59 protein-coding genes and 3 pseudogenes (1 of these 62 only partly in view) are annotated in these 57048 nt (G+C 53.0%); 39 read left to right on the forward strand and 23 right to left on the reverse strand.

Features of this window, described 5'->3' with window-relative positions; all coding sequences use genetic code 11:
• Positions 1–202 precede the first annotated feature (202 nt).
• The 11 genes from Q7V21_RS16470 (at position 203) to Q7V21_RS16520 (ending at position 7600) form a co-directional block, all read left to right on the forward strand.
• Positions 203–1033, forward strand: coding sequence for a PFL_4669 family integrating conjugative element protein (locus Q7V21_RS16470; RefSeq protein WP_304918322.1), 831 nt, complete (start codon positions 203–205; stop codon positions 1031–1033).
• A gap of 235 nt (positions 1034–1268) precedes the next feature.
• Positions 1269–1685 (forward strand): hypothetical protein, encoded by a 417-nt coding sequence (locus tag Q7V21_RS16475; protein ID WP_304918323.1) that lies wholly within the window; start codon positions 1269–1271, stop codon positions 1683–1685.
• A 622-nt stretch (positions 1686–2307) separates the two neighbouring features.
• Positions 2308–2664 (forward strand): type I DNA topoisomerase, encoded by a 357-nt coding sequence (locus Q7V21_RS16480; RefSeq protein ID WP_304918324.1) that lies wholly within the window; start codon positions 2308–2310, stop codon positions 2662–2664.
• Positions 2665–2903: 239 nt separating this feature from the next.
• Complete coding sequence (locus Q7V21_RS16485) at positions 2904–3386, forward strand: STY4534 family ICE replication protein (RefSeq protein ID WP_304918325.1); 483 nt, start codon at positions 2904–2906, stop codon at positions 3384–3386.
• A gap of 21 nt (positions 3387–3407) precedes the next feature.
• The gene (locus Q7V21_RS16490) at positions 3408–3590 is read left to right on the forward strand and encodes a hypothetical protein (RefSeq protein ID WP_304918326.1); all 183 of its coding nucleotides are present in this window, start codon (positions 3408–3410) and stop codon (positions 3588–3590) included.
• Positions 3591–4267: 677 nt separating this feature from the next.
• Positions 4268–4720, forward strand: coding sequence for a hypothetical protein (locus tag Q7V21_RS16495; RefSeq protein WP_304918327.1), 453 nt, complete (start codon positions 4268–4270; stop codon positions 4718–4720).
• 156 nt (positions 4721–4876) lie between these two features.
• Entirely contained in the window at positions 4877–5350 is a 474-nt protein-coding gene (gene radC, locus Q7V21_RS16500) for a DNA repair protein RadC (RefSeq protein WP_304918328.1), read from the forward strand.
• A gap of 96 nt (positions 5351–5446) precedes the next feature.
• Positions 5447–6265 carry a DUF932 domain-containing protein gene (locus Q7V21_RS16505; protein ID WP_159658462.1) on the forward strand — a complete coding sequence of 273 codons (819 nt, stop codon included), beginning with the start codon at positions 5447–5449 and terminating at the stop codon, positions 6263–6265.
• An 82-nt stretch (positions 6266–6347) separates the two neighbouring features.
• On the forward strand, positions 6348–6770 hold the full coding sequence (locus Q7V21_RS16510) for a DUF6876 family protein (RefSeq protein ID WP_304918329.1): 423 nt from the start codon (positions 6348–6350) through the stop codon (positions 6768–6770).
• Positions 6771–6795: 25 nt separating this feature from the next.
• Entirely contained in the window at positions 6796–6984 is a 189-nt protein-coding gene (locus Q7V21_RS16515) for a hypothetical protein (protein ID WP_304918330.1), read from the forward strand.
• 490 nt (positions 6985–7474) lie between these two features.
• Positions 7475–7600, forward strand: coding sequence for a hypothetical protein (locus tag Q7V21_RS16520; RefSeq protein ID WP_304918331.1), 126 nt, complete (start codon positions 7475–7477; stop codon positions 7598–7600).
• Between the two features lie 347 nt (positions 7601–7947).
• On the opposite strand, the gene Q7V21_RS16525 is transcribed toward Q7V21_RS16520, so the two are convergent.
• The 3 genes from Q7V21_RS16525 to Q7V21_RS16535 form a co-directional block, all read right to left on the reverse strand.
• Complete coding sequence (locus Q7V21_RS16525; protein ID WP_304918332.1) at positions 7948–8766, reverse strand: IS5 family transposase; 819 nt, start codon at positions 8764–8766, stop codon at positions 7948–7950.
• Positions 8767–8942: 176 nt separating this feature from the next.
• A complete protein-coding gene (locus Q7V21_RS16530; protein WP_304918333.1) occupies positions 8943–9248 on the reverse strand; it encodes an integration host factor subunit beta in 306 nt (101 codons plus the stop codon).
• An 821-nt stretch (positions 9249–10069) separates the two neighbouring features.
• A complete protein-coding gene (locus Q7V21_RS16535; RefSeq protein WP_304918334.1) occupies positions 10070–10249 on the reverse strand; it encodes a hypothetical protein in 180 nt (59 codons plus the stop codon).
• Between the two features lie 687 nt (positions 10250–10936).
• On the opposite strand from Q7V21_RS16535, the gene proB reads away from it, so the two are divergent.
• The 5 genes from proB to Q7V21_RS16560 all read left to right on the forward strand — a co-directional run bounded on the left by proB (position 10937) and on the right by Q7V21_RS16560 (position 15169).
• Positions 10937–12022: a glutamate 5-kinase gene (gene proB / locus Q7V21_RS16540; RefSeq protein WP_304918335.1), complete on the forward strand. Its 1086-nt coding sequence runs from the start codon at positions 10937–10939 to the stop codon at positions 12020–12022.
• Between the two features lie 7 nt (positions 12023–12029).
• Entirely contained in the window at positions 12030–12407 is a 378-nt protein-coding gene (locus tag Q7V21_RS16545; RefSeq protein WP_304918336.1) for a hypothetical protein, read from the forward strand.
• A gap of 97 nt (positions 12408–12504) precedes the next feature.
• Positions 12505–12834 (forward strand): hypothetical protein, encoded by a 330-nt coding sequence (locus Q7V21_RS16550; protein ID WP_304918337.1) that lies wholly within the window; start codon positions 12505–12507, stop codon positions 12832–12834.
• Between the two features lie 143 nt (positions 12835–12977).
• Positions 12978–14675 carry a recombinase family protein gene (locus tag Q7V21_RS16555; protein WP_304918338.1) on the forward strand — a complete coding sequence of 566 codons (1698 nt, stop codon included), beginning with the start codon at positions 12978–12980 and terminating at the stop codon, positions 14673–14675.
• Positions 14676–14680: 5 nt separating this feature from the next.
• Positions 14681–15169, forward strand: coding sequence for an N-acetyltransferase (locus tag Q7V21_RS16560; protein ID WP_304918339.1), 489 nt, complete (start codon positions 14681–14683; stop codon positions 15167–15169).
• 191 nt (positions 15170–15360) lie between these two features.
• Here the strand turns inward: Q7V21_RS16560 and Q7V21_RS16565 are convergent, their stop codons facing one another.
• The 17 genes and pseudogenes from Q7V21_RS16565 to Q7V21_RS16640 form a co-directional block, all read right to left on the reverse strand.
• On the reverse strand, positions 15361–16698 hold the full coding sequence (locus tag Q7V21_RS16565) for a hemolysin family protein (protein WP_304918340.1): 1338 nt from the start codon (positions 16696–16698) through the stop codon (positions 15361–15363).
• Between the two features lie 78 nt (positions 16699–16776).
• The gene (locus Q7V21_RS16570; protein WP_304918341.1) at positions 16777–17418 is read right to left on the reverse strand and encodes a MarC family protein; all 642 of its coding nucleotides are present in this window, start codon (positions 17416–17418) and stop codon (positions 16777–16779) included.
• A 21-nt stretch (positions 17419–17439) separates the two neighbouring features.
• On the reverse strand, positions 17440–18390 hold the full coding sequence (gene dapA, locus Q7V21_RS16575) for a 4-hydroxy-tetrahydrodipicolinate synthase (protein ID WP_304918342.1): 951 nt from the start codon (positions 18388–18390) through the stop codon (positions 17440–17442).
• Positions 18391–18426: 36 nt separating this feature from the next.
• Entirely contained in the window at positions 18427–18789 is a 363-nt protein-coding gene (locus Q7V21_RS16580; RefSeq protein ID WP_304918343.1) for a hypothetical protein, read from the reverse strand.
• 226 nt (positions 18790–19015) lie between these two features.
• Positions 19016–19711, reverse strand: a complete 696-nt coding sequence (locus Q7V21_RS16585) for a response regulator (protein WP_304918344.1) — start codon at positions 19709–19711, stop codon at positions 19016–19018.
• Between the two features lie 63 nt (positions 19712–19774).
• Complete coding sequence (locus Q7V21_RS17965; RefSeq protein ID WP_370654080.1) at positions 19775–20917, reverse strand: ATP-binding protein; 1143 nt, start codon at positions 20915–20917, stop codon at positions 19775–19777.
• A gap of 87 nt (positions 20918–21004) precedes the next feature.
• Positions 21005–22516 (reverse strand): annotated as a pseudogene (locus Q7V21_RS17970) (DUF4118 domain-containing protein); the annotation flags it as partial.
• Positions 22517–22552: 36 nt separating this feature from the next.
• Positions 22553–23542 (reverse strand): magnesium/cobalt transporter CorA, encoded by a 990-nt coding sequence (corA, locus tag Q7V21_RS16595; RefSeq protein WP_304918346.1) that lies wholly within the window; start codon positions 23540–23542, stop codon positions 22553–22555.
• A 291-nt stretch (positions 23543–23833) separates the two neighbouring features.
• Positions 23834–24769 (reverse strand): MCP four helix bundle domain-containing protein, encoded by a 936-nt coding sequence (locus tag Q7V21_RS16600; RefSeq protein ID WP_304918347.1) that lies wholly within the window; start codon positions 24767–24769, stop codon positions 23834–23836.
• A 16-nt stretch (positions 24770–24785) separates the two neighbouring features.
• Complete coding sequence (locus Q7V21_RS16605; protein WP_304918348.1) at positions 24786–25265, reverse strand: potassium channel family protein; 480 nt, start codon at positions 25263–25265, stop codon at positions 24786–24788.
• Between the two features lie 22 nt (positions 25266–25287).
• Positions 25288–25863 (reverse strand): potassium-transporting ATPase subunit KdpC, encoded by a 576-nt coding sequence (gene kdpC / locus Q7V21_RS16610; protein ID WP_304918349.1) that lies wholly within the window; start codon positions 25861–25863, stop codon positions 25288–25290.
• A gap of 11 nt (positions 25864–25874) precedes the next feature.
• Positions 25875–27956 carry a potassium-transporting ATPase subunit KdpB gene (kdpB, locus tag Q7V21_RS16615; protein ID WP_304918350.1) on the reverse strand — a complete coding sequence of 694 codons (2082 nt, stop codon included), beginning with the start codon at positions 27954–27956 and terminating at the stop codon, positions 25875–25877.
• 20 nt (positions 27957–27976) lie between these two features.
• Positions 27977–29785 (reverse strand): potassium-transporting ATPase subunit KdpA, encoded by a 1809-nt coding sequence (kdpA, locus tag Q7V21_RS16620; protein ID WP_304918351.1) that lies wholly within the window; start codon positions 29783–29785, stop codon positions 27977–27979.
• Entirely contained in the window at positions 29785–29874 is a 90-nt protein-coding gene (gene kdpF / locus Q7V21_RS16625; protein WP_304918352.1) for a K(+)-transporting ATPase subunit F, read from the reverse strand. The genes kdpA and kdpF overlap by 1 nt, the downstream gene beginning before the upstream one ends.
• 955 nt (positions 29875–30829) lie before the next feature.
• Positions 30830–31795 (reverse strand): lipopolysaccharide assembly protein LapB, encoded by a 966-nt coding sequence (locus Q7V21_RS16630; RefSeq protein ID WP_304918353.1) that lies wholly within the window; start codon positions 31793–31795, stop codon positions 30830–30832.
• 429 nt (positions 31796–32224) lie between these two features.
• A complete protein-coding gene (locus Q7V21_RS16635; protein WP_304918354.1) occupies positions 32225–34390 on the reverse strand; it encodes a transglutaminase family protein in 2166 nt (721 codons plus the stop codon).
• Positions 34391–34495: 105 nt separating this feature from the next.
• Positions 34496–35275 carry a TIGR01458 family HAD-type hydrolase gene (locus Q7V21_RS16640; protein ID WP_304918355.1) on the reverse strand — a complete coding sequence of 260 codons (780 nt, stop codon included), beginning with the start codon at positions 35273–35275 and terminating at the stop codon, positions 34496–34498.
• Positions 35276–35979: 704 nt separating this feature from the next.
• Here Q7V21_RS16640 and Q7V21_RS16645 point away from each other — a divergent pair.
• From Q7V21_RS16645 to Q7V21_RS16660, 4 genes are read left to right on the forward strand one after another with little or no spacing between them, the layout of a single operon-like run.
• On the forward strand, positions 35980–36549 hold the full coding sequence (locus tag Q7V21_RS16645; protein WP_304918356.1) for a hypothetical protein: 570 nt from the start codon (positions 35980–35982) through the stop codon (positions 36547–36549).
• Positions 36539–37342, forward strand: a complete 804-nt coding sequence (locus Q7V21_RS16650; RefSeq protein WP_304918357.1) for a hypothetical protein — start codon at positions 36539–36541, stop codon at positions 37340–37342. The genes Q7V21_RS16645 and Q7V21_RS16650 overlap by 11 nt, the downstream gene beginning before the upstream one ends.
• A 50-nt stretch (positions 37343–37392) precedes the next feature.
• A complete protein-coding gene (locus tag Q7V21_RS16655) occupies positions 37393–38127 on the forward strand; it encodes a TIGR03759 family integrating conjugative element protein (RefSeq protein ID WP_304918358.1) in 735 nt (244 codons plus the stop codon).
• Positions 38128–38183: 56 nt separating this feature from the next.
• Positions 38184–38762: a transglycosylase SLT domain-containing protein gene (locus Q7V21_RS16660; RefSeq protein WP_304918359.1), complete on the forward strand. Its 579-nt coding sequence runs from the start codon at positions 38184–38186 to the stop codon at positions 38760–38762.
• 82 nt (positions 38763–38844) lie between these two features.
• Here the strand turns inward: Q7V21_RS16660 and Q7V21_RS16665 are convergent, their stop codons facing one another.
• Positions 38845–39486 (reverse strand): DsbA family protein, encoded by a 642-nt coding sequence (locus Q7V21_RS16665; protein ID WP_370654078.1) that lies wholly within the window; start codon positions 39484–39486, stop codon positions 38845–38847.
• Between the two features lie 148 nt (positions 39487–39634).
• Between Q7V21_RS16665 and Q7V21_RS16670 the strand changes: the two genes are divergently transcribed.
• The 10 genes and pseudogenes from Q7V21_RS16670 to Q7V21_RS16715 all read left to right on the forward strand — a co-directional run bounded on the left by Q7V21_RS16670 (position 39635) and on the right by Q7V21_RS16715 (position 49162).
• Complete coding sequence (locus Q7V21_RS16670; RefSeq protein WP_304918360.1) at positions 39635–40273, forward strand: excalibur calcium-binding domain-containing protein; 639 nt, start codon at positions 39635–39637, stop codon at positions 40271–40273.
• A 47-nt stretch (positions 40274–40320) separates the two neighbouring features.
• On the forward strand, positions 40321–40626 hold the full coding sequence (locus tag Q7V21_RS16675; protein WP_304918361.1) for a hypothetical protein: 306 nt from the start codon (positions 40321–40323) through the stop codon (positions 40624–40626).
• 135 nt (positions 40627–40761) lie between these two features.
• A complete protein-coding gene (locus Q7V21_RS16680) occupies positions 40762–41496 on the forward strand; it encodes a winged helix-turn-helix domain-containing protein (protein WP_304918362.1) in 735 nt (244 codons plus the stop codon).
• A 266-nt stretch (positions 41497–41762) separates the two neighbouring features.
• Positions 41763–42038 (forward strand): HU family DNA-binding protein, encoded by a 276-nt coding sequence (locus Q7V21_RS16685; protein WP_304918363.1) that lies wholly within the window; start codon positions 41763–41765, stop codon positions 42036–42038.
• A gap of 219 nt (positions 42039–42257) precedes the next feature.
• Positions 42258–42749: an integrating conjugative element protein gene (locus Q7V21_RS16690; RefSeq protein ID WP_304918364.1), complete on the forward strand. Its 492-nt coding sequence runs from the start codon at positions 42258–42260 to the stop codon at positions 42747–42749.
• Positions 42746–44800 (forward strand): type IV conjugative transfer system coupling protein TraD, encoded by a 2055-nt coding sequence (traD, locus tag Q7V21_RS16695; protein WP_304918365.1) that lies wholly within the window; start codon positions 42746–42748, stop codon positions 44798–44800. Before Q7V21_RS16690 ends, traD begins: the two co-directional genes overlap by 4 nt.
• A 144-nt stretch (positions 44801–44944) precedes the next feature.
• Positions 44945–45547, forward strand: a pseudogene (locus tag Q7V21_RS16700) (TIGR03747 family integrating conjugative element membrane protein).
• A gap of 306 nt (positions 45548–45853) precedes the next feature.
• Positions 45854–47782, forward strand: coding sequence for a patatin-like phospholipase family protein (locus tag Q7V21_RS16705; RefSeq protein WP_304918366.1), 1929 nt, complete (start codon positions 45854–45856; stop codon positions 47780–47782).
• A 127-nt stretch (positions 47783–47909) separates the two neighbouring features.
• Positions 47910–48191: pseudogene (locus tag Q7V21_RS16710) on the forward strand (transposase); the annotation flags it as partial.
• A gap of 386 nt (positions 48192–48577) precedes the next feature.
• Positions 48578–49162 carry a hypothetical protein gene (locus Q7V21_RS16715; RefSeq protein WP_304918367.1) on the forward strand — a complete coding sequence of 195 codons (585 nt, stop codon included), beginning with the start codon at positions 48578–48580 and terminating at the stop codon, positions 49160–49162.
• Positions 49163–49357: 195 nt separating this feature from the next.
• Here the strand turns inward: Q7V21_RS16715 and Q7V21_RS16720 are convergent, their stop codons facing one another.
• On the reverse strand, positions 49358–49648 hold the full coding sequence (locus Q7V21_RS16720) for a DUF86 domain-containing protein (RefSeq protein ID WP_370654079.1): 291 nt from the start codon (positions 49646–49648) through the stop codon (positions 49358–49360).
• Entirely contained in the window at positions 49648–49938 is a 291-nt protein-coding gene (locus tag Q7V21_RS16725; protein WP_304918368.1) for a nucleotidyltransferase family protein, read from the reverse strand. The genes Q7V21_RS16720 and Q7V21_RS16725 overlap by 1 nt, the downstream gene beginning before the upstream one ends.
• 424 nt (positions 49939–50362) lie before the next feature.
• Between Q7V21_RS16725 and Q7V21_RS16730 the strand changes: the two genes are divergently transcribed.
• From Q7V21_RS16730 to Q7V21_RS16770, 9 genes are all read left to right on the forward strand, one after another.
• Positions 50363–50653 carry an RAQPRD family integrative conjugative element protein gene (locus Q7V21_RS16730; protein WP_304918369.1) on the forward strand — a complete coding sequence of 97 codons (291 nt, stop codon included), beginning with the start codon at positions 50363–50365 and terminating at the stop codon, positions 50651–50653.
• Positions 50654–50661: 8 nt separating this feature from the next.
• Positions 50662–50895, forward strand: a complete 234-nt coding sequence (locus Q7V21_RS16735; RefSeq protein ID WP_304918370.1) for a DUF3262 family protein — start codon at positions 50662–50664, stop codon at positions 50893–50895.
• A 26-nt stretch (positions 50896–50921) separates the two neighbouring features.
• On the forward strand, positions 50922–51281 hold the full coding sequence (locus Q7V21_RS16740) for a TIGR03745 family integrating conjugative element membrane protein (protein ID WP_304918371.1): 360 nt from the start codon (positions 50922–50924) through the stop codon (positions 51279–51281).
• 2 nt (positions 51282–51283) lie between these two features.
• Complete coding sequence (locus Q7V21_RS16745) at positions 51284–51655, forward strand: TIGR03750 family conjugal transfer protein (protein ID WP_304918372.1); 372 nt, start codon at positions 51284–51286, stop codon at positions 51653–51655.
• Between the two features lie 5 nt (positions 51656–51660).
• A complete protein-coding gene (locus Q7V21_RS16750) occupies positions 51661–52329 on the forward strand; it encodes a PFL_4703 family integrating conjugative element protein (protein ID WP_304918373.1) in 669 nt (222 codons plus the stop codon).
• Positions 52313–53155: a TIGR03749 family integrating conjugative element protein gene (locus Q7V21_RS16755; protein WP_304918374.1), complete on the forward strand. Its 843-nt coding sequence runs from the start codon at positions 52313–52315 to the stop codon at positions 53153–53155. The genes Q7V21_RS16750 and Q7V21_RS16755 overlap by 17 nt, the downstream gene beginning before the upstream one ends.
• Position 53156: 1 nt before the next feature.
• Entirely contained in the window at positions 53157–54563 is a 1407-nt protein-coding gene (locus Q7V21_RS16760) for a TIGR03752 family integrating conjugative element protein (protein ID WP_304918375.1), read from the forward strand.
• A 133-nt stretch (positions 54564–54696) separates the two neighbouring features.
• Positions 54697–55128, forward strand: a complete 432-nt coding sequence (locus tag Q7V21_RS16765; RefSeq protein ID WP_304918376.1) for a TIGR03751 family conjugal transfer lipoprotein — start codon at positions 54697–54699, stop codon at positions 55126–55128.
• A protein-coding gene (locus Q7V21_RS16770; protein WP_304918377.1) for a conjugative transfer ATPase crosses the window boundary here: on the forward strand, positions 55128–57048 show its 5' portion. It continues 890 nt past the right edge of the window; 1921 of the gene's 2811 nt are visible here — the first part of the coding sequence; its start codon is at positions 55128–55130; the stop codon falls past the right edge of the window. Before Q7V21_RS16765 ends, Q7V21_RS16770 begins: the two co-directional genes overlap by 1 nt.

Consider the following 57048-nt stretch of genomic DNA (forward strand, 5'->3'; position numbering starts at 1 on the left):
GAGTCGTAACACCCGAAACTGGGATTGGCAGCCAGAAGTCTGTTTAAATCCTGATAAACCAAACAATAATGCGGCGAAAAAAACCGACACTACTGTCCACTAATTTTTAACTGATGCGACAACTACGTTGACATTTACCGGGTCAGGAGCAATCTGCTGTGCAGGCTGCACACCCTGAAATTCAACTCAAGAGGATTAACGCATGAATGCTTTCTTTGACCCTGAGCCTCAACCCGCAAGGATTCAACCGGAGCGGACCTTCATCGAACAGCCGGGCGATCTGCGCAGTGAGACGCGGATGACGATACAAACCCGGCAAGCCCAAAAGCTAGTGGTTGGCCGCAAAAGCAGCGAGCATGTCGAAGCGATTATCGGCTTGCTGGATTTTGGTCGGCGCATGAAGTTGATTTGGTTATCCGCCGAAGCCGATGATCCTTTTGCCGACTGGTTTTTAGTCAAAATCGAACAGTCGCTGGCTGACAGTCAAGCGCTGATCCAGGCCAAGACCACTTGGTTGACGACCTGCCTGGGCGAAATCGAAGGCTTTGACATTCAGGTGGCCCAATCACTGCAGCCCTTGCAGGTTCCGATCTATTTTCAGAACCCGTTTGGTTACATGGGTGCCTATTTGATTGCCGATTATGATGCTTTGGCGCGCAGTGTCTTTACTGCCCGGCACATCGCCCTGATTGATCGCGCAGTGGCCGAACAGCTGTTGCAGGTGACCGGTAAAGCTATTCGACGCACCTTCAATTTGACCAGTCAATGGAAATTCACCGGTGTCATCCGCGACGATGTGCTGGCTCAAAATCCTAACGCGCTGCGAGCACAAGGGCTGTTGGGCGAATGTCCGGAGGCCATTGTCGCCAAAACCCAGCGGGCCAAGATCGCGCCGGTCATTAAAGCCAAGCCCAAGCCTTCTGCCGTGGTAGTCAGCAACACCAGCGGCCTTAGCGGCAGGGAAAATCCGGATGAAACGCAACGTGGAGAACCTGTCGCAACGGCCATCAGCAATGAGCTGTCTTCAGACTGAAGATCTGCGCGGGTTTGCCCCTGTGCGGGCTGCACACTTCTCGGGTCAAGAGCAATCAACTGTGCAGGCTGCACACCCCCTGGTCGCGTTTAGCCATTTTGATCTTTGACCCAACCTGACTTAATGCGGTGCGGGGTAGCTAACAGCACTTACAAAAGGTTTTAACCCTTTAAGGGTAAGGGGGGAAGCCTTTTGATGAGTTAGCCCTTTTTATCCCTTATCGTTGACTTTCGCTATGGCCAGTGATTTCGAACAACGTCTTCATGTTATGTTACCGTTCAGCACCCGGCAGGGGGTCTGGCGCAGAATTGCAGTACTTGAATCTGAAATGACCCAGGTGGTCAGGTTGATGAACGACTGTGCCGGGGCATTTCGGCAGGTGCTGGCCGAACCTCGGGAGCTGTATCTGAACGTTCAACAGGTACGTTCGTTGACGGTGTATATCCGTTGGCGTCGGCGAGGCGTTCGCGGCCAGCAAGCTTATTGCTTACTCAACAGCCCGGCAGGTCAGGCCGTATTGCTGCGCCAGGCTCCGGAACTTCAGCAGTGCTACCGGCAGTTCGATCATTGGGCTCTGGCGTTGAATCTGGCCCATTCACTGCGCTTGAATGAAATCAGGCGCTTGAAAAAATACCTCAAAGACCTGGGTTAAGCCAGGATCGTGTCACTCAAAAACCGAGCACAACGGACTAAGGGTTTTCACTTCACATTGCCGCCAATATCAGTACTGTATCGGCAACAGGGGGAGCCGTGCCATTCTTGCCGGCTGTTTCAGTCGGGCGAACCCCGGCCCATTATGTGAGCAGGTCTTTCATGACAGCACGTTGTTTATGCGAAAAAACCAGTCCGGCAAACGCTATCGCGTGTGTTTTGGACGCCTGGCTCCGCCAAGACAGTTCATTTAGCGGCGTTCAGGTCTTCGTGATCGGCTATTTTAGCCGTTGGCTGGGCCTGGCGGTACCGGACGCTGAGGGCCGCTGTTTCAGTCAAGCCGAGGCCCCGATTGCGGCAGACCAGAACCGGAATCAGACTGCCAGTGTCTGGAACATCGCCCCGATCAGGGTCCTTGTGTCACCGTTCTTATTGTTCTCGGTAGCGAGGTTCCGGCAGGTGTGCGGCTATGGCCTGGGTGCGCAAATGGGCGTGGCAGGCTCGATGCGCCGTGGGAGTCCGGCCCAGACCCTGCGACAACTGGCGTCAGGATACAGATCCTGGACGCAAATGCCCAAGGCCGCGGCGAGGCCGATAAGTTTGTTAAAATCCAGGGCGGCGGCGTGTCGCAGTTAACGGCTCAGGTGAAACAGCAACAGCAACAGCCTGCCGCGTTTAAGGGGCTCAGCGCCCAGATGCAGGTTAACTGTCCCCGCTGTCAGTATCCGCTGGTCCGGCGCAAGAACCAATACGGTTATTTTTGGGGCTGCCGCAATTATCCGGACTGTCAGGTGATTGTCTCCGATGAGCACGGCAAACCCGGAACGCTTCGCCAACCCGCCCAAGCCACCGGCGAGGCCTGTCCGGAATGCAGTCAGGGGCAACGGGTCGAGCGCATCGTGCGCAAAGGCCAACGCCGCGGGCAAACCTTTATCGGCTGCAGCCGGTTTCCGGCCTGTGCTTACACCGAATATCATTGAGTCTGACCGGGAGATAACAGCAGACTGGCGTGGCCACCGCGCGATGGCCTTAAGCGATGAACTCAGGTTTACACCGTGCTCACTGCGTTTTCAGTGAGACCTTTCGCTACCGCGCATCTGCCCACCGGTAGCCGGTTCCTGCGGGAATCGCGCAGATGACCCATCGGGAAACCCTGTTTCCCCTTGGGCGACAGGGCGTTATTCCGGTTTTTTTATTCTTTCCAACCTGGAGAAGCCTTATGTCGACAGCCACTCAAACCCACTACTTTGATCTTCATATTCACGGCATCGGTTATGTCAACCGCATTCGCGAAGTGAGCGTCAAGCGCGGTGATAACTTTTGGGCGTGTGATATCGCCGCCTTACACGGCGCCGAAGATGCGGTGCAATACACCCGCTTCGATTGCCGGGTCAGCGGATCGGAAGCCGAAAAGCTGATCAAACGCATGCAAAAAGCCGGTCAGGATCAGAAAAAGATCCTGATCGGTTTTAAACTCGGCGATCTGTACACCGATACCTTTACCTACGAATCCGGAGCCAAACAGGGCGAAACCGGCGTCAGCCTGAAAGCCCGGCTGCTGTTCATCCACTGGATCAAGGTCGACGGTGTCACCGTGTATACCGCTCCGCCGAAAGCCGAAGCCGGTAACGAGGGCCCGGCCGCATCCCAGAACTCCGATCTTACCGCGCCGGATCAGAGCGCCCAGGCCGCGCCGGCTTAAGCCCGCCGTGAGGTCAACGCGATGGATGCCCCGGTCATGATCCGTACCCGGTTTGGTGACAAAACCGATCAGGACGGCTTTTTTAACGCTGCACTTGCAACCTTAATTCAGCAACCTGAGTGGTGTGCCGCCGTCTTGATGCCAGATGACGTCTATGCCGGCCCGTTTTGTTACACCGCCCTGGAACAGGCGATTCCCTTTTAACCAGCGCTACCGGCGCCCGCCAACCCTCAGGGATGAAGGTTGCTGTTTGCGGTAGCGCTCCCTGACCTGTAGCCGTGCCCTTTTCGCAGAAGGTCTTACCGGTTTGAACCGGCAGGGCCTTCTGGGAAAACGCGCCTTAAAGCGTTGCTTCCTGACCCCACCGACTGCCATCGTCGGCATGTGATGGAACCTTTTGTGCGGTAGACCGTGCCCACTGAAGAATAGGCGCTGAGAACACTCGATAATCCAGTCAGACCGCCGTGAGTTCTGGTTAAACAACGGGAAACCAGGCTCATGCAGTTACAGAGTGGCCGGTCGATCATTTCGACCTGAGTAAGGCATGAACGCCTGTCATGTGACAGACCGTCATGGCAATTGACCTTATTTTACCACCCCAACGGTGTCCAGGCCGACTTGAGATCGCCTGTACACCCGGTTTTTTCCGAAGGGCTTGCCCAAGAGGCAGGGCAGTGGGAAAAAACCGTTACCCACACTCAAGGCTTTACCCGTGCTCACTGCGTTTCAGTGAGACCTTTAGTAACCGCGCGTCTGCCATGCCGGTTGCCAATTCCTGTGGGAATTGCCGCAGACACTTTTTTTCAAACCCACCGGGAACGCATTTCCCGGCTTGCGGTGAACGGCGTTCTTCGATTTTTATAGCTCAACTGGAGACGCTTATGAACCGCTTTCAACCTACTTATCCTGAACCCTGTTTGGTGTGGGATGCTTTTGAAATTGCCCAACAACATGCCGCTGTGCGGGTCGATCTGGGCACCGCAACGGATGTCGAACAAGGCTTTGCCAAGGCTTGTGAAGACCCTGATCTTTTGGACCATGAATGGGCTGCGTTAACCGAACAGTTAACCGGGCTCCTCAATACGCTCAATCCCTCAGGCTATTGGCATGCCGAAGTGACTCACTTCGGATGGCGCAGCCGCAACGGTTTTAAGGACTTTGAGGCCGACACTGGCGGCCGGTTTTTAGCCAGCATCCTGCCCGCTACCGACTGCACCTTCAAGGTCTTCGTCACTGAAGACGGCACTGTCCGTCTGCAGAGCTTTCACCACGATGCGCCAACCGGCAACGAGTGGTATACGGTCAAGCCGGCTCAGCCCTGGCTAAACCTCTAAATCAAGCCATCCGGTCGACATCTGATCGGTCTTGGAAACCGGCTTATCTGGATTGCTTCAGTGTGAGCCTTTTTAACCACCCAACCGGGGCAACACAGTCCCCGCGTTGCGGGCGTGCGGTGTGCTTCGGTGTCATTCAACCCCGGGAGAACCCCCATGTTATACATTCAAGAAAGCAACGGTGCTTACCGTAAAGCGACAGAAGCCGATGTACTCGGTGCTGCCACCGCGCTGTTCAAACGCCATTTTTGCACCGGGAACCCCCTGACCGAACCGGCCAAGGCGGCGGAATACCTTAAATTGCAATTGGCACAATACGAACATGAAGTCTTTGTGTGCGTGTTTTTAAATAGCCAACACCAAGTGCTGGCCTTGGATGAACTGTTCCGAGGCACGATTGACGGCGCCTCTGTCTATCCGCGTGAAGTCATCAAAGCGGTATTGCAGCACAATGCCGCCGCCATGATCGTGGCCCATAATCATCCGTCCGGCAAGGCAGAACCCAGCCAGGCCGATAGAACCATTACCGACAAATTGAAAAACGCCTTGGCGTTGATCGATGTCAAATTACTCGATCACTTCATTATCGGTGAATCGGTGTATTCCTTTGCTGAAAACGGCTTGTTGTAACCGGTCTTAAATCCGGTCACCGCTGTTATTTTTTTTAACCCCCTGGGCATCCGGTCCCAGTGGGGCGGTAATGCCCAGGTTAACTGGAGAATACCCATGTTAGCTTCACGCTTTACCAACGGTCAGCTGCTGCGTTCACACCTGCCTTTGACCGATGAACAATTACGTACGGTCGTTCCCTCGATTTATGCCGATACTGCTCATGAATCGCGGTCCGACCGCTATGCCCATATACCGACCCGTGTGGTCTTGACGGCCCTGCGAAAAGAAGGCTTTCAGCCGTTTATGGCGACCCAGGCCCTGGTGCGGGATGATTCCCGTCAGGGCTTTGCCAAACACATGCTCCGGCTGCGCCATGCCAGTCAAATTGAAGCAGACGATGCCGCCAATGAAATCATCTTGTTGAATTCACATGACGGCTCCAGTTCCTATCAAATGCTGGCCGGCTGTTTCCGGTATGTGTGCCAAAACGGCATGGTCTGTGGCGATCAATACCACGATATCCGCGTTCGGCACTGCGGTCAGGTGGTCGACAATGTCATAGAGGGCGCTTATCAGGTGCTCGCTAACTTTGACCGGATCAGCGCCGCCAAAGCCGACATGTCGGCATTGCGCTTATCCGAGGCTGAACAACAGGCCTTTGCCCACGCCGCCTTGCCCTTACGCTTCAGTGAAACCGATGCGAAACCAACCGAGCAGGCGGTACTCAGACGCAGACGCTCGGCCGATGCCGGGGATGATTTATGGACCACCTTCAACGTGGTTCAGGAAAATCTGCTGAAAGGCGGTCTTCCGCGGCTCAATCAGCAGGGCAAAGTCACCCGCACCCGCCAGATCAATGGCATTGACGGCGATGTGCGCCTGAACAAAGCGCTGTGGACCCTGGCTGAAGCCATGCAAGCCTTGAAAGCGTAGTGTCATCAACCCAACCGGGGCACACCAATCCCCGGCTCGGGGAAACGTGTGTTCCCGCTTTTTCCAACTGTGGAGCAACACCATGACAGAAGCCAATCCAAAACAATCTGGCCAACCCGAACGGGATGCCGCGGCATTGCGTTCATCATTAAACCAATTCACCGGTACCGAGCGCTGGTACCGGCATCCTTTCAATCCCACGCTGCTGTATACCGATGGCGTCAAGTACCTGGCCGAACACGGCGGCAAACAAGGCGCCTATTGGCTGCTCGATACCGTCGCGCTGGAAATAGCCCCGTTCCTGGCAGTCCAGCAACAGGCCTTTGGGGCACTGTCATTGACGGTTAACCCCGATAAAACGGCGGTCATCACCGTCACGGACGGCAATGACGAGACGCTCGCCAGCTTCGAGCTCTTCTATACCGATCTGCTCCCAGGGGACTGGCGCTTATTTCTGATCGAAGAGGGCGAGCACCGGATCCTGTTATTACCCAGTGAATATTAATTGCTCAGCCAAAGGAGGCCATTTTATGATGACAGTGACCCTGACTTTAGAACTCAACGATCAAGACGCCTGGGCGCTGGCACAGCTGATTAAACGGATCGGCTGGCAGAGCCTCAGCGATCATGCTGTCGACACAGACGAAGCCGAACGCATGAGAAACGCGATAGCGGGTTTACAAACCGCATTGTCTCAGAAGGGGTATTCACCTCGCTAACACCCGGCCCCGCAAGGGGCCATTTTTAATGGCATAGTTCGCGGAAGTCGTGGCAAGGACAGCAACGCCGTCATTTCGGCAGGGAATGTCGGAGCCGTTAAAACGCGAAAGCAAATCCTGGTCACCCGGCGGTTACAGGACAACGTCAGTCAAAGCTTCCAGACTCCGACAGTCCGGCATCAATTAGCTTGTGCGGGGCTATAACTATCCTGGCACAGGGGGCTATAAACGCAACCAATACCCTTTTGATGCCGATCAAGCGCAGACCGCGCTTAAGCACGACCGTGCGAGTGTCAAAAGCCGAAAACGTCCAGTCATTCCTGCCCCAATCGCCGTCACTCCTGCAAATCAGTAAACGCTCGAAAGCAAACGTTCAAAATCTTGCCTTACCAATCCCGCCTGATCCTGCTACTTTGGCGTGAATTTCAGGGTGCGGTCAGTAAGACGCTGTTATATTATTTGCCTGTGCCAGTCCTTGACTAAGGAGACGATGATGAAACCCGCCGCACTCATGCTTTTGATCCTGATGATCCTTTGGGGCTGTGAAAATACCAAGGGACAAAATCGACATGATCCCAATCATCATGAAAAGAGCGGACAAATTAATCGCGACTAAATAACAGCGAAAAACAAGCTGATCAATGACTCACAGGCATAAGTGTTGGTGGGTTAGGCTGATTGAGCTAAAAGTTGATGAGTAGCGTGAACCGGAAGATTGATAAAACGGATATTCGAGGGTAACGATTTTAATCGGTTTGATAGACTGCCAACGAAATAAAACTGACACTTGAAACTATTCAAAAGCAGCCATTGGCCATGGGCGTATTTTTGTTTCTGATCGGCGGCGGTCGATCCAAAACCGACAAAAAATAAGCGTGGCTGGCGATGGCTTCCAGCCGATAATCCGCGCGCGTGGTCGGTTGGGAAATCGGTGAGCGGCGCTTTAATTACTAAGTACGTGTCTCAAAAGTTAGCAGGAGAGCCTTTGGTTAGTCTATTGAGCATCAAATTAATCATGGCAATAGGGACAAATGCTCGACTGGACTCAGTACTGACTTCATAATCCTTACTCAACCGGCGGTAGCGATAAAGCCAGGCAAAGGTTCGCTCTACGACCCAGCGACGTGGCAACAATTCAAAGCCTTTTGCCTTATCGGATCGAAGAACAACAGCCCAGGCAATACGAAAACGCTCCGCTATCCACGCGCTAAATTCTTGGCCACGGTAGCCACCATCGACCCAAATGCGCCGCAGTTTTTTGCAGCTGCCCGTCAGTGACGCCAGGATCAATTTCGCCCCTTCTCGTTCCGGTACATTCGCAGCGGTCACGACGACCACCAGCAACAGACCCAAGGTATCCACCAGAATATGGCGTTTACGACCCTGGATGCACTTGGCCGTATCGTACCCTTTGATACCGGCCAATGCAGTGGTTTTAACACTTTGGCTATCAATACTGCCCGCCGTAGGATGTTTATGACGCCCGGCTTTTCGCCTAACCTGAGCCCTCAGCGTGTCGTGAATCCGTTCCCACGTTCCGTCTTTAGTCCAGCGCCGGTAGTATCCATATACCGTCTGATAGGGCGGGAAATTATTGAGGGGCAGAAGTCGCCAAGCGCAACCGCTACGAGCGATATACAAAATAGCATTAACAACTTTGCGTAAATTCACTTGCCTGGGCCTACCACCTGGCAAGGCGGCCGGAAATAAATCTTGGATCAACTTCCATTTTCTATCGTTTAAATCGGTGGGATAGCGTTTAATCCGTGTCTTCTTGGTCATGGCAAAAATTTAAATTTTTGCAGATTTAGATAGCATAGGCGACTTTTAAAACACGCACTAATGGCTCATGCCGATGGTGGTTGGCGGTGATCGGGAGTAATGAAAATAATGTAAGACAGCACGACAAATGAGCAGTGAACGCATTCGGGTCGGATTAGTTGTCCAAATAAAGCAGTTCATTCCTTGATGTCGCATTGAGCGCGCGCTGCATCCACTCGGTCTCTCAATTCCTTGCCTGGTTTGAAATGAATAACTACTTTAGCCGGTAAATTAATCCTTTCACCCGATTTAGGGTTTCGGGCAAGTCGGGCAGTCCGATGATGCAGATCAAAACTACCAAAACCCCTGATTTCGATGCGTTGGCCCTGGACTAATGCATCTACCATCTGGGCCAGCATGCAATTGATGGCCAAATCTACATTTTTTATCGAAAGTTCAGCTAATTTCTCATTGAGCGCATTTACCAGTTCTGACTTAATCACTGTTTAACTCCCTTGGTCATAACCTGCTGATTTTATCAGTTTACAGAACCGTCGTTTGCAGTAAGTTGGTCTTACTTGAAGTGATTTGCTGGCAGGCGAAACTGAATCATACCTCGCCGGGTTAACGTTTCGAGGAACAGTTTTCCCTCTGGAAATAGGGTCGTCTGATAAGGAAGACTGGGAAATTGATCAGTTGATCAAACAATCGAAGAAGTTCTAAAGTTCACCCACAGTTTCAAATATAAACCGATGGATATAAATGCTTTGACACCGTTAAACACTGCTCTTGATATTACTTAAAAGCAGTCACTGGCACTAAGCAAAATTTTGTTATCTGGTCGTCGGCAAACGACCCCTTTCAGACATTCGGATAGGAATTTCAGCTTCCCGATACCGGTCATTGGCAAAGAAGCACTATCGACCCAATCCGGTCACCGGCATCCCATAGCTGAACGACCGGTTCCCCACGGAAAGCGGAAAGTCGCGGAAATTCGCTGACAACGTTTTAGATCATCTAACGAAATACTTAATTAGGCGCACTGGGAGAGAAGCTACAATTTGACGACATTTGAGCAGCAAGTCTAGCCACATAAAGCTTGCCACACACCATCTTGAACCAACATTTTCAGGACACTGAACAAGATACCAAGCAGCAGCCAAAAGTAATGCCTTTTCATCCATCAAAACAGTCTCCCGAAATAATTTCTCAAAAGTTTGATTGTTCCGATGAGTTTTGAAATACGGAACGCTGTCATCTCAAGTAGCTTTTGCTTATATGCCGTCTGGTTACAGCTTCGCTAAAACTATGGAAACAATTATATTCAAGCAAAATAATCGGTAGCGCCAAACCAATCTATCGTGTTTTGGTTTGCCGGAGCCGGTTTTTCACTGACCAGCTCGTCAAGGACATATTCCAGTCCATAAAAATTTTCATTATCGAAAGCCTGGTTCATCGAATTGATAATATTACAATAGTAAGCATTGGGATTTTGGTTAGCCATCTTTTACCTTCCTTTTACATGGATTGACTTGCTGAACTGATAATATGCAAGTAAACGAAAGACCAATAACTTACGAAACAAAAATGAGTGTCAGTTATTGATAGTTGTTAATCTGTACGTAACATCAGTTGCTAAGGCAAATCTATCTTAATAAATTACCTATAAACTTTGTGTAAAGATTTAGGGTAAAGATATAAAGATTTCATAAAGATTTATCAGCCGGAGAGAGTAAGTACAGCGTAGACAAATGGAATGTTTAGGCCGTTTGGGAAGTAATTAACTGAATTCAGAATCCTACTTGGATAGGGAAATCGATTTTGAAAATCGCAGGGAGTTAGACTTCACGCCGGGAAATGGTAGGCAAAACAGCGCTGTCCATTCAGACTTTAATTCAAAGCCTTGCAAACTTCATCGGCTCAGTGCCTAACACCAGTGAATTAGTCCATTCCAGCGGCGCTTTTGAAGTGTTGCGAAACTCAATGGTTGCCAGATTATTTTTATAATTTTTTTACACTCGACTGAGTATAATCAAATTTGTCTAATTTTTCTTCATAAACCCAGGGAGGCAAGGGACATAAATCTATTCCTTTGGCTAAGCGTTTTTGGGGGCGGTTTTAATCATCTGCCGTATAGACCTGCATCAATATTATTGGTATAGAAAATTCACTTTTTTGACAAAATAAAAATATGCGAATTGTACTAAAGCTAGGTAGCTCACTGCTCGATGGGAGCACCGGGATAAACCATATGCTCATTGACGAGCTTGCGAACAAGATAATCGGCATGACCGAGCACGAGTTCGCCATAGTCACATCGGGAGCGATATCGACCGGGATGAAGAAGCTCGGCATGAGCGAGAAACCAAGGGATGTCGCAACGCTCCAGGCGCTCGCTGCGGTTGGCCAGAGTGACCTCATGAACGCCTACGAAGATGCGTTCAAGGACCGTAAGATCCTTGCTCAAGTGCTACTCACGAATCATGATTTCTCAGAAAGGATGAAATACCTAAATATCAGGAACACCCTGAACGCGCTCCTTGCCCGCGGCATCATCCCGGTCATCAACGAGAACGACACCGTCACGGTCATGGACATAAAGAAGGCCGCCTTCGGAGACAATGACACTCTCGCGGCCCATGTCTCGGTGGCCATCGACGCCGATCTCCTTATCATCTTCACGAATGTTGATGGACTGTATGACCGGAACCCTAAAGCGCAAGGGGCCAAACTCATTCGCAAAGTCGAGAGCATCACCGATGACCTGATCGGCATGTGTGACGGGGTCAGCGAGGCCGGGAGAGGAGGCATGCTCTCCAAGCTCCGGGCTGCCAGAATCGCGACCGAGGTGTCTGTCAAAGTTGTGGTTTGCGACGGGACCGCCAAAAAAGCCTTGAAAAAGGCTATCCATGAGGAGATAGGCACGGTTTTCATCCCTCGAACGATTCCGAAGATGAACAATAGGAAACACTGGATCGCGTTTGCATCCGAGCCCAAAGGGCGCATTGTTGTTAATGAACGTGCAATGCAGTGCGCAATAGACAAGAGCTGCGGGATAATACCGGCCGATATCCTTTCGGTCTTGGGTACGTTCGACAAGGGTGACGTTCTCGAGATTGCCTCGGGTGACGGCACTGTGCTCTGCAAGGGCATCACCAACTATTTCTCGCATGAGCTGGAGAAAATAATGGGGAAATCCACCGAAGACATATTCAATGAACTCGGCTTTGCGTATTCCGAGGCCGTTTCCAGCCCGGATATGGCTGTTATGGAGTGAGGTTAAGATGAGCGATTCGCCAGAGGTCGGATTCGTTTACGACGACCGCTACCTGCAGCACAACCCAGGCTGTGAAATGTTTTGGACCGCGCACGGCCCGATACCCGTGCCTTTTGTCGAACCTATCCTGCATCCGTCCAATTACCGGTTGGCGATGCGGACCAAGCATTTACTCGATTTGGCCGGGCTTACCCCGCTCATGACGCGTATCGAACCGCGCCCGGCGACGATCGAAGAACTCACGGTATTCCATACATCTGAATACGTCGAACGCGTCCGGCAATTGTCGGTTAAAGGTTGCGGAGACGCGGGGAAACATGCGCCGGTCGGCCCAGGCAGCTATGAAATTGCCTTGTTAGCAGCGGGCGGCGCCATCACGCCATAGACACAAAAGATAACTTTGAATTTGAACGGCAGATTGAATTCAGTCGCTCAAATTCATTGCTTGACATGAGACGTAAAGGGTAATAAATATATGACTCATGACGCGATCCTCAAACACCGACAAAACCCACCGGCTGAATGCCGCATTCAACTTGCTGGCACAGGGTTACACCTTGGCCGAAGCGGCTGGAGCCTTGACCCAACAGTTTGGCTTGTCGCGCAGACAGGCTTACCGCTATCTTCAGGAAGCGCAGCAAATCGATGCGCCAGCCTTGGTCGCTTCACCCTCTATTCCGATCACTATCAAAATACCTGCGGATGTCGTGAAGCGACTTCGGTCGCATGCGCAAACCAGCGGCATGTCTATTGGCGAGATTGTGGCACATGCCATCGTCAGTTTTCTCGACAAGTTGCACCGCCATGGCTAATCGCCATCGGCGAAGTCATGAAATACAGTTGGAATTTGCTTTTGATCGTCTGCATGCCACTAAACTGGAACAAGTCTTTGCCATCCTGGTTCCGAACCGGGAACGCCGAATTGATGAATCCACAGGACTAAAAGGAGAACACCATGAAAATAGCCGCCATCTACGCCCGTGTCTCTTCGGATCAACAGAAGGAGGAGAAGACCATAGCCAGTCAGACGGCGGCGCTGATAGAATTTGCCCGCCAAGAAAATTACCAGGTACCGGATGAATGGGTTTTCGAAGATGAAGGTTATAGTGGGGCCCATTTAATCAGGCCAGGGCTTGAGCGAATCAGGGATTTAGCCGCAGAAGGTCAAATCCAAGCGGTTTTAGCGCTGTCACCTGATCGCTTGAGCCGCAAATATGCCTATAAGGTTTTGCTTACTGAGGAGCTGGCCCGTCATGGGGTCGATATGGTATTCATCAAAGCACCACACTCAGGTACCCCGGAAGATCAATTGTTGTTGCAGTTCCAGGGGATGATTGCCGAATACGAGCGGGCGCAGATTCTGGAACGCTCACGGCGTGGCAAACGGCATCGAGCAAAACAGGGGGAAGTCAGCGTATTGAGTGGTGCGCCCTATGGTTATCGCTACATTCGTAAGACCGATGAGACAGCAGCTTACTACGAAGTCATTGAAGCCGAAGCAGATGTGGTGCGCAAGGTTTTCAATCTCTACACAGTTGAAGGACTGAGCATTGGTGCTATTACCCGCCAGTTAACCGACTTAGGTTTGCCAACCCGTAAACAAAAGGCCCGTTGGGAACGTTCCGTTATATGGGCAATGCTGCGTAATCCTGCCTACCAAGGTCGTGCCTGTTTTGGCAAAACGGGTATGGCGGCACGTCAACGCATTACCCGACCACTACGTTTACGCGGCGGCTTTGCAGAGTCAAATAGTGCTAGCCATGAGCGTCCACGCACGGAATGGTTAGAGATTCCTGTACCCGCTTTGGTCAGTGAGGAAACATTCGCCATGGCTCAGGAAAATTTGGACTACAACAAACAGCATGGGCCACGACGTACCATTGAGCCCAGTATTCTCCAGGGAATGGTGCATTGTCGTCAGTGTAGCTATGCACTCTATCGAAGCTCAGCACGTACGTCAACACGCAAAATCTACTACTATCGTTGCTCGGGTTCCGATGCCTATCGTCATGGCGGTAAAGCCATCTGTGATCAAAAACCCATTCGCCAGGATTTGCTTGATCAATTGGTTTGGGACGAAATTCTCCGTCTTCTGGAAGATCCGACACTCATCCAGAACGAGTTGAATCGCCGACTGGAAGCCGCCCGTGAATCCAGTCCAACCCAGCGGCGGCTGGAAACGCTAAACCGCGATTTGATTCGGGTGCGTAAAAGCATGGAGCTATTATTAACGGCCTACCAGGAAGAGTTGCTGTCGCTTGACGAACTTCGTGTCAGAATGCCGCCATTGCGGCAACGAGAACAGGCTATGCAGGCAGAACTTCAAGCGATCAATCACCAAACAGCGGATCGTGCGGCGTATTTACAGCTTGCCGAAACCCTAACGGCGTTTCTGGAACGCTTGCGCTCAAATGCCGATACCCTCGATATTGGTCAACGCCAACGAATTATGAGACTGCTGGTCAAAGAGGTGATTGTGGGAAAAGATTTGATTACGATTAAACATTCGATACCAGGACAGGCTGCACCATCGGGAGGTAATTCCCAATCGTCGAAATCGACTGCCCAGCATAATATGGCACAGACCGATAAAAGTTATCTTTTGTGTAAGGGCGTGATCGCCGCGATCTTAACCGTGTGTGGGAATTCCTAAAGCTGGTGTTTCGCGACGTCAACCGCGAGACCGTCGAATACCAGCGTCCACGGCTGAAACAGCATTTTTTCGACATCTACGAAAAGGAAGGCATCGAGCAGCTTTTGTTCGAGTTGAAAAAAGGCGAAAAACATGAATTGGTCGGCTACGTCGAGTTCGCTTACGAAATCGTCGGTTCGGACAACTTTATGAATCACCGCTATTTCGCCAAACGGGACATGCGCCCGCTGTTCGTGGAAGAAATCGCCGTGCATCCGGGATACCACGGGCTGGGCATTGGTTCCTTCATCTTCGAGCAGATTGAGCACGCAGCGCGGCTGCGCGGTTGCACTCACATCGTGCTCGAGGTCGCCGAGAACAACGAACGAGCGCTGAAGTTTTACCGCAAACGCAACTTCATTAAACTCGACGCCGCAATCTTTCTGGCGAAGAAGTTGGATGTGGAGGCCGAGTTATTGAAGCCGCGCAAGATGACGCTTCGCAAAACGAAGTGAATTGCCACCACTGCGTTCGTTCTCTACTATATTGCGCAGAAATTGAACCATCGTGTTGGATTGAATACACAAGGCCGGACATCAGTTTTGTGTAGAACTTTCGGAAGTGAGCCAAGGGAATGCGATCGTTACGGGGCTGAAGTCATTTGACAGGACTTCGCTTGCGCTCGGTTTCGAATGAAGAGTGGCACTTACTCATCCTCACGCTTGCCGGGTGTTGCTTCATGCGATGAGAACGGTTCTACCCCGATCCTGGAGACGATGAGTTTGTCCACACGATTTTGGTCCATGTCGACGATCTCAAACCGGAGGCCGTCACTGACGAATTGATCCTCGACCTGCGGCACGCGCCCCAGGCACATCATGGCAAATCCGGCCAGCGTCCGGTAGGCCTGCATGCCCTCGCCAGGTAGCTTGTGATCGAGTTTCATTGCCTCCCGAAAACGCTCAATCGGGATGTTGCCGTCAACCAGCCATGATCCGTCTTCCCTTCGCACGATTTCTGGCTGCAACTCGTCTTCGACACTCGCGACATCGCCAACCAATGTCCCCATCACGTTATTTATCGTCACCAGTCCCTGAAGTTCCCCGTATTCATCGACCACCAAGGCGAGATGCTGGCGGTGTTTCTTGAAGGCTTCGAGCAATTCGATCATCGTCATGGTTTCCGGTACATAAAGCGGCTTGACTGCATCACTGGCGAAGTCGAAGGGCTTGCCTTCAAGGAAGGCGTCCAGTACAGACTTAGCCCGCAGCACACCTACCACCTCGCCGAGCCCACCCTTGCAGATCAGGAACCGCGAATGGCCGCTTCTCAGCAACTTTTGGCGATTGGTCTCGAAGGAGTCACTCAGGTCGAAATAGACAATATCGCCTCGCGGTGTCATCACGCTCCTGATTGATTGATCATCCAGCCGGAAAATACGCGACACCAGCGCCTGCTCGTGTTGCTCGAACACACCATCTTCTGCTCCCTGCTCCATGAGCACGTTGATCTCTTCCTTAGTAATGGGAGAGTGCACAGGTTCCCGCACTCCGAGCACCCAAAGCACCCTATCGGTAACGAAACTTATTAGCCGCACCAGCGGGAAGGCGATTGCCGAGATAACCTCCATCGGTCGCGCCATGGCGCTGGCGATGCCTTCCGGATTTAAAAGGGCCAAGCGCTTGGGCACAAGCTCGCCGAGGATCAGCGAGAAAAAGGCTATTCCCGTGACCGGGATCCAGAACGCCAGCAAGTCGGCGTAGGGCTGCAACCAAGCGATATGAGACAGGCTCTCGGCAACCTGCTCGGACAAGGTGGCTTCGCCCATTGCGCCGCTGAGAATGGCGATAACCGTGATGCCCAACTGGACGGTCGATAGAAAATTTGCGGGCTTATTGGCGAGGGCGAGCGCCCGGCCGGCACCTGTGCGGCCACCCTCGCTCAATTGCTGCAAGCGTGCCTTGCGCGCAGACACAATCGCCATTTCCGACATGACGAAGACGCCGCTAAGGATGATCAAAAAGGCAATAACGAAGATAGTCATACAGTGTTTTCAAAATGAAATAATTACGGTGATATTTCTACATAAAAGAGGCTGGGCAAGACAGGACAAAATCAGGGCTCACGCCGGTTGCCCCAATATAGGGAAAACAGCGGCCAATCCTTTGGTGATAAACTCCACCGCGATGGATAAAATAATCAAACCAAATACGCGAGTAATCACATTCATACCGGTTGTCCCCAGCCAATCCTCAATCTTTTCCGCCATCAACAAACAGAGCAACACTGCCAAAGCTACCGTAGCGATAACGCCAGCTGCCAGCACATCATAGTTCCAGGAAGGATTCAGGTTATGGTTGACAATAACGGTACTCATGGCACCGGGACCGCTCAGCAGAGGAATTGCCATCGGTACGACGGCGATAGACTCTTTATCAACCGACTCTACCCGCTCCTCCGGCGTATTTCGGGAGCGGTCATGCGACGCTTTGACCATGGAAATCCCCATAAACAGAACGACAATACCGCCCGCAATTTGAAACGAGGGAATACCTATGCCGAAAATTTTTAGCCAAAAACTGCCGCCTATATGGGCAATCAGCAGCGCAACACCGACTGACATCGCACAAACCCAGGCGATACGCTGCCGCTCCGCGGAACTTCGATGTTCAGTCAGGCTTATGAAAAGCGGGATGGCGCCGATAGGGTCTACCACCGGCAACAGCCCAGCCAGCAGTTTGATGTATGCTTCTAATTCCACCATCAGTATTACTCCACGGCAGGGTCATAAAAATTTCGTTAAGACTTGGTCGTAAGGAACATGATGCGCGGAAAGCCGGGTTACCATCATCTGCAACTCATAACAAAGCGTTGCTGCCTTTTCTTTCGATAAATCCACCAAGGGTTTCCGGCATGATCCAACCTTCATACCCGCACGGTTCATTACCGATTTAATAGGCGCCGGATTTGAACCCGAGCTAAGTAAAGCGCAACAAAAACCATGAACAGCATGCATGATGATCCTGGATTGATTCAAGTCCGAGCGCGTGAAACTGGCAACCAGTTCGTCCATCACCCGAGGCATAATGTTTGCCGCCACTGAAAACACACCGACTCCTCCTACTGAAAGTATGGGCAGCGTCAACGAATCATCGCCGGAAAATACCGAGAAGGGCCTTCCAAGCTGTGAAGATCGGTAGATAACCTCAGTAATTTGATCAAGATCGCCGTTTGATGCCTTTAATCCGGCTATTGACGGACACTTTTCGCAGAGTTCCATGATGAGGTCAGCCCCAAGATCGATTCCGGTTCGGCTGGGAATATTATAAAGAATGAGCGGAATACCGACTTTATCCAGTTCCTGAAAATGCGCAAGCAAACCTTCCGGACTGGGTCTATTGTAGTAAGGCGTTACCACCAGACATGCATCGGCGCCCAGTTCTGCCGCACGCTCCGTCAATCTGAGCGCTTCCCGCGTGCTGTTCGAACCGGTGCCGGGAATAACTTTGAGCGTTGTATTTCGGGCTGCTTCAATTACCGTAGATACGACTACTTCCCACTCTTCTTTAAGCAGCGTTGGTGATTCGCCAGTCGTGCCGCAAGGCACAATCGCCGCAGTTTTGCTGTCGGCGTGCAGCTTGACCAGTTCAGCGAGTTTGTCCTTGTTGACAGATTGCTCCGCATCATCAACAAAGGGGGTAATAAGCGCTACAACAGAACCTTTCAATAATTTCATGGTATTTTTTGGTGAGAGGTTTCAGAACCGTGCCGCTTAGAACTTACGTTCAGCGCAATTGGCAAGTATCTCTGCTTCATCGAAAGTCGCATTACAATTTCTTACGATGTTTTTCGGCAAACAGGTTTGGTACTGTTTAAATCCCGCCTGCGAAACAAGCATGACCTCAATATCAGGAATGCCACAGAGATATTTCAAAAGACTCAATGTCGCATTGCCAGTCGATTTAATATAGATTTTCGGCTTTTCACACCGGCTTTTTATAAACTTAGAAAGCTCATTGAGTCCATCTATCGTATTTTGGAATCGCCGTAAAAACACGGTTTTTCCCTCGCTACGCTGAACGAGTAACCATGCATTTTCATCATTATCAAGACCAAAAAAGGTTTGAAGTGTCATACGGTTTTTTTCACCTTGTTGTTAAGACAGGCCTATCTTAATCAATTACGCATAAAATTTTTGTAAAGAGTTACGGTCACTATATAAAAATTTTATAAAAATAGTTCAGCTGGTGAAAGTAAGACCCGCGTAAACAAACGGGATATTTCGACCGTTTGGGAGATAATTAACTGGATTTAGGACCGACCCGGATGGAGTAACCGGTTTTGAAACCAACCTCAGGAAGTTAGACTTTAAGCCGGTAGCCTACACCCGATTCCGTCAATATATACTGAGGCTGAGCCGGGTCGGTTTCCAGTTTCTGTCTGAGTTGACTCATGTAAATCCGCAGATAATGCGAATTATCCCTATAAGAGGGCCCCCAGACTTCCTTGAGCAGGTATTGATGCGTCAATACCTTGCCGGCATTTTTAATCAGCACGGACAAAAGCCGGTACTGAATTGGCGTGAGATGGACTTCCCTATCGCCGATAACGACCTGACGCTTCAGTAAATCGACTTTTAGCGCTCCGGTAGTAAATACACCGCTTTGATCCTGCGTCGGACTACTTACCGAATGGCGCATTTCTACCCGTATCCTGGCAAGCAATTCACCTAAACCGAAAGGCTTGGTCAGGTAATCGTCGGCGCCGGCATCCAGCGCATCGATTTTATGCTGCTCGGCGCTGCGTGCGGACAAAATAATGATAGGCATGACCGACCATTCCCGGATGGTCTTGATAACGTCAATACCGTCCATGTCTGGCAAGCCCAGATCCAGGATAATGAGGTCAGGTTTGCGTACACCTGCCTCAACAATGCCTTGCCGGCCAGTTTCTGCTTCGAACACCCTGAAGCCATGAACACCAAGGCCGGTTCGTAAAAACAGGCGTATCGCCGGATCATCCTCTATAACAACAATAATAGGGCTGGTATTAGTCATGGCTAACTACTCTCCTCTCCCCAACCCTCTCCATCAGGAGAGGGAGTAACATCGATATACGACTCATTCTTCCGGTCCCAGCATTGGCGGCGCGTGATCTAATGGAATCATGAATGAAAACACCGCACCTCCCGTGGGCCGGTTTTGTGCCCGGATGCTCCCGCCATGCGCTTCAATGATGGCCCGGCAAATCGCCAAACCCAGTCCTACACCGCTTTGCGCCGCCTCGTGGCGAACCCGGTAAAATTTTTCAAACAGCTGGCTTTCGAAGCCCTTGGGTATGCCCGGCCCCTGATCGGCTACCGAGATTTCCACGGCAAAAGAAGAAGCTTCTGCCGTGATTTCAACGGGGCTTTTCTCCGGTGTATAACGGAGAACATTTTCCAGCAGATTGATCAAAACCTGTTCAATCATCACCGTATCGACATAAATCATCGGGGTGCCGGGCGGCAATTTAACGGTTACCGTACGGCCTTCGAGACGTTTTTGCAAGCGCGTCAACACGACGCCGATAATTTCGTCAAGCGGATACCACTGTTTGTTCAGCACTACGGCGCCCGCATCAAGCCGGGCCATATCCAGGATATTATTGACCAGTGTCGACATCCGTTGCGCTTCATCATAAATGGCGCGGTTCAGTTCAAGCTTGTCTTCTGCCTTGAGTGCTTTGTCTTCTTCTACTAACGTACTGGCTGAACCGACGATGGTCGCCAAGGGCGTGCGCAGATCATGGGAAATGGAACTGAGCAGCGAGTTACGCAAACGCTCGGCTTCCATATCCAGTTGCGTTTTTTTGGCTTGTTCGGCTAGCCTGACGCGCGTAATCGCCTGGGCGATCTGTTGGAGAAAAGTATCCAGCAATTTCTGTTGTTCGGGAAGGAATATGCGGCGCAAGTTGACGGGCAGCAATACCAACACGCCCACCACCGCTTCGCCATTGCTGAGAGGAAAATAAGTGGCCTCGGCACCTGCCAGGGTATGGGTTCCCTGGCCGGCAATCTCATTATTATCCAAAACCCACTGGGCCACACTCAGGTCTGCGGCATGGAGCGATTCCCGCATACTGGGATCTTTCGGGTAGACAATCAGGCCATTGGGATCAGGAAGCAAAATGACATTACGGCTGCCGAACTCCGAATGGAGATGGCGCACCGCCGTGCGCACGATTTCATCCTCATTCCGGCTGCTTGCCAGATCCTTGCTCATCGCATAAAGAACGGTAGCGCGGCGTTCCCGGTGCGCAGCTACCTTGGCCTGGGAGCGCACATTGGCCATAAGGTTACTGATCACCATCCCCACAGTTAACATCGCCACGAAGGTCACCAGATACTGACTGTCGGCTACCGAAAAGCTGAGGTAAGGCCTGACAAAGAAAAAGTCAAACAGGGCGACTCCGAGCAAGGAGGCCAGAATGGAGGGCCCCCGCCCGAAACGGGTAGCAATAAAAACCACACCCAGCAAAAAAAACATGATCAGATTGGCCAACTCGAACTTGCCGAACGTCAGATGCGCTAACAGGGCGCTGGCTAGCGTCACGACGATGGCCCAGACATAGCCGAAATAGTAGCCTTTTTTGCGTGTCTTAAGTCTCGCGCTGAGTCCGGGAAGCGGGCTTTTCCGGTACAGGGAGCTCTCTGATTTATCCCCGCTACCGCCCTTTTCAGATCTGGGACTGCCCAGCAGATACAGATTGATGTTGTGCGCATCGCTAATCAGCACATCCACCACCGAACCCAGCAGCAAACGCTTCCAGCCCCGGCGGGTCGGTTTCCCCATGACGATCTTGGTAATATTTCTTTCCTTGGAGAGCTTGATGATGGCGGAGCTCATATCGGGCGCACTCAATGCCATGGTTTCGGCGCCCAACTGTTCGGCAAGACGCAAAATGCGCAGTACGCCATCCCGTTTTTCCGCCGGCAAGCGTTGCAATTCGGGCGTTTCGACATACATTACCAGCCAATGAGCGCGCAGGCTGGTAGCCAGGCGCTTGCCGGCACGGACCAGTCGTTCCGCCAAGGCATTGGGGCCGATACAGACCATAATGCGTTCATTGACCTGCCAGACTTCGCGGATAGCGTTATCCTCGCGGTAATCCAGCATCTGGGCATCGACGCGGTTGGCGGTATGCCGGAGAGCCAGTTCCCGCAAGGCAATCAGATTGCCTTTGCGGAAAAAATGCTTAATCGCTTCCTGAGCCTGTTGCGGCAAATAAACCTTGCCGTCTTTCAGTCTATCGAGCAACTCGTCGGGCGGCAAATCCACCAGTTCGATTTCATTGGCCTCTTCAAACACCGTATCCGGCACGGTTTCCCAAACCCGTATGCCGGAAATCTGGCCTATATCGTCATTGAGGCTTTCCAGATGCTGTACATTGAGTGCCGTATACACATCGATGCCGGCATCGAGGAGCTCTTCGATGTCCTGCCAACGCTTGGGATGCCTGCAACCCTGTGCATTGGTGTGCGCCAGTTCGTCAACCAGAATGATTGAAGGCTTGCGCTTGAGGGCTGCATCCAGGTCGAACTCCCGCAAAGTCGCCCCGCGATAGTCAATCTGCTGGGGCGGCAACACCTCCAAGCCTTCCAGCAAAGCGGCCGTTTCCTTGCGTCCATGGGTTTCCACCAGACCGACAATGATGTCAATATTTTCGGCTCGTCTCTCCCTGGCCGCCAGCAACATGGCATAGGTCTTACCTACGCCGGCTACCGCACCGAAAAATATCTTCAGCCGGCCTCGCCGGGCCTTGGCTTTATCCCGCTCGACGCGAGCCAGCAATTGATCGGGATCGGGGCGTTCGTTGTTCATGATGATGATCTCGCGTATCGTGTATGCATTGTTAATTTATAGCCAGCCGGTTCTTTTCAGGCGTAAATACAGCAGCAGACTGCCTAACGCCACGCCGCCGACCACCACCGGATAGCTGTATTGCCAATCCAGCTCCGGCATGTGCCTGAAATTCATTCCGTACCAGCTGAAGACCATGGTGGGTATCGCCAGGATCGCGCCCCAGCCGGCCAGCCGTTTGACGACTTCGTTCTGACGCACCGTTTCAAAGGTCAGGTGTACTTGCATCGCCGCGACCAACATCTCGCGCATGCCGTGAATCGTTCGATCGATGCGTTTAACATGATCAGCAATATCGCGAAAATACACGCGTCCTTCCTTGGGAATAACGGTGTTATGAAGGCGCATCAGTTCGTTGCAGATATCCAATACCGGAGAAATGGCGCCTTCCAGCAGCAGCAACTCGCGCTTCAGTTCGTAAAGGTCTTCCATGGTCTGCAGGCTGGGCCGGTGTTGAAAAATAGCCGACTCCAGCATATCGAACCGTGCCTGCAAACCGTTGATAACCGGCACATAGTTATCGACGATAAAATCCATGATCGCATACAACGCAAAGCCAGGCCCTTTGGCCAATTTCTGCGGCATGGCCTCGCACCGCTCTCTGACTTTGCTGTGACTGCTAGAATAGCCGTGCCTGATTGTCACCAGAAAATGCGAGCCCAGAAAAAAATGGGTTTCCCCGAACTCGACCCGACCTCCCGCAAGATGAGCGGTATGCAACACGATGAACAGTGAGTCGCCGTATTCCTCGATCTTCGGACGCTGATGTGCCGCACAGGCATCTTCGATAGCCAAATCATGCAGTCCGAATTCCTCCTGGATTTTGGCCAGCAGCTCATGGTTCGCTTCGCGTAAACCCAGCCAGACAAAGGTGTGATCCCGTTGCAGCACTTCACTGATGTCTTCGATGGTTACGTCGCCGATACTGACGCCATTTTGATAGGCCACGCACTTCATGACCATGGGGTTATCGATTGTATCTGACATAAATGTCTCCCTCTTTAACTCAATTGTGGAACGTAATCCAATCGGTATGCACTTTGTCCCAATCCTGAAGTGCCGAACACATTCTCCGAGGGGATGATGGCTTCGAGCGCCGGGCACACGACCTCTCGCGGCCCGGCGGAAATCACGTAGAACTGGAAAAGGTTTTTACCCAAGCCTTCGCTCAAGATTTTGGCGAACAACTTGACAAGTCCTTGCGGATGTATTCACGCCATGTCTTGATGACCGGATAAGGCTACCCCTATCGGGTCGCTTTGAACTGCTGAGCCGTTATTATTCAATCCCCCCTTTTTTTTTCAAACGGGGAAGCGAATAATTACCCTGAGCTTGAACTGTCTCTTGGAGGTTGGTTAGAATCTCCTGGCATTGCGAAGAAATCAACCTTAGTTTACCCAGCGATAAATCCGCTGACTTGATATTCGTATTCATCCGGGAAAGCTTCAAGACCTCACCCGTCAAGTTCATGAATCGTTCGTATGCAGTTTCTGCATTCTTCAGATCATCATTATTTTTTAGATCAGCAATACCACGAAGAGATATAAGCGCTTTCTTGACTGATTCATCATAAGACTTGATGCTTTGCTCGATTTTATCCATGTCTTGATCATCCGCTTCTTCAATATGAGGCTTGTGGAGAGCAAATATATTCAGGCCGGCAGTGAGTGCCTCATACGTGAGCATGACTGCCTCATTACACTGGCTGCCGTGCGTGTTCCGGTGGATGAGGCGGTTCAAGCTCGCTTCAAAATACTCCATTTCTTGAGCACATTGCGTCGCGGAGATCTTTTGGGCCTTGAGATTGGTGTTTTGAATGGCAAGATCCAGAATGGTTTCATCTAATTTTCTATAGTGTGCCCAACAAACAGTGAATTCATTGATCATCTCAGTCTCTCCAGGGAGCTTCTCCTGAAGGATGATGGCTTCGATTTCCTTCCGGCTGCTTTCTACGCCATCGGCCGCTTGGCGAGCCTGGGCGGCAAATGCTTCCGATGCCTCATCGGTAATGGCTAGAACGGCGTTCTTCTCGGCCTCAATAGCTTCGAGAAGATGACTCCTCATCGTTGAGAGTAGATCAAGCTTGATAAACTTCGTCTCGAAAGGATTGTATCTCTCGCCATAATAGCCATAGAGCGTAGCTGCTACCAAAACAACAAGGGTCAGTACCCATGGTAAGTAAATATATAATCTTCTCTCTGTCTTTTCTTCCATACCTCAGCCTCTCGCCTTAGTCTATGTTCGATGACAACTGCTTCTCCAGCGCCTTCAGCCGCTCGTGCAGTCGGGCCAACTCGGCTAGAATCCGGTCTTCCCCGGTTTGAATGTGACCCGCCTTCTGTTCGATTTGCAGCATATCAGCTCCCAAAGCATCCATATTTCTGCCGATCAGAGCGACCGAAACCAGGGCGGTGAACAGTGAAAAGAATACCAGTCCAAACAATATCAGCCCCGCTGCCAGCAAACGCCCGAAAAAGGAGATCGGAACCACGTCACCAAAGCCCACATGAGTCATCGTCACCCAGGCGGACCAAATGCCATCGAAGGGCGACTTAATATTGGGATCAATCAGGAAAAGTATCAGTCCGACAGCCAAGGTCACCATAATTGCAAGCAAAACCAGATAGCCCAGAGTCTTAACCCTGAAGAGTTCGACCCTGAGGTTGCTCCCCCAATGAATTGCATTACGACATTCTTCTAGCCAACGCATATATTTTGTCCTTCAGTCTCGTCTAAAGAATGGCATCCAGCGCCAAATTTAATGTCAGGACGTTAACCCTCGGCTCTCCCAGAAAGCCCCACTGACGGGATTCAGTGTTAGCATCAATCAGGGCGCGGAGTTTTTCAGGTTTCATATTACGAGCCTTGGCCACGCGATTAATTTGATAATCCGCTGCTGCAGGACTGATATGTGGATCCAGCCCGCTACCCGATGCCGTAATCAGATCAACCGGAACCGGAGCCTTATTATCAGGATCGGCTACTTTTAACGCCTCAATACGGGCTTTAACGGCATCTACCAGAGCCGGATTGGTCGGACCCAGGTTTGAACCGCTGGAAGCGCCGGCATTATTGGGGAAAGGTCCTGTTGCGGAAGGCCGTCCCCAAAAATGACCGGGGCTGCTGAACGACTGTCCGATCAGACTGGAGCCCGTCAGCTTGCCACCATTGTCTGTCAACTGGCTGCCGTTTGCCTGAGAGGGAAACAGAAGCTGTGCCAGACCCGTCACTACGGCGGGATAAATCACGCCGGTTAACACACTCAATAGAACAAACAAAATAACCGCCGGTTTGAAATGTTTAATCATTGCAATCTCCTTTAAACTAGACCCAGCGTGACCAGAAACAGGTCAATCGCCTTGATGCCGATAAATGGAACAATCAACCCGCCTACGCCATAAATCAGCAAATTGTTTTGCAGCAGTGTGGCGGCGCCGACCGGCTTGTACTTGATGCCTTTTAAGGCCAGTGGAATCAGCGCGACAATAATCAGCGCATTGAAAATCACGGCCGATAAAATCGCGCTCGCCGGCGTTGCGAGATGCATTACATTCAATACGTTAAGCACCGGATAAGTGGTTGCGAACGCGGCCGGAATGATTGCGAAATATTTCGCCACGTCATTGGCGATACTGAATGTCGTTAAGGCGCCGCGCGTCATCAACATCTGCTTGCCGGTTTCGACGATCTCGATTAACTTGGTCGGGTTCGAATCGAGATCCACCATATTGCCGGCTTCCTTGGCCGCCTGGGTGCCGCTGTTCATCGCAACCGCGACATCGGCCTGGGCCAGTGCCGGCGCATCGTTGGTGCCGTCTCCGGTCATCGCGACCAGACGCCCCTCAGCCTGGTATTTCCTGATTAGCTTCAGCTTCTCCTCTGGTGTAGCTTCGGCGAGAAAATCATCGACACCGGCCTCGGCAGCAATCGCGGCAGCAGTCAACCGATTATCGCCGGTAATCATGATGGTCTTGATGCCCATCTGACGCAATTCGGCAAAACGTTCCTTGATCCCGCCTTTGACGATATCCTTGAGTTCGATGACGCCCAGCACGCGCGCGTCTTCAGCAACCACCAGCGGGGTACTGCCGCGACGCGCTACCTCATCGACCAATCTCTGGAACTCCGGCGGAAATTTGCTGCCCAGCCCGCCCAGCCGTTCAACCTGAATACGGATGGCATCGGCGGCACCCTTGCGAATCTGTCGGCCGTCAATATTAACGCCGCTCATCCGGGTTTGGGCGCTGAAATGCACAAAAGTGGCTCCCAGCGCATGCACGTCCCGTTCTCTGAGCCCGTATCTCTGCTTAGCCAAAATCACAATACTGCGTCCTTCCGGGGTTTCGTCAGCCAGTGAAGCCAATTGCGCGGCATCAGCCAGTTCTTTATCGGTTACGCCTTTAACGGGTATAAAAGCGGAGGCTTGCCGATTACCCAAAGTAATCGTACCTGTTTTGTCCAGCAGCAATACATCGATGTCGCCAGCCGCTTCTACGGCCCTGCCGGAGGTGGCAATCACGTTTTTCTGCATCATCCGGCCAATTCCGGCTACCCCGATGGCAGATAACAAACCGCCAATGGTTGTCGGGATCAGACAGACCAGCAACGCCACCAGAACGGTAATCGTGATCGGTTGTCCTGCGCCCGAGGTTGCCACGGCATACAAGGAGAACGGCAGCAAGGTCACGGTAGCCATCAGGAAGACCAGGGTCAATGCGACCAGCAGAATGGTCAAGGCAATTTCATTAGGCGTTTTCTGCCGTTTTGCGCTTTCCACCATGGAAATCATCCGGTCCAGAAAAGCTTCGCCCGGATTGGCGGTAATACGCACGACCAGCCAGTCCGATAACACGCGCGTACCGCCGGTCACCGAACTGAAATCGCCGCCCGATTCGCGGATTACAGGGGCACTTTCGCCGGTAATCGCGCTTTCGTCCACTGAGGCAACGCCTTCAATGACTTCGCCATCACCGGGAACAAAATCGCCGGCTTCTATCAAAACCACATCACCGCGCCGCAAACCGGAGCCTTCCACTTTGGAATAATTGGCACCATAACGCGGCTCATCCAGTTTTTTCGCCGCAATATCACGCTTGGCGCTCCGCAAAAATGCGGCTTGCGCCTTGCTGCGCCCTTCGGCGACGGCCTCGGCGAAATTGGCGAACAGTACCGTTCCCCATAACCATAACGTGATGGCCAAAATGAAATTGGCGGGCTCTTCCCCTTTTCCGTCCAGAGCCAGCACCCAAAGCAGGGTAGTCAGGAGACTGCCTATATAAACGACAAACATCACCGGATTTTTCCATTGCTGCCGTGGAGTCAGCTTCCGGAATGAATCCACCAAGGCTGCACCCAGGATGTCCCGATCGAACAAAGACGTTGAAACAGATTTTTGACTCATGAAATTCTCCAATTAACTGATTATTTAGCCCCGATCATCTGAAGATGTTCGACCACAGGCCCCAGAGCCAGGGCAGGTACAAACGTCAGCGCACCGACCATGAGTACGACTCCGATCAATAACGCCACAAACAGCGGGGTATGCGTCGGTAAGGTACCGAGACCGACCGGCACTTTCTTCTTCTCGGCCAGGGAACCCGCGATTGCGAGTACCGGTACGGCCAGCCAGTAACGGGAAAACAGCATAGCTAGACCCAACATCGCGTTATAGAAGGGCGTATTCGCCCCAAACCCGGCGAATGCACTGCCGTTGTTGTTACCCGCCGACGAGAACGCATACAGCACTTCGCTGAAACCGTGTGCGCCCGGATTGAAGACCGATGCCTTGCCGACCTCGACCATGATTGCGAGCGCTGTACCGCCCAATACGACCAGCGGCGGAATCAGAATAGCGATCGCGGCCATTTTCATCTCGTAGGCTTCGATTTTTTTACCCAGATATTCGGGCGTGCGGCCTATCATTAAACCGGACACAAACACCGCGACAATCGCAAACATGATCATGCCGTAAAGGCCCGAGCCGACGCCGCCGTAAATCACTTCACCCAATTGCATCAGCCACATCGGCACCATGCCTCCGATCGGCGTGAAGGAGTCGTGCATGGAGTTTACCGAGCCATTAGAGGCCGACGTGGTAGCAACCGCCCACAGCGCGGAGTTGGTAATTCCGAACCGGGTCTCCTTGCCTTCCATGTTGCCGCCGGACTGGCTGACGTTTGCCGATTGATCGACGTTCAATGCTGCCAGAGCAGGATTACCGCTTTGCTCCGCCGGTACCGCGACAAAAATCAGCGCGACAAAAATCAGTGTCATCGCCGCCAGAATCGCCCAGCCTTGCCGGGTGTCACCCACCATCATGCCGAAGGTATAGCACAGCGCGCCCGGGATAAGCAGTATCGACAGCATCTCCAGAAAATTGCTTAACGGCGTCGGATTTTCCAAGGGATGCGCCGAGTTGACGTTGAAAAAGCCGCCGCCGTTGGTGCCGAGTTGCTTGATGGCTACCTGGGAAGCCGCTGGCCCTACCGCTATGACTTGCTCTTTGACTTCGACCGGTTCCATGACCGGCTTGCCGTTGACGTCTTGCAAGGCCTGACCGTCTGCGCCCAGTTTAGGTTGTTCATAAGTGACTGTTTCGACTAGCGGTACAGCTTGATAGGGACTAAAAGTCTGCACCACGCCCTGTCCTACCAGTACCAAAGCCAGGATCAGCGATAGCGGCATCAGGATGTACAACGTGCTGCGGGTGAGGTCCACCCAGAAATTGCCGATGGTATTTGCATTGCGCCGGGTAAATCCGCGGATCAATGCGACCAGCACTGCCATGCCCGCTGCGGCGGAGACGAAGTTCTGCACTGTCAGACCCAGCATCTGCGTTAGATAACTCATCGTTGTTTCGCCGCCATAGCCCTGCCAGTTGGTATTCGTGGCAAAACTGGCCGCCGTGTTGAATGATGAGTCAGGGCTGACGCCGGGCAGGTTCTGCGGATTAAAAGGCAGGGAGGCTTGCAGGCGTTGCAGCGCAAAGACCGCCAGCGCACCCAGAAGATTAAAGACCAAAAAACCGATGGCGTAATCGGTCCAGCGCATTTCCTCTTCGGGATTCACGCCGCTTAGGCGATAGATCACTCTTTCGACCGGCGCCAATAAGCGGTTCAAACCCACGGACTCGCCCTCATAGACTCTGGCCATATACCAGCCTAGCGGCTTTGCCAAGGCGATCAGGGTAACGACATAAAATAGTATTTGAACATAACTGTTACTTGTCATCAGAATTTCTCCGGATAAAACAACGCGGCAACCAGGTAAACGAAAATCGCCAGCGCCAGTACGCCACTTAACAAATAAACCCAGCTCATGACTGCCCCCTTAATTTTTCACAGGCATAAACCAGAGCGACGGTGACGGCAAAAAAAACAAGCGTCAGTAGAAGATATACACTATCCATAAAACCACCTCACATAAGACGACCAAAACTAATCGTTGATTACAGAATCTTTGTTAAAACACTAGCGTGCAGTCTACTCTGGAAAGGTGTAAAAAAACTGTAAAAATTTAAGCTGGCGATGTAAAAAAAATGTTAGCTTTTCAGGGTTCTGTCACAATTATTTAATGGCCTTAAGTAGCCACATATTTGCTGACAAAGTTATCTTGCTAAAACCATGAACCGCTTATAAGAGGGAATATTTTCCTCGGAAAATAATAATGTGGGCTGTTTCGATCGCTTGGGGACTAGTAGTCAGTCATTTTAATTATGACGGGTAAGATTAAGTGTAACTTTTCTGTTCCCTTCTTTTTCAAAGGGGGAAGCGAATATGCAATTGCTGACTAATAATAGTTTTACACGACATAACAATAGCGACTGAGTACTAGGTCTAGGCTAAGGTAATACAAGCCTCATCACTTTAGTGAACACATCGCGCTAAAGGTTGCTTAACATCACCTCATAACTCAACGGAGGGGCTTTTACCATTTGTTTGATACAGTGTTTTTTCATTGAACAGTGACAACTTTGGGTGTGTGAGAGCTGATCACTGGCGACCTCTGAATGACTCCTTTCAAGAGTTAATCGGCCATTCACTGGAAGCCTGTGTATGTCCCTTCCAAGCACATTGGCAAACTTCATCCTGTATAATTCATCGCCATAAAGCGGCCAGTCGCGACCGGCAGGTTTTGGCCGGTAGGTGCCCGCCACACAGAATCAATATCAACGTCAGCTAACGAGAAACGCATGTGTCAGCAGCACAGACCCCTTGCAGGCATAGAGTAATGATAACTTTCAATTGATGCTGACACTTCAGACTACTTGATTATCTAATCATTAAAATAATCATGAATTAATAGTTTATTATCTTTTAAAGCATAATCTTTCATGTATTCAATGACCGTTGCTTGAGGTTGCGTTTCTGAAAACTTTAGGCCTTTGGCTATAGTTTGCTTAAATATTTCTTTATTAATAATTGCTGGTTCATAGTTAGGGTCTAATGCAATAGCTCTGTCGAAAGCCTCTATCGCCTTCTTATCTTCGTTTAAATGAGCATAACAAAGAGCCATATTGCCAAAAGCTTGTAGTGCTGATGGGTTGATTCTGATAACTTCTTTATAGCCAGCAATTGCTTTTTCCCATTGTCTATTCTGCATTAACTCAAAAGTGGCATTAAATCTTTTTAAGCTTCCAATATACTCATCTAATTCAAGCCCTGTTGTTTTATAAGTTATCTGCTCAAAATCACCTAAAAGTTCCTTTGCCATCCCAACAGCTTCGTCACTATTTTCACCTAATTCGATGACTTTACGGAGCGAAACAACCATTTCTATAATATCCATTTTTTTCTGCGCACTTAGGGCTCTATTAAACCAACAGTCGACATAATATGGATATATTTCTATTGATTTATCGAAGCACGCCATTGCTTCGTCATGCTGTCCTTTAAAGCCGTGAATGGTTCCCATAGCAAAATGAATGGTGTATAAGTCAGCATTTGCTTTCATCAATGAACGTATAACTAACTCTCCATTTGCAATATTACCGGCTTCAACCATCCGTAAAGCACGATCAATTTCATCATCAACTTCTGGTGCTATGCGTATAGTAAAATGTTGAGGTGATTTCTTGGCTTTTTCAATGGCAAACTTCCGCGAGTCTTTGTAATATGAACAGCCTTCACATTCCGCGTTACGAATTTCAGCACAACAACGAGGGCAAATAAGCGTCATGTCCTTTAATAAGCAACCTCGCTTACCCTTTGCATTTGAGCAAATAATACAATTTTGTTTCATACACTTCTGTTGGTTATCTAATTTATTGATATTTTATACATTTACACAGGAAATATACATTTTCATCTCTAAATATCAATACCGACAGAATACATGATTATTTTAAACGTCCGGTTTGGCCGTGAGTTGCTCGTCATTACTGCATCAATATCTACAACAGCCTCGGGGGGGAACGCTTGCGTCAGCAGCTGGCCGTTTCGAGCCATTTTTACTAGTTCTTTTCAGTGTCAGCTTTAAAACGGCATTCGGCGACGGCGTCACGATTGGCCCGATTCTGCTGGGCGCGGTTAAACCCATTCACATGCTCACGCCTCTGTGGATCGTCAACTTGTCCGCGCACGGTCATGGACGCCAACGTGTAAGGTCTAAGGGCGATCGAGTTGCGCTGAACAAATTACCGCGCGAGCAAAGGTTACGAGCCGGCCTCGATCAAACCAACTCCCTGTTGGGACAGGCTCTCAGGTCCAAGCCATAATCAGTTGTAGCCAACGGGGGCGGTTCGACCAAGGCCAGTACTGTGTGAGGTCCCAAAGTTTCCATTACCATTCGCTCGTTTCGCCTGCGCCGGCTTTCCTCCCCGTCGCCGGGCAGCCCATTATAGCCCCCTCCCTCGGGTTTCCAGTCGTGCAGGGTAATGCGGTAGGTTTCGCCAGTACTGGCTTGTTGAAAGGTCAATTCGACCGGTGTTTGTATCCCAAGGGTCGGGTGCAATCCACGCCAAGGCATGAATAACCGATATTGAAGCCCGAAGACCAGCACCGGTCCAGCGTGATCCTGTTCGTAGCGAACTGGAATTCTCCATCTTCCGCTGCTGACGCGCCAGTCCCTGATATCTGCCATAGATCCGCTAGGGGGTCTGAGCGTAACCTGAATACGAGTCGTACTTGAGTCGATCAGTCGCGACGTGCCTCGGTCCTGTCCGGCGGAGGCTTCGACCAATGGCCAGAATTCCAAAGCTCGTTTAATGCTCAACCGGCAGCCGCCAAGTTCGGCATGCCCCAAGATGCGATCACTGTCGTCTACCAGGCGTTCAACGATGGGCTTGCCCAAGCCCAAACCTGCCAGAGATAGATCCTTCAGAATTTCGAGCAAATCCTGCTTCAAGAAAAAGGGCAATGCAAAACGTTTGTGCAATTCGGCTCCCCAGTCGATCAGGCCGGTGAGGTCCTTTTGAACTGCCAGCATTGCGATCACGGCGCGGAATAACGCGGCGCGGGCAGTCAGCGTCTCCGCTGACGATGCCATGCAAAATGCCCTGAACTCAACCAAACCGAGGCATCCGCGCCCAATCAGGTTGGGATTCCAGAGTTTTTCCACGTTAATTTCACTGCGGTGCGAATTGCCGGACGCATCGGTCAGGAAGGGGGCGAGGCTGGCCCAAAGTAGCTCCGGTTCGCAGTTGTCTTGCATCGCCAACAAGTCCAGCGCGAGTTTGAGTTCCTCAAAGGATTCGCGAAATCGCTCATCGGGCCGGGGCGATTGACTCGAACTTCCGACACAGGTGGGGGTGAAGAAATATGACAATGCCGGGTGGCGATTAAAGTAACGGATGATGTTCGGTAGCAGCCATGGCTTCAGGAAAAACGGACTTGCTTCCGGGGCGGGGCCGCCAAAGGTGATTTGTCCGCCGCCGCCGGAATCGGTGACATCCCCATTGTAATGGAAACGATAGGCCGAAAGGCCTTGATCGATTGCCGATGGGTAGAGGCTCCGGGCCATGCCAAGGAATTCCTCAACGTTTGGAGAGGGCGCCATATTGATCTCGATCACGGCAGGATCGGGCGTAACCGTGGTCCAAGCGATGCTGCGATCTACGGGTGGGGGATAACCAGCCAGAATCAACCCCTTCAGTCCCGCCTCCGTGGCTGCCTGACCGATTTCAATCAGACACGCCAAGAAGGCCTGCACATTTGGAAAAGCCGGCAGTTCGAGTTGTGGCATAGGGAGCGAATCCGATGCTTCGGCCTTTGGCTTCCGGCCTGGCATCGGGTAAACGCTGATCAGGTAGATGCCTTCGGCCGCAAGAGGATCGGACCAGCCCTCGGACGGGATGGCTTGTGCATGAAGGGATGGACGTACAAGACGCACGTCCGCGGCGGGATTTTCGGGCGGCGACTGAGCATCGAGACGAAAAGCGATGCGCCAGTCTGGCTGATCGTCACACCTAAACCGGATGTTGCCCCAATCGCGTTCGTCAAACCGTCGCGCTAAAATAGTAAGGAATCCTTCGAATGACGATTCCGGTGAGCCTAAGCCACCCACCGTCGGATCAACAGGCCCCGACCATAACGGAGCGCCGTCCCGACGTTGGTAAATCCCGAAATTCCAGCGTGGCAGGTTCTCGCCTGGATATTGTCTGCCCAGGGTGCGTAAGATGAGCGAGCGAGGCAAGTCTTGACTTAGCCTGGCCAGCAAACCCAGGGCACGGCTTGCCTTGTCACCACCTTCCGCTTCGTAAAGCCACTCCGGTGCCTCTGAGAGTCGGTCCGTAAAGGTGGGTTCTGCGCCCACCCAAATCGTCAGTCCCTTGGCGGCAACCGACCGGTCGTGATGCCGTATCGCCTTATCGAAGGCTTCTTTATCGTGATCAAGCATGGGTATTCCGGGCGTAAAGACCGTTATCAAAAGGGATTCATTGCCTTCATGGCGTCTGAGTCGGTCGTGCGAAACCTGCTGATGCCAGGGCCGTGCCGCGATCGATCATAAGCCTAGCGCGGCGGGTAAATCGCGGATTGAGTCGACGATCCAATCCGGCTTGATCTTCGCTGCTTCTGCGTAAGCCGGTCGGTATTTGCCGGTTTTCACCAAAATGCCTCTTAGGCCGGCCAGCTGTCCGCCGCCCACGTCCGTATCGATGTCATCTCCGATGATGACGGCCTCGGAAGCCTTTAGCCCCATGTCATCCAGAGCGACCTGAAAGAAATCGGGAGAAGGCTTACCGATAATCATCGCTTGGACTCCGCTGGCGTATTCCAATGCTTCGATAAAGCCACCGATGTCCATCTGCAATCCCGCCTCGGTCTGCCAGAACCGGTTTTTATGGATGGCGATGAGCTTGGCGCCGCCGATCAGGCAGTTGAACACCTCGTTTAACAACCGGTAAGACCAGACGTCACCAATATCGCCTACCACCACGTAATCGGCTTCCGTGTCGGATTGCCGAAATTCCCCAAAATCCTGTTTTATATCATCCGCCAATAGCAAGCGGCAAACTGGATCGGACTGGCGTCTCAGAAAGAGCCGTGCGGCTTGTGGCGCACTGATGATTTCCTCCCGGGTCACGGAAAAGCCCAGGGCGTTGATTTTTTGTTGGAGCGAAACCAACGACAAGTTGCTGGTGTTGGTGATGAACCGACAGGTAAAGCCGGCAGTTCGGATGTGCTCCACAGACTCGCTGGCGCCTTCGATGGCACGAGAGCCGATGTAAAGTACACCGTCCAGGTCAAACAGGACGCCTTTGATAACGGACAGGGAGTTCATGATGATCGGGTTTGTCGTTGGGAAACGAGGGATAGGAAATTCAACTGTCTTTTTTTAACTGGTTCGGGTGAACATTATTATAAGCTGAACTGTATTACAAGACTTATTGCTTGGTTGCTCTCTATCTGAGCCTACAAACTCAGCTTTTGTGGGTTTTTGGGGCGAACACGATACCTTGAGACCCTTATCTGAAAGGTGCGCACAAGGGAGCCTCTCCCCGTCAAAAGGGTTGACTGGCAAGGGCACCGAGAGGTTACCCGTTCACGGTCTGATCAAACGCAAATTCCGGTAGGGGTTCCGCTGTTTCAGATTCATTCGGGTGCTTGATCGATATCCGTATCCGGCCCGTCGGGTAAAGCGCGAGCTGGTTCTCCGAGCAATAGTCGGCAATCATAGCGATCACCGATGCTGAGTTACAACGCTGCCCTATTCAGCGCCTGCAACGGGAAAGGCTCACGGCAAAAGGCTTAAAGCAAAGGGAAAAAGGTAAAAAAGGTGCAAAGGGAAGGGGGCCTTAACGGGAAAGGGCTTATCCCTAAAAGGCTTATCTGCTGGTTAAAAACGGGGCCGATAGATCAAAACCCTCGCAAAAGCAGACACGGTTTTACCTGTATCTTTACCGGCCAACCCGGCAGAATTTACTCACACATGACGGAGATTCAAGGTCCAGTCCTGGGCGCTCCTGAGTCATTGCGAGTGTAACCATGAAGCCAAACCTTTGTTATCCTGCCTCTTTGATGTTGCTGCCAACCGTTCTGGCATTGCTAGCCGGCTGTGCTTACCAACCACCCCAGCACGCCCGTAGCAGTAAACCGGATCCCAACCCGATTAGTGCTCTGGATGCGAACCGTAGCGGATCAGCCACGGCCCAGCGCCTGGTAATTTATCAAAACAGCGCCAAGAGCCGGTCCGCGTCCAGCGTTCAAACCGGGCGTTACAGTGCCCTGAGCGCAGGCCCGACGGATCCGCAGCGTCATCCCCTGCACGTCATCATCGAGGTGACGATTCCGGAGGAACACAGCACCGTCGAACAAGCCCTTCGCTATCTGTTAAGACGCAGTGGTTATAGCTTAGATGCTGCGCTCCGTCCCGATGTCGTCCGTCTGCTGGCCAAGCCACTGCCGGAGGTGCATCGCAAATTGGGCCCGATAACTTTGCAAGACGCGCTGACCGTGCTGGTGACGCCTTACTTTGTGGTCTGCGAAGACCCAATCAACCGGCTGATCCGCTTCGTGCCCATTAATGCAGCAGGGGAGGGCCGTGATGATGCCTGAGCCGCAAACCTCGACTCCAAACCAGGCAGCCCAAGCCGGCCAATTTCAGCCTTTGCCGCACTGGCTCTTGCTCGGCGGCATCGTCTTGAGCGTGCTGGTAATGAGTCTGCTCGGCGGGTTATTATCCGGCAGGCTTCATAAGCCCGCGCCTGATGCCCTGATTGCCGTTGAAACCCAGGTTGCTACAGCCCATCTCAAACAAGCTGGTCAGCCACTTGCTGCACCAGACAAAACCGCGGTCACGCCAGCGCCTGAAGCAGGGGATAAACCGGATGTGGCCAGCAGCCCAAACGCTGATCCGCTGGCCGCCGCCCCATTCCCAACCCAAGAGCCAAAGGCCATGCTGACTCAGGACATCACCGCGCTCAAAGCCGCGCTGGCCGATCAGTTCAGGCACCAACAGGAGGGGCACCGCCAACAGGCAACTCAACTCGCCGCCTTGCAGCAGCAACTGACGGCCCAAGCCAGCCAGCTTGCCCAGCTCGACCGCCTTTTAAATGAGACCGCGGCGAAAGCCAAACCGCACACCCCGCCGAAACCTAAAGCCATCGGCAACCGGAAAGAACCGGCCACAGTCGCGGTTCCCTTCCAATTGGTCAGCATCGATCAATGGGGTGAGACCCACGTAGCGGTTCTGCGCCAGGGCGGACAACTGCATGAAAAAACCACCGGACAGACCCTCCAGGACTGGCAGCTCATCGCCATTAACCCGGTTGAACAGACGCTGAGCGTCAAATCGCCGGCCGGCTTCCTGCACACCCTGGCCATCAGCACCCTCCTGAATAGCCACTAGGGCAGACCATGCTACTCCAGCAGCACCCGGCAACCGTCTTCGCCGTCGTTATGACTATCATGAACGGAGGCCTGCAACCGGCCCTGGCAGCCGATTCCCAGGCCCAGGCCCTGACTTATAAAGACTCCCAAACCCAAGCCCTTGATGAAAGCACGCAGCGCCGGCAACAGTGGTCACTCACGGAGGAACAATGGACGCGTTATCAAACCTTGTTGCAAGGCATTCGTGGCAGTATCAGTCCGGCCACGATTTCACCGATCGAAGTGCTGGGCACGCATGCGGAAACCGAGCAGGAACGCCGGTACTATGCGGAACTCTGGGCCCGAATGCGCCATGAGGATGCCGAGCGCATACTCGCGTTTCAGCAGGCTTATGATGAAGCCTTTCAAAAACTGTACCCCCATGAAACGCTGATCGACAGAGCCCGCCTGCCGCGCCCGGCAGCTAACGATCAGACGATTGCCGAGGGCGACCGGCTCCTGGTCTTCCTGCAACTCAAGCACTGCCCGGCCTGTGACAACCTGGTCCAGCGTATCGTCCATCAGGCCGCGCTTAAAAACCACCAGCTGGATCTGTATTTTGTCGATACCCAGCACCAACGCGATGAGGGTTTGATAAAACAGTGGGCACAGCAGCAAAACTTAAATCCCCAGCGCTTAACAGCCGGCACTCTCACCCTGAACCACGATCAGGGCACCTATTTCAAATTAACCCGTCAGCGGCTCGGGCCGATCCCGCAGGTCTTTAAACTTCATGGTAAGACACTGGCAGCGCTGCGTTTATAGTCCCTTCACGGTACCGTGTCATGACAGGCCGGTCTGAACGGCGCGAGAACCCATTGATGAACCCAACCGTCTTGCTCCGCCGCAGCCTACCGATAGTCTGTTGTGTCTGGCTTCAGCCCGGAACTGCCCATGAGGCCATACCGGCCAGCTATCAACGCATCGCCGCTGAACACCACCTGCCGCCGGCGGTGCTGTACAGTGTTGCGATGACCGAGAGCGGTCGAACACTGCCCAACGGCCAAGTCCGGCCCTGGCCGTGGACCCTGAATGTAGCCGGCCTGACGAAACGCTATCCGACCCGCTTAGCAGCCTGGCAGGGACTGACGGCCTATTTAAAACAAGGCATCGATTTGATCGACATCGGCCTCATGCAAGTCAACTGGCGCTATCACCGGCAGCAACTGGGCTCGCCCTGGCAAGCCCTGGAACCGTTCAACAATACCCGCACCGGTGCCAAGATCCTCCAAGGTCACTATCAACAGACCGGCACCTGGCCCAGCGCCATCGGCCGCTATCATTCACCCGGCTCAAAGCCCGCCCAACGGCACCGGGCCCAACAGTACGCGCAACGCGTGATTAAACAGATGGCCCGTGTTCAAGGTGGGCCTAACGTCCTTGGTTCAGAAGGGTATTAACCCCAGCAAACAGCGTGCTGAGCAAGAAAGAGGGCAGCAGAACGTCTGATTTTGGATCACCTACCAATTTAAAAGATAACAGCTACGCCCTGTTCAGCAGATCGGCTATTTGCTCCAGCATCGTTTGAGGGGTGAAATAATCAACGGTAATCGCCGACTGCTGACCCTCATGCAGTAGGCGTAAGGACGGATAAGCCGTGACGCCCATGCCTCGTGAAGATTGAATGTCATGCTGTAAAGCCTGCGCAATCGCGGGACTCCGTAAAGCTCGACCAAACGCAACCGTATCCAGGCCCACCTCCGCAGCGCATTGTTCAAGCGTGTCAAGCAGCGATGGATTTCGGGCCTGTTGGTAATAGGCTGACTGAATGGCCCGTAACAGCCGCGTTTCACAGTCAGGGCCTTGTTGCCTCGCGGCCAATAAGGCCCGGCAGGCCGGATAGGTGGAACGGACCGGCGTGCTCGCTGTCCAGAAGTCAAAATTGAACCGCACTCCGGGCACCGTTGTTTCAATGCGCCGCCAGGTTTGCTGAAGGGCCTGCTGCATCTCCATCGGCATCGGCGTTGTGGTGTCCGGCGCCAGGCCGCCCAGGACATAATCAAACACTATCCCCGGCGGCAAATCCCGTTGCAACGCCTGCAAGCTCGCGCTGAACGCATAGCACCAACTGCACATTGGGTCATGGATATAAATTAATCGTGGTTCCGGCATGGCTTTACTCATCTTTTATCTTTGACAGGATAGGGCCTCATTGTAACCAGCGCGATGACTTTACGCCCGGTTAAAAAGCCGGAAAAAGCCCGCAGGTTGCGCTAAGCTAAATCAACCGATCAAGACCTGAACCGTTACACTGACCGACATGAATCAAAACATGAGTACGCAACAAGGAAAACTGGCGCGCTGGATTGAGGCGAGGGGCTTTGGCTTCATTAAACCTGAAACCGGTCAGGGCGAACTGTTCATTCATATCAGCGCCTTTAAAAACCGGGTCCGTCAACCTGTGGTTGGTGATGTCATTTTCTATCAGGTCAGTGTTGATCGTGACGGTAAAACCCGCGCCATCAATGCCCGAATCGAGGGGGCCAGCGAAGATAACATAAACCCAGCCACCTGGTCATTGATGCCAATAGGCACCGACTTACCCAACCAACGAAGCGTCCCTGAAAACAAAGCCTATTCCAACAAGGCCAACTTGCCATCGCAACGGCCTCAGGCGCAACGACCCCCAAAAAGTTTCAATAGCCAACCTGTTGTCCTGCTGATAGCAGTGACAATTGGCATTGCCGCGTGGATTAAAGTCCAGGGTTTGACTCAACAGACAGCGCCGCAAACCGTTGCAGTCAGCCAACCGACATTGCCGACACAAGCACCTCGGTTCCACTGCCAGGGAAAAGAATGGTGTTCGGAGATGACATCCTGTGAAGAAGCCACTTTCTACTTGGAGAACTGCCCCAACACCAAAATGGATGGGGACAACGATGGCATTCCGTGCGAAAGTCAGTGGTGCTGATGAGTGCCTCTGACCGTGTTAACGCTCTTCCAACTCGAGGAACAACGATGAAACTGGCCATCCTGTTAAACCTGCTGTTATTAGCCACTGCCGCTCACGCCCAAGAGCCGGCGCAAGCCGATTATTGCCACGATGCCACCATTAATAATGATTGGCGCAAACACATTGCCACGTATCCGCAGGACCCGATCATATTAAAACTGGCGGGCCTGCGCGAAGGGTTGTGCCTGATGATTGAGCGAGGTCAGATCACCCAAGAGCAGGGCATCAACATCTGGGAAGATGAACGGCAACGCAGCCTGGTCGACAGAAACAAAGAACAAGCCCTGCACATGCCCAACTATACGCTGTAGTGATTAACCTCAATGACGCGTTAGTGGCTACACAACAGCAACGCATCGCCAGCATTCCCCGATCATCCGCAACGGGCGGGTACTTTGATTTCGAATCTCGCGTAAAATATCACCTTGTTGCCAGGGAGAGTCGTTATGTCTGACGTGTTGATAGTTATTTTTGTCCTCTATATTATTTATCTCATTATGAAAAAACCAAAATCCACCCCCGAAACAGCCGTCCCTAAAAAGCCCAGCCCCGCTCAGACCCCCCCTGAAAAGGTTCAAGCTGAAGAGGCCAAAGCTACCATTGAAGTGCCCGCTGTTGCCAAAGTGACGCCAGCTAAAGCGGCACCTAAAAAGTCCAGCCCCGCTCAGAACCCCCCTGAAAATGTTCAAGCCGAAGAGGCCAAAGCTACGATTGAAGTTCCTTCTGTTGCCGAAGTGACGCCAGCTAAAGCGGCACCTAAAAAGTCCAGCCCCGCTCAGAAACCCTCTAAAAAGGTTCAAGCCGAACAGGCCGAAGCTACGATTGAAGTGCCCGTTGCTTCAAAAGTGACCCCAGCTCAAGCGGCGGCGCCCATAAAGCCAGCCGTCAAAGCGGCACCTAAAAAACCCAATGTCCTGCAGAAAGCACCCAAGACGGCTGAAGATCTGTTTGTCGAGCCGGTAGCGACGTCGGACATCACCGTAAAAGACCGTATCGGCCTGACTGCAGGCCTTATTTGGCAATACCTCGCAGACCATGGCGCTACCCCGGTAGCCAAATTGATGCGGGAGCTTCCGGAAGAAGAAAAAATCATTCACCGCAGTATCGGCTGGTTAGCGCAGGAAGGTAAAATAACCCTGGACATCGTTGACCGGGCCGAGACTATCGCGCTGAAAGACTAACGGTATTTCAGACTGGCGAAGGTGCCGAGCAAGGGGCTCGGTCATCCATGGCTTCTGGACCCCGGCCATCCGTGCCGGGGCGACAGCTACGATTAACGCGAACAGGGCCTTCGAAAACACGACTCCCTAGCCCAAAATCCTGATAAGGACAGGCTTCAGCGCCCCCAGGTTGCCAAGAAAAATTAACCTCAGGACGTGAAGAATTGTTATTTTTACACTATAAATAAAGCGCACCTTTTTTTCATCCTGACTCAGGAACCTCCTTTATGAATAAATCCGAATTAATCGATGCCATCGCCCAGCACGCCCAATTAACCAAAGCTGATTCAGGCCGGGCGCTGGACGGTTTGCTCCACACCATCGAGACCGCATTAAAAGCCGGCGACTCGGTTGCTTTGGTCGGCTTTGGCACGTTTGCCGTCAAAGCCCGCGCCGAGCGCACCGGACGGAATCCCCAAAGCGGAGAAGCCATCACTATTGCAGCCGCCAACATTCCAGGCTTCAAACCTGGAAAAAACCTGAAAGACGCGGTTAACCCTTAAGCGCTGCGGGGCTGATGCCATCGGCCCCGGTATTTGTCTCGTGTTTTCGCAGCTTTTAGAGCCAGCGCCGCCTGCGTTTAACACGCCTTACCTTTCATAATACTCCTGGCAAACCCTCACTCGATAAAACCCTGGCCTCTTAAAACAGGGTTTTGAGTTCGCTTTAAGCGGGCCATGATCCACAATGCGGACGTTTCTCAGCTAACGCAGTGAATCACCATGCCCAATCGATCCATCGCCTTGTGTCTGCTCATCTTGCTTTTGCCGGTGCTCAGTGCCGGCGCACCGGTGATCATTTATGACAGCGGCCGCACCACACCGTTGCCGGATCAGCCGGACACCGTCCAAGTGCAAACGCCGGTGACTGCGGACTTTTCGGTGCACCTTGAGCCGTTACCGGTCACCAGTCCCACGCTGTCACCGGGTAAAGTCGAGGCCCGCAGCCTCGACCGGCGCTATCTGGAGCGCCCGGTCTTCATGGTCGGCGCGGATGGGCTGTCCCTGCGCTGGTTAGCGGTGCACCAAGCCCGGCTCAAGCAGCATCAGGCCATCGGTATTGCCGTGAATGTCGATACTGCAGAACACTTACAACAATTGCAACAGGCCGCCGGTGGCCTGGTCATCTACCCGCTGGCCGGCGATGCCCTGGCCGAGCAACTGGACTTGACCCATTACCCGGTGTTGATTTCCCCGACCCGGATCGAGCAATGAAGTCGCATTATCCGGTCGAAGCCTTATTGCGGCCGCCGGTGGAACTCTGGTCCGCCGCATGTGCGTTCAGTTGCGCGCTTATCGCAGGTCTTGCCCCCTGGGCCATGATGATGACCCCCTCGGTGGCCTATGCGACAGCGGTTTTATTGACCCTGTTCGGGCTGAGTCGCACCCGGGACGCGTGGAGAGTTCTGCGCTACCAACGCAACATGCGCAAACTCCCCCGTTATGAGATCACCGCAAATGCGATACCGGTCAGTCACCAGCGCCTGTTTCTGGGTAAAGGCTTCCTCTGGCAGCAACAACACAGCCAGCGGTTACGCGACACGCTCAATCCTCGGGTTAGACACTATATCGAACCTTCAGTCCTGTATCAGTTAGCCCGGCGTCTGGAAATCCGCTGGGAACACACCCCGATCTTAAAAGGCTTGGCCAGCTGCTTGCAATCGCCAGTCTGGTGGAATCCGGTGGCCCCTTTGCCACCGGTAGGAGGGAAAGCTGCTATTCATGCCGTGGAATGGCGTGAGCAGACCGTGACCATGGACCTGCGCGAACGGGTCGGCCATATCCTGGTGTTAGGCACCACCCGGGTCGGCAAAACCCGGCTGGCGGAACTCCTGATCACCCAGGATATCGCCCGCGGCGATACCGTCATCGTCTTCGATCCCAAAGGCGATGCCGCACTGATGAAACGCGTGGTCGCCGAAGCCAAACGCGCCGGCCGTAGCAAAGCGCTCTATATTTTCCATCTCGGTTATCCCGAGATCTCCTGCCGTTATAACGCGATCGGCAATTTCTCACGCATCACCGAAGTCGCAACCCGGCTGACCAATCCCTTGCCTAGCGAAGGCAACTCCGCCGCGTTTCGGGAATTTGCCTGGCGCTTTACCAACATGATTGCCGTCGCCCTGGTCAAGATGGGCAAACGCCCCGACTATCAGTTGATCACTCGTTATATCACCCACATCGAACCGTTGTTGACCGACTACTACCGGCACTGGCTGCCCGAGGTGGCACCGCCGGACTGGCCGCAGCAGGTGCAGCGGATCGCTGAAACCATCAACGAACGGGACTTGCCCTTTGCCCTCAAAGGCCGCTCGCCGGAAGTCATTGCCCTGGTGCGCTATGTCAAAGAGCAGGGCTTTTACGATGCCGTCGCCGACGGCTTGCGCTCGGCTTTTGAATACGACAAAACCTACTTCGATAAAATTGTGGCCTCCTTGTTGCCGCTGATGGAAAAACTGATCACCGGCAAAACCGCGGCCTTGATCTCTCCGGACTACACCGACCTGACCGATACCCGACCCATCATCGACTGGCGGCAGATCATCCGCCGCCAAGGCATTGTCTATGTGGGGCTGGATGCCTTATCGGACATGGCTGTTGCGGCCGCCGTCGGCAATTCCATGTTTGCCGATCTGGTCTCGGTATCCGGGGAGATCTACAAGCACGGCACTGACCGTGGCCTGCCCGATGCCGAAAAAACCCAGACCTTGCCGACCATCTCCCTGCATGCCGATGAATTCAACGAACTGATCGGTGATGAGTTCATCCCCTTACTGAACAAAGCCGGCGGCTCCGGCTTTCAAGTCACCGCTTATACGCAAACCTGGTCCGACGTCGAAGCCCGGATCGGCAACAAAGCCAAAGCCGGGCAGGTGGCCGGTAACTTCAATACCCTGATCATGCTCCGGGTCAAAGAGCTGGCCACCGCTGAAATGCTCACCAATCAACTGGATACCTGCAATATCAGCACCCTCATGGAAGTCTCCGGCGTCAACGATTCCGCCGATCCCGATTCCCCGATCGATTTTACCTCACAAAACCAGGACCGCATTTCCGTCACCGACATGCCAATGCTAGCCCCGGCCACCGTGATGGCCTTACCCAAAGGCCAAGCCTTTGCCTTGCTGGAAGGCGGCCATCTGTGGAAAATCCGCATCCCCTTGCCCACCCAAGCCAACGATGCGCTACTACCGAAAAACCTGCAGGAGGTCGCCAACGAAATGAACCGGCGCTATTTGAGCAATGATCACTGGTGGGCTAGTTGAGTGGCGGCACCGCGTCCGAGTCGCTCATCCGCGCAACAAACGGTAGAGCAGGGCCTGTTGGCCGCAACCCTGAGCCACCTGCTGCAAGCACTGCTCTTCCTCCTGATCACCTTGTTGTTCTCGATACTGCTGGAATGGCTGGGCATGGCCACCGGCTTTTGGCAGGCGCCCGGCAGCCAACACAGTGAACGGATGCTGGAACAAGAACTTCGTGTCCTCAATGACGAATTCCAACGCAGTGTCATCGTGGCCCAACCGGCCGACTTTGCAAGGCGTTTTGCTGATCAATTCTATGACCTGACCTTCCGGCAAACCGGCCTGCAAGCCGCGGTGATCTGGCTGGCAACGCCCACGGCCGGCGTCAACGACCAACCCTTCAGACGCCGCTTGCACGCGGTCTATCAACAGGTCGAAGCCTAAATCGAAGCAGCCATCAACGTCATCCGCATTTTTGCCGTGCGCCTGGCGGTTTTGACCCTGGCCTTGCCGGCCTTTATCCTGCTCGCCTTGCTGGGCCTAACCGACGGTCTGGTGCAGCGCGACATCCGGCGCTGGAGCGGCGGCCGGGAAAGCTCATTTGTCTACCACTGGGCCAAAAAACTCATCTATCCCGCCCTGATCACCCCCTGGATACTCTATCTGGCCATTCCCGACAGCATCCACCCCAACCTGATCGTCCTGCCGTTTGCCGTATTATTTGCCGTCTCGGTCATGGTCATGGCTTCGACGTTTAAGAAGTATTTGTAAGTATTCAGCGGCGATTTACCTCATAACAATTTTCGTAAATGGCTTAACCCTGAGTGTCATTTCCATATAATTTGCCGCGGTCTGCGCTAATCGTGAACTCTCCGTTTTACGGCTATTGGGTCTAAACGCCGCCTCAAATATATTCAGCCATTCTGAGTTTACTTTTCGCATTCGCTTTGAAAAATCGTGAACCTGCTCTTAAATGATTCGATTGCACTTGACAAGGATTTGAACTATTGTTCAAAAAAAATAAATTCTTCAATTTTGACCTAACCCTTTCTGTGTTCTTCAAAAGAGGGAGGACGTATGGCGGACAAAAATTTCTACATCGGCTTTGCGTCTGCCGGTGCGATCTCGGCGGGTGCTTATTCGGCCGGCGTACTGGATTTTTTGATCTTGGCCCTCGACGAATGGGCAAAAGAAAGGAATGAAGAAGACCATCAGGTCGTAATACCGGTATTCTCCGGCGCATCCGCAGGATCGATTACTTCCGCGATCGGCATGCTTGCAGCAGCGCGGGAAAAGGAACCGAATCTCAAACTGGGAGAAGCGGAGCATTACCTACAAACTCTCTATGATTGCTGGGTCTCTGGCCCGGATCTGAACGTATCGGGGTATGTTGCCGGCACCTTGCTGAGTCTGTCTGATTTAGATGGCGACGAGGTCTTTTCGCTGCTTAATAGCCGATTATTGGACGATATCGCCGAACAAGCATTCAAGGACCTAGCCGGCCTTAAACAGGAAACTCCCGGATATTTTCCGCAACGCGTTCACCTTTACATGACGCAAACCAATACCCGGGGCGTCCCTTACCAGATCAAATTCGACTGCGGCAAGGATAGCGGATACCACATGCTCTGCCATGCCGATAGAGCGCATTATGTGATTGAAGGGTTGGGTACCGCATCGTTCGTCAGCAAATGGGCCGATGCGGATCAAGCCTTTCTTCCGCTCAATGCCGATACTCTGAAAACGCCGACGGTCGGCGGAACATTACCTTCGCCATGGAAAGACTACAGCCAACATACGCTCGCTTCCGGCGCCTTTCCGATCGGCCTGAAAGCCCGATTTTTCGATGTCAGTAAGGATCATTACGAAAAACGCAGATGGCCGTCCTCCATCGGAGCCGACTATCTGGATAAAGTCCAACCGGATTGGCCGGACGCATCGACCAGCAATAACAATTATTCCTATACGGCGATCGATGGAGGGGTGATCAACAATCATCCTTTCGAATACACGCGATACAGTTTGATGAAAGATTATCCGGAGCGCAATGAACGGAATCCGGAGTATGCCGACCGTACCGTCATCATGGTCAACCCGTTTCCGGAGCCGCCCGCTTTCGCATCGGATCAAGAAGCGAAAAAATATGATTTGTTGACCATATTGCTCCGCTTATTTCCGACCCTGCTCAATCAAAACCGATTCAAATTCGAAGAAATGGTTTTAGCGTTAGATGAAGATACCGCGAGCCGCTGGCTTATTTCGCCGCGTAGATATGTCGGCGATGCGCTGCAGGAACATGGCATCGCATGCGGTTTACTCGGCGGTTTCGGAGGATTTGTCGACCGGGCATTCAGAGAACACGATTACGAGTTAGGACGAAAAAATTGCCAGGATTTTCTATCGCGATGGTTCGGCGTAGACTCCGGAAATAAGCACGTTTCCACTAAAAACATAACGTTGCCTCAATTGCAAATCGGACTCCCATCCAACGAGGGCAAAGCGCCGATTATCCCCTTATACGGCAAGGCCCGAGATCCGGTTGCAGTCAGACCGTGGCCGAGAATATCCAAACGCAAAGTGCGCGACATTGCCGAAATGGCCGCGCTACGCCTGGATAAATTGGTTCCCAAACTCTTGTCGAAACACCTGAACGGACCGAAGTGGGTTGCTATACGCACTGTGTATGCATTGGCTAGTGTCAAAGATACGGTGTATTACGCCTGCCTGGCGGACTTGACCCGCCGTGACCAATGCAGCGATTTCAAAGACCTAACCGATCCGCAGAGAAAAGTATTGGCGGCCTGCATGAATCCGTCATACGACTACCTTACGCCGAACGGCATCGCGGAAGACTCCGGCCATGCCATTGCCGTTGTTAACGATGCGATTAGTGAATTGTTAAAGAAGAAGCTCTTGTACAAGTTTCGCGGAGTGATCAATAGAAAAGAACTCTACACCTACGAACCGCGCGGCAAATTTTACGACACGAATCCGAAATATAAATAATCAGTAGATCGTTCGTGATTAAGCCTTAACACTTTAATATAAACTAACGAGACAGTAACAAGTTTGGGCAACCTAATAAAAGTTTAACGGGGTAGTCAATTAGCGCCTCTTGGTACAAGATATAGGGGTGGAAAATTTACAAAATCAAACAAAAACTAAGCCAATCCTGCAACCAGGGCGCGACTACCCACGAAATTATCGAGAATTTGTTGAATGGTTTCCTGACAATGAATCCTGCATTGCCTATTTGGAAAAGTTACGCTGGCCTATCGGTTTTATCTGCCCCGTATGTGATTTTGCCTCTGATCCATGGCATCAAACTCGCGGGAGACTGGTCTGCCGGAATTGTCGCCGCCAAACCTCAGCAACCAGAGGTACGATCTTCGATAAAACGCGCACCCCTCTAACGGTTTTGCTGGTCACCTTTCTATCCTTCTGAGGTTAGGTTGTCATTCATGGTTAAAGCAATGGGTGTGTAGGGTTGCGACTCAGTTTATGATGTTTAATTAGATTTTGACAAGTTGATGTTATTAACAGTAAATCACTTACTTATTTTGGACGATTTTCTTTTTTATTATTGGCTGAACGGACTGTTGATAAGCGCCGATGATGATTGCCATTCAATTTGTGGCAGGGAAATATCCAGTGTCTGAGTAAAATAAATTTTGGATAGAAATTTAACTTTAATATGACCCAATTACTTAATTTTATTGCTGGTATAAATGTTTTACAGTAGAAATACAGAACCTTATAATCACATGTCGCTCTGTCGAGCGTTGAAACAAGGATATCAGTATGAAAGCTCCGTTTTCGGTGATAGACCTCGATAATTTACTCCATGCATGCATCGAATTCACGCAGCACCATGAGCCCCTTTTCTATACGGGCAATATTTGCGGAAGAAATGGCGTAGCAACTGATGCTGATGTCGTTCAAAACATGTTTAGCTGGATTGCGGAAACGGACAAAGACTTACTGGAGGACTGCGGGTTTGGAAAGGACGATATCCACTATTTTCGGTTGGGACACGGCGCGATTGAAATAATGAAGCGCGGTGGTTTTAAGACATACCTTAGCAGTCGATCATGGACTGAGCGCCTGGAGAAAGTCCGATTATGGGCTCCAATAGCTATTTCGATCATCGCCATCGCCGTTTCCTTGTTCGCCTTGAATAAGCCTACAGTGACCGCCAATAAAGTTGATGATCTGCACAGTCAATGGGTCGAGTTGCACAAGGAGCAGGAGCAACTGAAGGCTGTTGTCGAGAGATTGTCAAAGGCTCAAGAGCAATTGTCGAAACAGGCTACTCCAGTCGCCCCAGTAAGCAATGAACCAGTGCCTGAAAGACCCTTGCAACCGATTACGCCGGCTGAACGTTAGCGTCAAATTCGTCCACCCGGCTTTGCGTTTAGAAAGTAGGCCGAGTTACCGATAGCATAACCCGGTATTTAATTGGCTGGTGGTGATCTTCGTCAATTCTTGGATTAAAAATAAAAACCCAGCACTCACGTTATTCATCATCCGTAGGGATACGCAAGGACCTGAGACCTGCCAATAACTCAGGCAATGCCGTCATTACCGTATCCCAAACACATCCAGATTAATTTCAAAGTAGCCGTGGGCGATGCGGTTCCGCATGCCGCGCATACTCCGCCAGGGAATTTCCGGATGTTGTTCGGCAAAATCGGGGTAGTGATCCATCACTTTGGAAGCGGCTTCGCCGATGACGATAAGACTCATGACGACAGCTTGTTGTGTGCGTTTGTCTGAACGAAAATCATCACGGCTAAAACCCTCCAGGAAGCTGCAGGCATCATAAGCCGCTTGTTGAACGTGATCGAGATAGTCAGGAAGACGATTTACCATCAGATAGGAAGCGCTTGGGCGAGTACCTGGGTTCTAATTTTCTGAGGTAAATCGGCGGGTGTTAATACATCGACGGGAACGCCCAGCAGATGCTCCAATTCTTCTTGCAAACCGCCCAGGTCGAAAAGCGTAGTGCCCGGCAACGCGTCCACTAACAGGTCAAGATCGCTGCCCTCTTTATCGGTTCCCAACAGCACCGATCCAAAGATTCGAGGGTTCGTTGCCCGAAAGCGGTGTGTAGCAGCGCGGACTGCCGATCGGTTGCGGTCAAGGGCAATTGATGGGCGCATGGGTTTTCCTCTCGGTAGGATCAGTGATTATGATAGCGTGATTGCGGGTTGCGGGTCCAGCCAGACGATGACTGCAGCTGACGGCGCAGGTCACCTGAAGCAGAGAGACTGTAGAAGCGACGAAAATGCCTAAAAAAGCTGCCGCCGAAAAGCTATTCCACGCGAGCGAACCGTTACCTGATAGCACTGCCACGCCTCGATCGACTGCCTCAACGCGCGCTTTGGAGCTAAGTATTTCGTCCCCATTCCGAAGGGTCATGGTGGTCTCCCAAGCGTTAAACCATTCCGTCCTGTCTGGCCAATCAGACTGATGGTCACCAACAGGCAGCTAACCCTCTCCTGTTGAGTTAGGGTTTTCAGTAGGCTTTTTCTGGCCGGTCATCAACAATAGCCCCCATCTTTTCTCGTTCAGGTATTCATGCCGATGCGCTGTAAAAATGAGATCTTGCTGCTGTTGCTTTGTGTGCCCTTGTCGGTCCTGGCCGATGCCGATGGCGAACGGTCCGCCTTGGCCAGGCTCATCCATGAACTGGAAGGCTTGGAACCGCTGGTTGCCGCCGCCCAGGCGCAGGCGGATCAAGACGGCCGGGTGCACTTTCAGTACGACTGGCTGCTGCTGGATATCGAACGGATCAAACTGGGTATCCAGGAACATCTGACATCTCCCCGTCAGGCGCGTCGTATTCAGCCGCTGCAAGGCGATTACCGGCGTTGACTTTAACCATGACGGATGCGCAAGTCTCAGCCTTTTCACAGTCAACCGGCGGTGTGGCGCCCGGGCATCTGGTTTGGGTGATTGCCGGGGTGCTGGCGGTCATTTATCTGATCTGGCTCGCCTGGCTCGCTCATGCGCACTTGTACGCCTGGCAAACCGGCCAAGGGGTTTTTTATGACCTGCTGGTGGCGGTCATGCGCGGCGCCGTGGTGGCTTTGTTACTCGGTTATTTACTCCGTTAATGCGTTTTTTATCAGAGGACCTCCTTATGTTGAAGCGATTGCAACACACACTCTATCCCAAACTGCTGGCCGCCGCGACCGGTCTGCTGCTGTTCAGTGACCAGTTGGTTGCTGCCTTACCGACCGCGGTGGCACCCAGTAATGCCCCTAAAGCCGGCGACTGGCTAACCTTGATCAAAGGCTATGCCAAAGATGCCGGATTGGTCATCGGCCTGGTGCTGGCCGTGGTCGCTTTCCTGTGGATTGCCTGGATCAGCATCTCCAAATTCAATGAAGCCCGCACCGGCAAAGCCGAATGGGGTGAAGTCGGATTAACCGCTGTGGTCGCAGCCGGCGTGATGATCTTTATCAGTTACCTGCTCACTGAAGCTTCCAACGTCATTTAAACATGGACCAGCCCACCGAGCTCTTGGCCGACCGGCTCAATCAGGAGCCGGTCATCTTCCGCGGCAGCACGCAATCGGAGTTAGGCTTGATTTTACTGCTGGCCACGCTGTTCTGGTTGCCGACCGGCTTAGTCGTCGCCGCCTGTTTTGGCGTCGTGGCCATGGGACTGGGACTGGCCATGCTGGGTGTACTCCTGACCATTGTCGTGGGTTCGACGCTGTTTCAACGCATCAAACGCGGCCGGCCTGATCATTATTATCAGCATCGGCTGATCATCTGGCTCCAGCACCGGGGGCTGCGTTCCAGTCAGTTGATCGTGCGCGGCGGCCGCTGGGATCTGGGCCGGACCCAACCGCCCCGGCTGGGCCACTGAGACTTATGCGCTACCAGGATGTGAACAGCCGGCTTACCGCTCATATTACCAGCTTACGCGCCGTCATTGCCGGGCTGATGATCATGATCGGGCTGCTGGGCTATGCCTGGCATGCCGCCCGCACCGCTATTCGCATCCATATTCCGCCTGATCTGCGCTCCGGTGCCGTGGTCAAAGCCGATGATCTGGCACCGGCCCATGTCTATGCTTTTGCCGCCTATATCTTCCAGCAGCTCAATCACTGGGATAGCAACGGCGAGAGCGATTACGGCCAACAGATTTTTCGCATGGCGGCCTATTTGACCCCGGATTTTCGCGAATACCTGAGCAACGACCTCGCCCTCCGCGGCCAACGCGGCGAACTGTCCGGCCGGGTGCGCTCGATTCAACCGGTCGCCGGGCGCGGCTATGAAGAACGCCGGGTGACGGTCATCGACCCGCAAACCTGGCAAGTCTGGCTGGATATGAGCATACAGGAAACGGTAAGAGGCATGGACGTCAAACAGGTCCGGATTCGCTATCCGCTGACGGTGGTGCGCTATGACGTTGATCCGGAACTCAATCCCTGGGGCTTGGCATTGAGCGGCTTCGGTGCCGAGGGCCCCCAACGCATCGACATGAACGAAGAAACCGAGATTTCGCGCGCGAGAGGTGGTCATGAAACAGGTCCTTAATCAGCCGTCAACAGGCATCCCGGGCATCGGCTCACTCCTGTTCCTGTGCCTGGCCTTCAGTTATGGTGCTTGGGCCGATGAAGCGGTCGAACGGCTGTTTTGGGACAAAGTGCCGCTGCGCATTACCTTGCCGGTAGACCGCGAACGCCGGGTGAGCTTTCCCGGTGAGGTTCGGGTCGGCATCCCGGTGCAACTGGCCAGTCAGTTACGTACCCAAAGCAATGCCGGCACTGTCTATTGGTTAGCTCACGCGCCGTTCGAGCCGCAGCGTATCGAAGTGCGCGATCTGGCCGGGCAGGGCAGTGTGCTGATCGATCTGAGTGCCGAAAACGATCCGGATTTACCCGCGCCTCCGCTGGAAATACAATTCCGGCAGCAACCGGGCGGCAGCGAGGCGGACCCAAGCACGGGATCCGACGCGCATCAGTTGTCCCGTCGCGCCTCTGCAAAGACCCCGACCCGGGCACCGGGCCTGGTGACCTTGACCCGGTTTGCCGCGCAGCAACTGTATGCCCCGGCGCGTTTACTGAAAGCCGCGCCGGGTATCCACCGGGTTTCGGTCAGCCTCAAGCCGATAAGCCATTTGCTGAAAGGTGCAGCGATCACCGCAACGCCCATCGCCGGCTGGCAGAGTGGACGGTGGTATATGACTGCGGTGGCGCTCAACAACACCGGTGCCCAGTTTATCGAACTGGATCCCCGACACCTGCGCGGTCAGTGGCGGGCCGCCACCTTTCAACACAGCCGCCTGCATCCGGCCGGCAGCGAGGCTGATACCACCGCCGTCTATCTGATCTCAGACCGGCCGTTTCACGAGGCGCTGTGAGATGGGCGCAAATCGGCTGGTTCCGATGCTTGCCGGCATCATTGTGTTGATCCTGGTCGTGGTCACCGTTAAAACCTTCAGGCAAAGCCCGGCAGATGTTCACCTTGCTACCGTGCCGGTGGCCGGCAGTCCCGATGTGGATTCCCCGGCCGATACCATCCGGACTTTGACGGCCGAAGTTGCGGCCATCAAGAGCGAAAGCGAAAAACTGCAGATGCAGAATGACGCCTTGCTCAAACAGCGCGATGAAATCGAAACCCGGGTCAAAGCCGATCTACAGACCCAACTGGCCCAAGATGCCCAACAACAAGCAGCGAATGCGGTCAGCCAACTGGCTCAGCAAGTCGATGTTTTCAAAAACCGGCTCGATGAACTGAGTGCCGCCCCAAACCGGCCCTCGCCCGAAACCGGCAGCGACATTCCGATCGGTTTCGGCATCGAGGCTAACGATACGCTCAAGCCACCCGATGCCGCATTGATCTGGATCGAACCCCTCGGTACCGCAACCGATGGCAACGGCCAGGCGGTGTTCCCAAAGCCGACCCCAGCCGCGCAGTCGTTACTCGGTGACGGCTCAACCGCTGCCGACACCGCCGAACAGTACCTCACTGAAACCGCAAACGGGCTGACCGAAGCCGACCGGCCGGTCTATACCGTCCCGCGTAATGCCACCTTGATCGGTGCCACGGGCATGACGGCCCTGATTGGCAGAATCCCGATCAAAGGCGCGATTGAAGATCCGTTTCCGTTCAAAGTCATCGTCGGCCGTGAAAACCTGGCCGCCAACGGCATCGAAATGCCGGGACTCGATGGCGTCATCTTCAGCGGCAAGGCCTCCGGCGACTGGACCTTAGCCTGTGTGCGCGGGCAGGTTCACGCCGTGACTTACGTGTTTGCCGACGGCACCATCCGAACCTTAGCCTCGGATGACAACAGCCTGGGCCAGAACAACCAACAACCAGTCGGCACCGCATCGGATAATCAACCCCGTGCCCTGGGTTGGATCTCCGACCGGCGCGGCATTCCCTGTGTCACCGGCACCCGGATCAGCAATGCCGCCAGCTATTTGTCCGGCCGCATCTTGGCCGCCGCTGCGGAAGCGGCAGCCGGTGCCTTCAGTCAAAGCCAGGTCACCAACACTGTCTCGGCGGCACAAGGGGTGGCGACTTCAGTCATCACCGGCGATGCGGCTCAGTTCGCCGGCGGTCAGGCCTTGGCCGGCGGCGCTTCGGAAGTCAGTGACTACTTACGCGAACGGGCGGCGCAAGCATTTGATGTGGTGTATGTCGATACCGGCTCGGAACTGGCGATCCACATCGATGTGGCACTGCCGATCGATTATGAACCGAAGGGGCGCAAAACCCACTATGACGTGGCTGACAACGAGGTGGACGATGAGCTGGATTAGACAAAGGGTATCCAACGGGATAATGAGTAGACAGCGACGCGCTGGATACAAGGGCGCAAGGACGAGTTCCAGCCTGACACAGAGAGTGACCGACGCGCCAACCGGGAGAGTTTATGCCCTGTTGACTGCGGTCATGTTAAGTATCGGTTTACTCACCGGTTGTGCAACCGGCGATAAAGACCGCATTCTGCCTCAGGCGGGTCCGACCATGAAAGAAGTCTATCAACGGCATTTTTCCGGCGGTGATCTGAACGCTTCATCCGCATCAGGCAGTGAAGCCCCGTCCAGCCCCGCCGTTCTTAATGCCTCAATCAAGCCTTACCGGCCTTCAGAACGAGATTCAGAGATCAACGCTCAACCGCAAATGAACCCGACCTACAGCGATGACGTGATGAATGATCTGCAGACCGTCTTTCCGCGCTTAAAAAACCCGACCTTGGTGCTCTATGTCTTTGCGCATCTGAGCCCGGTTGAAAAGCATCCGGTGCCCGGCTATGCAACCGCCTTCAGTTTATATCAGAGCATCGAGTTTGCGTTGCCGGGCGAGCCGGAGGCCGGGTACTGATGGTTGCCTTTCGACGCTTGCTTATCCGGTCTCAGCGTGAGGCGATTCCTCAGCAACGCCGGAGCACCGACCATCCACCAACCCGGGAACGCCTGCGCCAAGCGTATGAACGGCCGTGCTCGTTTACCAATCTGTTACCCTGGCTGGAATACGATCCGTCCTCGCAGTGTTTTTTACTGGATGACGGCTACAGTGTCGGGGCGTTGTTCAAGATTATGACCGTGAGTTCGGAAGCCCGCACGGAGGACTTTTTAAGCGAACTGCGCGATAAGCTGCACAGCGCCCTGATCTCGCTGCCCGAGGAAGTTGACCATCCCTGGATCGTGCAGTGGTATGTTCAGGATGAGCCGAATCTGAGTTATCTCAGTGAGGCGATCCGCCGTTATGCCCAGCCACGGGCACGAGGCAGTGCCTTGAGCGAGGCTTACTTTACGGTTTTATCCCGGCATCTGGCCACCATCTCGCGCAGCGGCGGCCTGTTTGAAGACAAGCTGGTGACCGGCGGTCCCTGGCGCGGCCAAACCCGGACGGTGCGAGCGACCCTGTACCGGCGCCGCCCCTTCAGTCAGCTGGCCTATGATTATGATCACCCGTCACCCGAAGCGGAACTCAACGAGGTGGCCGGCAAATTCACCACTGCCTTGGCGACGGCCGGGATCCCCGCTATCCGCTGCGGCGGGCAGGCGCTCTATGACTGGCTGTTTCGCTGGTTCAATCCCAAGCCTCCGACCGGCACTACCGACACCTTGTTGAGCCAGGCACCTTATCCCGGTGATCAAGACATGCCTTTCGGTCATGACTTTAGCGAGTCGCTGATGCTCGGCATGCCGCATTCCGATGCCCAACGCGGCCTGTGGTGGTTTGACGGCCTGCCGCATCAGGTCATCAGCGTACAGGCTTTGCGCAAAATGCCGCCGATCGGCTTGTTCGGTGCCGAACGGCAGGTCGGCGAACACCGCTTTGCCCTGTTCGACCGGCTGCCCGAAAACACCGTGCTGGCCATGACGATCACCATCAAAGCCCAGGATGCGGTGCGCAGGCACCTGGCCCAGGTGCAACGCGGCGCGGTCGGAGATTACCCGGAAGCGCAACTGGCCGCCCGTGATGCCGGCCAGGCCCAGATGGAAATCGCCAAGAACAACAAACTGTATCCGGTCCAACTGGCCTTTTATGTGCGCGGCGACGATGAACCCAGTTTGCATCGCCGCAGCAATCAAGTCACTTCCTTATTACTGGCCAACGGCCTGCACCCGATCCGTGCCCAAGACGACCTGCTGGCCCTGGACAGTTACCTGCGCAACCTGCCGATGGCGTACAGTGCCGAACACGATCAGCGCGAAGCGCGGCGTTCCCGCTTACTGTTCTCCCAACAGGCCGCCAATTTGGCACCGGTCTATGGCCGCGCTACCGGTACCGGGCATCCGGGCATCGTGTTTTTTAACCGCGGCGCCGAACCGTTACTGTTTGATCCTTTACACAGTGACGACCGGAAGAAGAACGGTCATGCCCTGATCATCGGCCCGACCGGGGCCGGAAAATCCGCCACCCTGGTGTATTTACTGCTGCACATGATGGCCCTCTACCGGCCCCGGGTGTTTATCATCGAAGTGGGGAACTCCTTTGGCTTACTGGGGCAGTACCTGCAAGCCCACGGCGTCAGCCTCAATCAGGTGACCTTGGCACCTAATTCCGACGTCAGTCTGCCGCCGTTCAGTGACGCCTTGAAACTGCTCGATGATCCGTTGCGCAAAGGGGAAGGCTTTCGCTTTCAGGACGAAACGGATCTGCTGGATGACTGGACGGTAGGCGCTGATGAGACACATCCGGCGAGTGACACCGGTGATGCGGAAGAAGAACGCGATAACGCCGATGAGAACCGGGATTTACTCGGCGAAATGGAAATCGCGGCGCGGATCATGA

Source organism: Methylophaga sp. (assembly GCF_030651745.1).

Coding starts and splice junctions, on each gene's coding strand:
- Q7V21_RS16490 (WP_304918326.1), top strand. CDS start 3,408: ATGGATGCCCCGGTCATGATCCGTACCCGGTTTGGTGACAAAACCGAT.
- Q7V21_RS16645 (WP_304918356.1), top strand. CDS start 35,980: ATGAAGCCAAACCTTTGTTATCCTGCCTCTTTGATGTTGCTGCCAACC.
- Q7V21_RS16525 (WP_304918332.1), bottom strand. CDS start 8,766: ATGACCAAGAAGACACGGATTAAACGCTATCCCACCGATTTAAACGAT.
- Q7V21_RS16720 (WP_370654079.1), bottom strand. CDS start 49,648: ATGGTAAATCGTCTTCCTGACTATCTCGATCACGTTCAACAAGCGGCT.
- Q7V21_RS16660 (WP_304918359.1), top strand. CDS start 38,184: ATGAACCCAACCGTCTTGCTCCGCCGCAGCCTACCGATAGTCTGTTGT.
- Q7V21_RS16650 (WP_304918357.1), top strand. CDS start 36,539: ATGATGCCTGAGCCGCAAACCTCGACTCCAAACCAGGCAGCCCAAGCC.
- Q7V21_RS16705 (WP_304918366.1), top strand. CDS start 45,854: ATGGCGGACAAAAATTTCTACATCGGCTTTGCGTCTGCCGGTGCGATC.
- Q7V21_RS16640 (WP_304918355.1), bottom strand. CDS start 35,275: ATGAACTCCCTGTCCGTTATCAAAGGCGTCCTGTTTGACCTGGACGGT.
- Q7V21_RS16605 (WP_304918348.1), bottom strand. CDS start 25,265: ATGCGTTGGCTAGAAGAATGTCGTAATGCAATTCATTGGGGGAGCAAC.
- Q7V21_RS16675 (WP_304918361.1), top strand. CDS start 40,321: ATGAAACTGGCCATCCTGTTAAACCTGCTGTTATTAGCCACTGCCGCT.
- Q7V21_RS16570 (WP_304918341.1), bottom strand. CDS start 17,418: ATGGTGGAATTAGAAGCATACATCAAACTGCTGGCTGGGCTGTTGCCG.
- dapA (WP_304918342.1), bottom strand. CDS start 18,390: ATGAAATTATTGAAAGGTTCTGTTGTAGCGCTTATTACCCCCTTTGTT.
- Q7V21_RS16515 (WP_304918330.1), top strand. CDS start 6,796: ATGATGACAGTGACCCTGACTTTAGAACTCAACGATCAAGACGCCTGG.
- kdpC (WP_304918349.1), bottom strand. CDS start 25,863: ATGATTAAACATTTCAAACCGGCGGTTATTTTGTTTGTTCTATTGAGT.
- Q7V21_RS16545 (WP_304918336.1), top strand. CDS start 12,030: ATGAGCGATTCGCCAGAGGTCGGATTCGTTTACGACGACCGCTACCTG.
- kdpA (WP_304918351.1), bottom strand. CDS start 29,785: ATGACAAGTAACAGTTATGTTCAAATACTATTTTATGTCGTTACCCTG.
- Q7V21_RS16630 (WP_304918353.1), bottom strand. CDS start 31,795: ATGAAACAAAATTGTATTATTTGCTCAAATGCAAAGGGTAAGCGAGGT.
- Q7V21_RS16555 (WP_304918338.1), top strand. CDS start 12,978: ATGAAAATAGCCGCCATCTACGCCCGTGTCTCTTCGGATCAACAGAAG.
- radC (WP_304918328.1), top strand. CDS start 4,877: ATGTTATACATTCAAGAAAGCAACGGTGCTTACCGTAAAGCGACAGAA.
- Q7V21_RS16580 (WP_304918343.1), bottom strand. CDS start 18,789: ATGACACTTCAAACCTTTTTTGGTCTTGATAATGATGAAAATGCATGG.
- Q7V21_RS16505 (WP_159658462.1), top strand. CDS start 5,447: ATGTTAGCTTCACGCTTTACCAACGGTCAGCTGCTGCGTTCACACCTG.
- Q7V21_RS16510 (WP_304918329.1), top strand. CDS start 6,348: ATGACAGAAGCCAATCCAAAACAATCTGGCCAACCCGAACGGGATGCC.
- Q7V21_RS16750 (WP_304918373.1), top strand. CDS start 51,661: ATGCGCTACCAGGATGTGAACAGCCGGCTTACCGCTCATATTACCAGC.
- Q7V21_RS16730 (WP_304918369.1), top strand. CDS start 50,363: ATGCGCTGTAAAAATGAGATCTTGCTGCTGTTGCTTTGTGTGCCCTTG.
- corA (WP_304918346.1), bottom strand. CDS start 23,542: ATGTCAGATACAATCGATAACCCCATGGTCATGAAGTGCGTGGCCTAT.
- traD (WP_304918365.1), top strand. CDS start 42,746: ATGAAGTCGCATTATCCGGTCGAAGCCTTATTGCGGCCGCCGGTGGAA.
- Q7V21_RS16600 (WP_304918347.1), bottom strand. CDS start 24,769: ATGGAAGAAAAGACAGAGAGAAGATTATATATTTACTTACCATGGGTA.
- Q7V21_RS16665 (WP_370654078.1), bottom strand. CDS start 39,486: ATGAGTAAAGCCATGCCGGAACCACGATTAATTTATATCCATGACCCA.
- Q7V21_RS16760 (WP_304918375.1), top strand. CDS start 53,157: ATGGGCGCAAATCGGCTGGTTCCGATGCTTGCCGGCATCATTGTGTTG.
- Q7V21_RS16725 (WP_304918368.1), bottom strand. CDS start 49,938: ATGCGCCCATCAATTGCCCTTGACCGCAACCGATCGGCAGTCCGCGCT.
- Q7V21_RS16745 (WP_304918372.1), top strand. CDS start 51,284: ATGGACCAGCCCACCGAGCTCTTGGCCGACCGGCTCAATCAGGAGCCG.
- Q7V21_RS16520 (WP_304918331.1), top strand. CDS start 7,475: ATGATGAAACCCGCCGCACTCATGCTTTTGATCCTGATGATCCTTTGG.
- Q7V21_RS16765 (WP_304918376.1), top strand. CDS start 54,697: ATGTTAAGTATCGGTTTACTCACCGGTTGTGCAACCGGCGATAAAGAC.
- kdpB (WP_304918350.1), bottom strand. CDS start 27,956: ATGAGTCAAAAATCTGTTTCAACGTCTTTGTTCGATCGGGACATCCTG.
- Q7V21_RS16585 (WP_304918344.1), bottom strand. CDS start 19,711: ATGACTAATACCAGCCCTATTATTGTTGTTATAGAGGATGATCCGGCG.
- Q7V21_RS16550 (WP_304918337.1), top strand. CDS start 12,505: ATGACGCGATCCTCAAACACCGACAAAACCCACCGGCTGAATGCCGCA.
- Q7V21_RS16755 (WP_304918374.1), top strand. CDS start 52,313: ATGAAACAGGTCCTTAATCAGCCGTCAACAGGCATCCCGGGCATCGGC.
- proB (WP_304918335.1), top strand. CDS start 10,937: ATGCGAATTGTACTAAAGCTAGGTAGCTCACTGCTCGATGGGAGCACC.
- Q7V21_RS16535 (WP_304918334.1), bottom strand. CDS start 10,249: ATGGCTAACCAAAATCCCAATGCTTACTATTGTAATATTATCAATTCG.
- Q7V21_RS16680 (WP_304918362.1), top strand. CDS start 40,762: ATGTCTGACGTGTTGATAGTTATTTTTGTCCTCTATATTATTTATCTC.
- Q7V21_RS16655 (WP_304918358.1), top strand. CDS start 37,393: ATGACTATCATGAACGGAGGCCTGCAACCGGCCCTGGCAGCCGATTCC.
- Q7V21_RS17965 (WP_370654080.1), bottom strand. CDS start 20,917: ATGAGCAAGGATCTGGCAAGCAGCCGGAATGAGGATGAAATCGTGCGC.
- Q7V21_RS16690 (WP_304918364.1), top strand. CDS start 42,258: ATGCCCAATCGATCCATCGCCTTGTGTCTGCTCATCTTGCTTTTGCCG.
- Q7V21_RS16485 (WP_304918325.1), top strand. CDS start 2,904: ATGTCGACAGCCACTCAAACCCACTACTTTGATCTTCATATTCACGGC.
- Q7V21_RS16495 (WP_304918327.1), top strand. CDS start 4,268: ATGAACCGCTTTCAACCTACTTATCCTGAACCCTGTTTGGTGTGGGAT.
- Q7V21_RS16635 (WP_304918354.1), bottom strand. CDS start 34,390: ATGCTTGATCACGATAAAGAAGCCTTCGATAAGGCGATACGGCATCAC.
- Q7V21_RS16470 (WP_304918322.1), top strand. CDS start 203: ATGAATGCTTTCTTTGACCCTGAGCCTCAACCCGCAAGGATTCAACCG.
- Q7V21_RS16740 (WP_304918371.1), top strand. CDS start 50,922: ATGTTGAAGCGATTGCAACACACACTCTATCCCAAACTGCTGGCCGCC.
- Q7V21_RS16685 (WP_304918363.1), top strand. CDS start 41,763: ATGAATAAATCCGAATTAATCGATGCCATCGCCCAGCACGCCCAATTA.
- Q7V21_RS16475 (WP_304918323.1), top strand. CDS start 1,269: ATGGCCAGTGATTTCGAACAACGTCTTCATGTTATGTTACCGTTCAGC.
- Q7V21_RS16670 (WP_304918360.1), top strand. CDS start 39,635: ATGAGTACGCAACAAGGAAAACTGGCGCGCTGGATTGAGGCGAGGGGC.
- kdpF (WP_304918352.1), bottom strand. CDS start 29,874: ATGAGCTGGGTTTATTTGTTAAGTGGCGTACTGGCGCTGGCGATTTTC.
- Q7V21_RS16735 (WP_304918370.1), top strand. CDS start 50,662: ATGACGGATGCGCAAGTCTCAGCCTTTTCACAGTCAACCGGCGGTGTG.
- Q7V21_RS16565 (WP_304918340.1), bottom strand. CDS start 16,698: ATGACTATCTTCGTTATTGCCTTTTTGATCATCCTTAGCGGCGTCTTC.
- Q7V21_RS16715 (WP_304918367.1), top strand. CDS start 48,578: ATGAAAGCTCCGTTTTCGGTGATAGACCTCGATAATTTACTCCATGCA.